General features: G+C 69.3%; 47 protein-coding genes (2 of these 47 cut by a window edge). 37 read left to right on the top strand and 10 right to left on the bottom strand.

Going from position 1 to position 57,671, the window contains the following annotated elements:
- A protein-coding gene (locus G4D86_RS00435) for an efflux RND transporter periplasmic adaptor subunit (protein WP_163988173.1) crosses the window boundary here: on the bottom strand, nt 1-994 show its 5' portion. The gene continues 230 nt to the left of window position 1, outside the view; only the first 994 of its 1,224 coding nucleotides appear in the window; the start codon lies at nt 992-994; the stop codon falls past the left edge of the window.
- 5 nt (nt 995-999) lie between these two features.
- Nucleotides 1,000-2,460: a TolC family protein gene (locus G4D86_RS00440; RefSeq protein WP_163988175.1), complete on the bottom strand. Its 1,461-nt coding sequence runs from the start codon at nt 2,458-2,460 to the stop codon at nt 1,000-1,002.
- A gap of 243 nt (nt 2,461-2,703) precedes the next feature.
- Between G4D86_RS00440 and G4D86_RS00445 the strand changes: the two genes are divergently transcribed.
- The 13 genes from G4D86_RS00445 to G4D86_RS00505 all read left to right on the top strand — a co-directional run bounded on the left by G4D86_RS00445 (nt 2,704) and on the right by G4D86_RS00505 (nt 20,753).
- A complete protein-coding gene (locus tag G4D86_RS00445; protein WP_240359967.1) occupies nt 2,704-4,620 on the top strand; it encodes a putative metal-binding motif-containing protein in 1,917 nt (638 codons plus the stop codon).
- A 2-nt stretch (nt 4,621-4,622) separates the two neighbouring features.
- A complete protein-coding gene (locus tag G4D86_RS00450; RefSeq protein WP_163988180.1) occupies nt 4,623-5,321 on the top strand; it encodes an ABC transporter ATP-binding protein in 699 nt (232 codons plus the stop codon).
- Nucleotides 5,322-5,718: 397 nt separating this feature from the next.
- A complete protein-coding gene (locus G4D86_RS00455; RefSeq protein ID WP_163988182.1) occupies nt 5,719-6,492 on the top strand; it encodes an MlaE family ABC transporter permease in 774 nt (257 codons plus the stop codon).
- On the top strand, nt 6,489-7,235 hold the full coding sequence (locus tag G4D86_RS00460) for an MlaE family ABC transporter permease (protein WP_163988184.1): 747 nt from the start codon (nt 6,489-6,491) through the stop codon (nt 7,233-7,235). Before G4D86_RS00455 ends, G4D86_RS00460 begins: the two co-directional genes overlap by 4 nt.
- Before the next feature lie 8 nt (nt 7,236-7,243).
- A complete protein-coding gene (locus G4D86_RS00465; protein WP_163988186.1) occupies nt 7,244-7,996 on the top strand; it encodes an ATP-binding cassette domain-containing protein in 753 nt (250 codons plus the stop codon).
- Nucleotides 7,989-8,999 carry an MlaD family protein gene (locus G4D86_RS00470; protein ID WP_163988189.1) on the top strand — a complete coding sequence of 337 codons (1,011 nt, stop codon included), beginning with the start codon at nt 7,989-7,991 and terminating at the stop codon, nt 8,997-8,999. Before G4D86_RS00465 ends, G4D86_RS00470 begins: the two co-directional genes overlap by 8 nt.
- A 92-nt stretch (nt 9,000-9,091) precedes the next feature.
- Nucleotides 9,092-11,926, top strand: coding sequence for a TIR domain-containing protein (locus tag G4D86_RS00475; RefSeq protein WP_163988191.1), 2,835 nt, complete (start codon nt 9,092-9,094; stop codon nt 11,924-11,926).
- Nucleotides 11,927-12,233: 307 nt separating this feature from the next.
- Complete coding sequence (locus G4D86_RS00480) at nt 12,234-14,984, top strand: phospholipase D-like domain-containing protein (protein WP_163988192.1); 2,751 nt, start codon at nt 12,234-12,236, stop codon at nt 14,982-14,984.
- Between the two features lie 233 nt (nt 14,985-15,217).
- On the top strand, nt 15,218-16,396 hold the full coding sequence (locus G4D86_RS00485) for a sigma-70 family RNA polymerase sigma factor (protein WP_163988195.1): 1,179 nt from the start codon (nt 15,218-15,220) through the stop codon (nt 16,394-16,396).
- Nucleotides 16,397-16,478: 82 nt separating this feature from the next.
- Entirely contained in the window at nt 16,479-17,384 is a 906-nt protein-coding gene (locus G4D86_RS00490; protein WP_163988197.1) for a viperin family antiviral radical SAM protein, read from the top strand.
- Entirely contained in the window at nt 17,381-17,935 is a 555-nt protein-coding gene (locus G4D86_RS00495) for a deoxynucleotide monophosphate kinase family protein (protein WP_163988199.1), read from the top strand. The genes G4D86_RS00490 and G4D86_RS00495 overlap by 4 nt, the downstream gene beginning before the upstream one ends.
- Before the next feature lie 87 nt (nt 17,936-18,022).
- The gene (locus tag G4D86_RS00500; RefSeq protein WP_163988201.1) at nt 18,023-18,856 is read left to right on the top strand and encodes a metallophosphoesterase; all 834 of its coding nucleotides are present in this window, start codon (nt 18,023-18,025) and stop codon (nt 18,854-18,856) included.
- A 160-nt stretch (nt 18,857-19,016) separates the two neighbouring features.
- Nucleotides 19,017-20,753: a DEAD/DEAH box helicase gene (locus G4D86_RS00505; protein ID WP_240359968.1), complete on the top strand. Its 1,737-nt coding sequence runs from the start codon at nt 19,017-19,019 to the stop codon at nt 20,751-20,753.
- Between the two features lie 56 nt (nt 20,754-20,809).
- Here the strand turns inward: G4D86_RS00505 and G4D86_RS00510 are convergent, their stop codons facing one another.
- The 5 genes from G4D86_RS00510 to G4D86_RS00530 form a co-directional block, all read right to left on the bottom strand.
- The gene (locus tag G4D86_RS00510) at nt 20,810-21,490 is read right to left on the bottom strand and encodes a Fe2+-dependent dioxygenase (RefSeq protein ID WP_163988203.1); all 681 of its coding nucleotides are present in this window, start codon (nt 21,488-21,490) and stop codon (nt 20,810-20,812) included.
- A gap of 37 nt (nt 21,491-21,527) precedes the next feature.
- Nucleotides 21,528-23,873: a TonB-dependent receptor gene (locus tag G4D86_RS00515; protein ID WP_163988205.1), complete on the bottom strand. Its 2,346-nt coding sequence runs from the start codon at nt 23,871-23,873 to the stop codon at nt 21,528-21,530.
- 143 nt (nt 23,874-24,016) lie between these two features.
- Nucleotides 24,017-25,405 (bottom strand): PepSY-associated TM helix domain-containing protein, encoded by a 1,389-nt coding sequence (locus G4D86_RS00520; protein ID WP_163988207.1) that lies wholly within the window; start codon nt 25,403-25,405, stop codon nt 24,017-24,019.
- A gap of 28 nt (nt 25,406-25,433) precedes the next feature.
- Entirely contained in the window at nt 25,434-26,291 is an 858-nt protein-coding gene (locus tag G4D86_RS00525) for an energy transducer TonB (protein ID WP_205519414.1), read from the bottom strand.
- A 139-nt stretch (nt 26,292-26,430) separates the two neighbouring features.
- Nucleotides 26,431-26,919 (bottom strand): NUDIX hydrolase, encoded by a 489-nt coding sequence (locus G4D86_RS00530; RefSeq protein WP_163988211.1) that lies wholly within the window; start codon nt 26,917-26,919, stop codon nt 26,431-26,433.
- Between the two features lie 165 nt (nt 26,920-27,084).
- On the opposite strand from G4D86_RS00530, the gene G4D86_RS00535 reads away from it, so the two are divergent.
- From G4D86_RS00535 to G4D86_RS00600, 14 genes are all read left to right on the top strand, one after another.
- Nucleotides 27,085-27,759 (top strand): DUF4919 domain-containing protein, encoded by a 675-nt coding sequence (locus tag G4D86_RS00535; RefSeq protein ID WP_163988214.1) that lies wholly within the window; start codon nt 27,085-27,087, stop codon nt 27,757-27,759.
- A 410-nt stretch (nt 27,760-28,169) separates the two neighbouring features.
- Nucleotides 28,170-32,741 (top strand): glutamate synthase large subunit, encoded by a 4,572-nt coding sequence (gene gltB / locus G4D86_RS00540; protein ID WP_163988215.1) that lies wholly within the window; start codon nt 28,170-28,172, stop codon nt 32,739-32,741.
- A gap of 2 nt (nt 32,742-32,743) precedes the next feature.
- Nucleotides 32,744-34,204, top strand: a complete 1,461-nt coding sequence (locus tag G4D86_RS00545; protein ID WP_163988218.1) for a glutamate synthase subunit beta — start codon at nt 32,744-32,746, stop codon at nt 34,202-34,204.
- Between the two features lie 179 nt (nt 34,205-34,383).
- Nucleotides 34,384-37,233 carry an ELWxxDGT repeat protein gene (locus G4D86_RS00550; RefSeq protein ID WP_163988219.1) on the top strand — a complete coding sequence of 950 codons (2,850 nt, stop codon included), beginning with the start codon at nt 34,384-34,386 and terminating at the stop codon, nt 37,231-37,233.
- Nucleotides 37,234-37,328: 95 nt separating this feature from the next.
- On the top strand, nt 37,329-37,745 hold the full coding sequence (gene rnk / locus G4D86_RS00555) for a nucleoside diphosphate kinase regulator (protein WP_163988221.1): 417 nt from the start codon (nt 37,329-37,331) through the stop codon (nt 37,743-37,745).
- Nucleotides 37,746-37,758: 13 nt separating this feature from the next.
- Nucleotides 37,759-37,980, top strand: a complete 222-nt coding sequence (locus tag G4D86_RS00560; protein WP_163988223.1) for a hypothetical protein — start codon at nt 37,759-37,761, stop codon at nt 37,978-37,980.
- A gap of 88 nt (nt 37,981-38,068) precedes the next feature.
- Nucleotides 38,069-38,875 (top strand): aldo/keto reductase, encoded by an 807-nt coding sequence (locus tag G4D86_RS00565; protein WP_163988225.1) that lies wholly within the window; start codon nt 38,069-38,071, stop codon nt 38,873-38,875.
- A 108-nt stretch (nt 38,876-38,983) separates the two neighbouring features.
- Nucleotides 38,984-39,865: a hypothetical protein gene (locus G4D86_RS00570; RefSeq protein ID WP_163988227.1), complete on the top strand. Its 882-nt coding sequence runs from the start codon at nt 38,984-38,986 to the stop codon at nt 39,863-39,865.
- Nucleotides 39,866-39,891: 26 nt separating this feature from the next.
- Nucleotides 39,892-40,668: a hypothetical protein gene (locus G4D86_RS00575; RefSeq protein ID WP_163988229.1), complete on the top strand. Its 777-nt coding sequence runs from the start codon at nt 39,892-39,894 to the stop codon at nt 40,666-40,668.
- A 5-nt stretch (nt 40,669-40,673) separates the two neighbouring features.
- Nucleotides 40,674-41,645: an MBL fold metallo-hydrolase gene (locus tag G4D86_RS00580; protein WP_163988231.1), complete on the top strand. Its 972-nt coding sequence runs from the start codon at nt 40,674-40,676 to the stop codon at nt 41,643-41,645.
- A 169-nt stretch (nt 41,646-41,814) separates the two neighbouring features.
- Entirely contained in the window at nt 41,815-43,182 is a 1,368-nt protein-coding gene (locus G4D86_RS00585; protein ID WP_163989345.1) for a serine/threonine protein kinase, read from the top strand.
- A 77-nt stretch (nt 43,183-43,259) separates the two neighbouring features.
- Nucleotides 43,260-43,538 (top strand): hypothetical protein, encoded by a 279-nt coding sequence (locus tag G4D86_RS00590; RefSeq protein ID WP_163988233.1) that lies wholly within the window; start codon nt 43,260-43,262, stop codon nt 43,536-43,538.
- Nucleotides 43,539-43,700: 162 nt separating this feature from the next.
- Entirely contained in the window at nt 43,701-43,976 is a 276-nt protein-coding gene (locus G4D86_RS00595) for an NAD(P)-binding domain-containing protein (RefSeq protein ID WP_163988235.1), read from the top strand.
- Between the two features lie 42 nt (nt 43,977-44,018).
- Nucleotides 44,019-44,438 carry a translation initiation factor gene (locus tag G4D86_RS00600; RefSeq protein WP_163988237.1) on the top strand — a complete coding sequence of 140 codons (420 nt, stop codon included), beginning with the start codon at nt 44,019-44,021 and terminating at the stop codon, nt 44,436-44,438.
- Nucleotides 44,439-44,540: 102 nt separating this feature from the next.
- On the opposite strand, the gene G4D86_RS00605 is transcribed toward G4D86_RS00600, so the two are convergent.
- Nucleotides 44,541-45,485, bottom strand: a complete 945-nt coding sequence (locus G4D86_RS00605) for a sulfotransferase domain-containing protein (RefSeq protein ID WP_163988239.1) — start codon at nt 45,483-45,485, stop codon at nt 44,541-44,543.
- Between the two features lie 94 nt (nt 45,486-45,579).
- On the opposite strand from G4D86_RS00605, the gene G4D86_RS00610 reads away from it, so the two are divergent.
- From G4D86_RS00610 to G4D86_RS00640, 7 genes are all read left to right on the top strand, one after another.
- Nucleotides 45,580-47,124: a M4 family metallopeptidase gene (locus tag G4D86_RS00610; protein ID WP_163988241.1), complete on the top strand. Its 1,545-nt coding sequence runs from the start codon at nt 45,580-45,582 to the stop codon at nt 47,122-47,124.
- Between the two features lie 173 nt (nt 47,125-47,297).
- Nucleotides 47,298-48,365 carry an alpha/beta fold hydrolase gene (locus tag G4D86_RS00615; protein WP_163988243.1) on the top strand — a complete coding sequence of 356 codons (1,068 nt, stop codon included), beginning with the start codon at nt 47,298-47,300 and terminating at the stop codon, nt 48,363-48,365.
- Nucleotides 48,362-49,186, top strand: a complete 825-nt coding sequence (locus G4D86_RS00620; protein WP_163988245.1) for a MerR family transcriptional regulator — start codon at nt 48,362-48,364, stop codon at nt 49,184-49,186. Before G4D86_RS00615 ends, G4D86_RS00620 begins: the two co-directional genes overlap by 4 nt.
- Before the next feature lie 173 nt (nt 49,187-49,359).
- The gene (locus G4D86_RS00625) at nt 49,360-50,349 is read left to right on the top strand and encodes a hypothetical protein (protein ID WP_163988247.1); all 990 of its coding nucleotides are present in this window, start codon (nt 49,360-49,362) and stop codon (nt 50,347-50,349) included.
- A 337-nt stretch (nt 50,350-50,686) separates the two neighbouring features.
- Nucleotides 50,687-51,646, top strand: a complete 960-nt coding sequence (locus tag G4D86_RS00630) for a DUF808 domain-containing protein (protein WP_163988249.1) — start codon at nt 50,687-50,689, stop codon at nt 51,644-51,646.
- Between the two features lie 305 nt (nt 51,647-51,951).
- A complete protein-coding gene (locus G4D86_RS00635) occupies nt 51,952-53,043 on the top strand; it encodes a saccharopine dehydrogenase NADP-binding domain-containing protein (protein WP_205519415.1) in 1,092 nt (363 codons plus the stop codon).
- Nucleotides 53,043-53,714: a TetR/AcrR family transcriptional regulator gene (locus tag G4D86_RS00640; protein ID WP_163988253.1), complete on the top strand. Its 672-nt coding sequence runs from the start codon at nt 53,043-53,045 to the stop codon at nt 53,712-53,714. The genes G4D86_RS00635 and G4D86_RS00640 overlap by 1 nt, the downstream gene beginning before the upstream one ends.
- Here G4D86_RS00640 and G4D86_RS00645 read toward each other — a convergent pair.
- Nucleotides 53,711-54,973: a hypothetical protein gene (locus tag G4D86_RS00645; protein WP_163988255.1), complete on the bottom strand. Its 1,263-nt coding sequence runs from the start codon at nt 54,971-54,973 to the stop codon at nt 53,711-53,713. The genes G4D86_RS00640 and G4D86_RS00645 overlap by 4 nt on opposite strands.
- 18 nt (nt 54,974-54,991) lie before the next feature.
- Nucleotides 54,992-55,639 (bottom strand): hypothetical protein, encoded by a 648-nt coding sequence (locus tag G4D86_RS00650; RefSeq protein ID WP_163988256.1) that lies wholly within the window; start codon nt 55,637-55,639, stop codon nt 54,992-54,994.
- Between the two features lie 255 nt (nt 55,640-55,894).
- Here G4D86_RS00650 and G4D86_RS00655 point away from each other — a divergent pair, with 255 nt between their 5' ends.
- From G4D86_RS00655 to G4D86_RS00665, 3 genes are all read left to right on the top strand, one after another.
- A complete protein-coding gene (locus G4D86_RS00655; RefSeq protein ID WP_163988259.1) occupies nt 55,895-56,914 on the top strand; it encodes a WD40 repeat domain-containing protein in 1,020 nt (339 codons plus the stop codon).
- 63 nt (nt 56,915-56,977) lie between these two features.
- Nucleotides 56,978-57,640, top strand: coding sequence for an RNA polymerase sigma factor (locus tag G4D86_RS00660; RefSeq protein ID WP_163988261.1), 663 nt, complete (start codon nt 56,978-56,980; stop codon nt 57,638-57,640).
- Nucleotides 57,637-57,671, top strand: the 5' portion of a protein-coding gene (locus G4D86_RS00665) for a hypothetical protein (RefSeq protein WP_163988263.1). Its footprint extends 790 nt past the window's final position; 35 of the gene's 825 nt are visible here — the first part of the coding sequence; it begins with the start codon at nt 57,637-57,639; its stop codon lies off the right edge, out of view. The genes G4D86_RS00660 and G4D86_RS00665 overlap by 4 nt, the downstream gene beginning before the upstream one ends.

Consider the following 57,671-nt stretch of genomic DNA (forward strand, 5'->3'; position numbering starts at 1 on the left):
TGTCGCCCTCCACCACGAAGGCGAGGAAGCCGCGCTCGCTGGGGCGCACCGCCGTCTGCGGCACCACCGGGCTGCCACCCCGCGTCTCCACCGGCACCGTCACCGTGGCGAACGTCCCCGGGCGCAGCGCCTTCGCGTCCTCGCCCGTCACCTCGCCCGTCACCGGCACCATGCGGCTGGCGTCGTCCGCGGCCGCGGCCACGTGGGTGATCTTCGCGGTGAAGTTGCCGCCGCCGTTGCGGATGGTGAAGCGCGCCGCCATGCCGGGGGTGATGCGCGTCACGTCCGCCTCCGGCACGGTGAAGCGCAAGAGCAGCGGCTCTCGGCGCACCAGCGTGGCCATGACGAGGCCCGGCTGCACGTACTGCCCTGTCTGCACCGTGCGCGTCTGCAGGATGCCGTCCATGGGGGCGCGCACGTAGGCGTCGCGCTGGTTGAGCTGCGCCTGGTCCAGCATCGCCTTCGCCGAGGCCACCTCAGCCTCCGCGGTGCGAGCGCGCGTCTGGTACGACTCCAGCTGCTCGGCGGGCAGCAGGCCCGGCTTCGCCTCGTTGACGGCGGCGCGGCGCTCGGCGCCCGCCTTCGCCTCCTCGAGGGATGCCTTCGCCTTGGCCAGCGCGGCCTCCGCGAAGCGCACGGCGATGGCGTAGCGCGCGGGCTCTATCTCCGCGAGCGCGTCACCCTTCTTCACCGTCTGCCCTTCCGTGAAGAGCACCCGCTCCACGGCGCCCGGCACGCGCGCGGTGATCTGCACGCGCTCGAAGGCCTCCACGGAGCCCACCGCGCTCACCACGTACTCCACGTCGCGGGACTCCACCCGGGCCACCTCGACGGGGAACTGGATGGGCCCGCGGCCACCGCCGCCGCGCCCGCCCGGGGCCGGGGCCGCCGCCGCCGTGCCCGGGCCGCCCTTGGGGGCCTCCGCGTCCTTCTTGCATCCGGCACCCAGGGCCATCACGGCCACGGCCAGCGTCAGCGTTCCTGCGCGTCGCATCAGCTTCACGGTTCCTTCCCCAGCGGATCGAGTCCCACAGCCGCCCTGAGTCCCAGCAGCGCCACGCCCAGCGCATAGCGGCTCTGCGCCCGGGCCACTTCCGCCTCGAACAGGCTGACGGCCGCGTCCGCCACCGTCAGCGCCGTGGACAAGCCCTGGCGGTACAGAATCCCCTGCTCCTCGGCGTTCTGCCTCGCCGCGCGTACCGCCAGGTCGCTCTGTGAGAGCGCGGCCTGCGCATTCTCCAACCCCACCCTCGCCCGCTGGATGTCCACGTCCACGCGGCGCGTGCCCGCCTGCTCCTCCAGCTTCGCGGCCTTCGCCAGCGCCACCCGCTCACGACGCTCTGCATAGCGCTCGCCACCGTCGAAGAGGCTCCAGGTGAGGTCCACGCTGAAGAAGCCGTCGCCGGTGCGCCCGGTGAGGCCGGACTCGTTGGTGAGCCGGTAGGTGTACGACGCGCCGAGCGCCGGCAGCAGCCGGGCCAGCGGCTCCAGCGCGTTGGCCTCCAGCGACTCCACCCGCAGCCGCGCGGAGAGGATGTCCGGACGGCGGTCCGCCGCGCCCCGCACCACCGCCTCGTGGGAAGCGAGCGGCCGCACCGCGTCCGTCAGCAGGGCGTCCGGCGGGGCCAGGCCGCCCTCCACGGGCTCCACGAGCAGGTAGCCCAGCTCCAGGCGGCTCGTCTGCGCGGTGTTGCGCGCGCTGGTGCGCTGCACCTCCGCGCTGGCCACTTCCAGCTCCGCGCGCGTCACGTCGTTGCTGCTGGCGAGGCCCGCCTCCGCGCGCGCCTTCGCGTCCTCGAGCGACTGGCGCGCGAAGGCGAGGCGCTGCTCGGCGGCCTGGAAGACCTGCTGGTCGGCCAGCGAGACGAGGAAGGCATTGGCGGCCTCGAAGGACACCTGGCGGCGGGCTTCCACCGCGTCCAGCCCGGAGGCCTCACCCTCCAGGCGAGCGGCCCGGTACAGGGGGAAGCCCCGCGCGTCGAAGAGGGTGACGCGCGCGACGAAGCTGGCGCCGAAGGCGTTGTAGCGCTGGAGGACGACCTCCTGGCCACCCACCTCGCGCGTCGACTGGTTGGAGCGCCGCGTGTAGGTGCCCGTCGCCGTCAGCTCCGGGAAGAAGAAGGCGCGGGCCCGGGCCACGCGCGCCTGGGACGCCTCGGCGCGCTGCTGGGCCGCCAGCGCGGACTCGTTGCGCTCCGCGGCCAGGGACACCGCGCGCTCCAGCGTCAGCGACGCCGCCGGGGCGGCCTGCGCGCCGGGGGCTGCCGATTCCGCGCGGGGGGGTGCGGAATCCGCACCGGGCGCTGCGGAATCCGCACCTGGCGCTGGGGCCTGGCCCGAAGCAGCGGGGGCGTCGGAAGTCGCACCGGGAGTGCCCGCGTCCTGGGCCAGGGCCTGGGGCGCGGCGAGCGCGAGCCAGGCGCAGAGGGGCGTGGCGAGGACGGGACGGACGTTGGGCATGGACGGGCGGTGAGGACTCGGGCCAGGGGATGCGATTCGGCGCGCCATATAACGAAGGTGTCGGAGGGGAACCATGGCCATTCGCGCGTGTGGACGGTGGCCAGTACGGCGGTCTATTGGGTCTGTTCAGGGTCTCCGGAGTTTCTGACCTCAGTGCGTCATGACGGAGGGCGCCTCGGCGCGCCCGGGAATGCACAAACGATGCGTTTATTCCTTCTGGGTGTGGTGCTGGTGGCTGTTTCCATGTCTGGGTGCAAGAAGGAGGAGGCGTCTCCGGCCGCGGGTGCCCTGCGGGTCTCCCTGGCCTATGCAACCTTCCAGCCCAGGTGCCTCACGCTGACGGTGGTGGACCTGGAGGACGCGTCTCGCACCGAGTCGAAGGAGGTGCAGGTGGTGCAGGGCGTCCGCAGCGACACGCGGACGGTGGCCATCTTCGGCCGCGAAGGCTGGAGCCGGAACCTGCGCCTGACGGCCACCGCGAACGAGCGCTCCTGCAACGGGGCGCTGGTGGCGGAGCAGTCCGTGGAGGCCCAGATGCCGGAGGTGGGCATCGCCGACGCGCGGTTGGATTTGCGCGCCGAGGACCTGGACAACGACAGCTACGTCTCCAACAAGGGCCCGCGCCCGGGCACGGACTGTGACGACTCGGATGAGGACGTCCACCCTCAGGCGACCGAGCTGTGTGACGGAATCGACAACAACTGCGCGAATGGCGAGGGCGACGCGCCCGGAGCGCAAGAGTACTACCGGGACCGCGACGGAGACGGCTACGGGGACCGGGACGCCCTGGCCATTCCCTCGTGCGTCCAGCCCGCCAGCACGGCCACGCGCGGCGGCGACTGCAATGACGGTGACGGCACCATCCACCCCGACCAGCAGGAGTCCCGCTGCGACGGCGTGGACGAGGACTGCGACGGCACGAAGGACGACGATGCCTTCGCCGTGGGCGCCGCATGCGCCACCGCCCTGGGCTGCCAGGGCGTGAATGCCTGCCAGAGCGTGTCCAGCGCGGCGTGTGTCAGCGCCGAGCAGCCGGTGCCCTGGTACCTGGACGACGACGGAGATGGCAGCGCGGGTACGGAGACGGCCGCGAGCTGTGTGAAGCCCGCGCCGGGGGCCAGTACCATGCGCACCGACTGCGACGACGGCACGAGCCGCGCCTCCAGCACCTTCATCGGCAACGAGCTGTGCGATCGGCTGGACAATGACTGTGATGGCTCGACGGACGAGGACCTCACCGGATGCAGCGCTACGCCATGGACCGAGGACACGGGGGTCGGGGCCTCGGGTGCGAGGTGGAACGCGGTGGCGCCGTCCGGTGGCAACCGCGGCTGGCTGGCGGGAGATGGGGGCCGGGTGCTGTACGTCAACGGCGCCACCTTCACGGCGGTAGGGAGCTGCCCCGGCGACTGGAAGGCGGCCTGGGTGGCGAGCACCGGGCGCGTGTTCATCGGCTCGGCCGCGGGGAAACTGGCCACGGCGACTCCGGGAGCGCTGGACACCTGCGCGGAGGTGAATGGCGTCGCGGGCAGCAGCATCAACGGAATGGTGGGCTTCGAGCAGGGCACCACCGTGCGGCTCTTCGCGGTGGACAGCCAGGGCCGCGTCATCCGCTGGGAGTACGTCGAGGGCGCTCCGAGCCAGGCCGCGCCCACGCTCGTCACCCAGGTGGCCGCCAACCTGCGCGCGATTCACGGGCTGGGCCCGGAGACGCTGCTCGCGGTGGGCATGGAGGACGTCGGCGGAACGGAGCGTCCCGTCGCGTGGCGCGCTCCGGCGAGCGGGAGTACGTGGACGAAGGAGGACCTCGGCAACACGGGGACGACGGGATTCCTGCGTGCGGTGCGGGTGCTGACGCCCGGGCTCGCGTATGCGGCGGGTGACAAGGGACTGCTCCTGGAGCGCTCGGGCACGACGTGGACCCAAAAGCCCGTGCTCACGGTATCCGGGGATCCGGTGGACCTTCGCGCGATGGTGGCGTTCGGACGCACCGCCATCTACGCGGTGACGTCGGTCGTCAGGGACATCCAGTTCTTCAACGGCACGGCCTGGACCAGCGTCAACGTGCCGCCCAACACGTTGAATGCGCTGGAGGGCACCGGCCCGGGTGACATCTGGGGAGCGGGCTCCGGCGGCACCCTGATGCGCTGGCAGCCTTGAACATGGACCTGCGCGCGGACGGCCTCACGGTGCGGTACGGAGCGCGCACGGTGCTGGCATCGGTGGACTGCGCCCTGCCCCCGGGGACACAGGCGCTGGTGCTCGGACGCTCGGGCTCGGGGAAGACGACGCTGCTGAAGGCGCTGGCGGGGCTGGTGACGCCGGCGGACGGACGCGTGCTGTGGGACGGACAGGAGGCGGCGCGCCTGTCCGCCGCCGAGCGCCGCATGCGGCAGGCGGCGTTCGGAATGGTGTTCCAGACGGATGCGCTGTTCGACTCGCTCACCGTGCGCGACAACGTGCTGCTGCCCCTCACCCGCCGCCGCGTGCCGGAGGCCGAGGCCCGCGCTCGGGCGGATGAGGTGCTGCGCGCGGTGGGCCTGTCAGAGGCCGCAAACACGCTGCCGGAGCGGCTGTCGGGAGGCATGAAGAAGCGCGCGGGGCTGGCACGTGCGTTGGCCGCGAGGCCCTCGGTGTTGCTGGCGGATGACCCGTTCGCGGGGCTGGACCCGGGCACGGCGCGGCAGGTGGCGCGGGTGCTGCTGGAGGTGTCCCGGGGCGGCACGCTGCTCGTCGCGGCCCCGGAGGCCCCGGTGGACCTGCCCCTGCCCCGCTGGCTCTACCTGCGCGGCGGGAAGCTGGTGCATGACGGGCCACCCGCGCTGGAATTGGAGCACGCGCCGGACGAGGCGCTGGCATGAAACCGCCGACTGAGTCGAGACGCGGGTGCGGCCCGCACGACGAGAGGTGTCCCCCGGTGGCCGGCAGCGGCGGAAGGAACGTTCATTCCGCGAGTCCTCCGCCCGAAGGGGTGGCATGGGGCGCACACGTGGTCTGCCCCCCGGCGGCAGGCAGCTGCGGAAGGAACGTTCATTCCGCGAGTCCTCCGCCCGAAGAGGTGGCATGGGGCGCACACGTGGTCTGCCCCCCGGCGGCAGGCAGCCGCGGAAGGAACGTTCATTCCGCGAGTCCTCCGCCCGAAGAGGTGGCATGGGGCGCACACGTGGTCTGCCCCCCGGCGGCAGGCTGCCGCGGAAGGAACGTTCATTCCGCGAGTCCTCCGCCCGAAGGGGTGGCATGGAGAGCACGGGTGCGCGCATGAAGCCCCTCGCATGGCTGGGCCGCACCGGCCTGGACGCGGTGCGCGGCGCGGGAGCCCTGGGCCTCGTGGCGGGGCGCACGGTGCTGGGGCTGCCGAGGCTGGAGCGGCGCGAGCTGGCACGGGCGCTGGTGCAATTCGGTTACGACTCGCTTCCGCTGGCGCTGGCCACTGCGGCGCTGGCGGGCGTCATCGTGGTGCTGCAATCCGGGCTCTACATCCAGCGCTTCGGAGCGCGGGCGTTCCTCGGCTGGGCGGCGGGGTACGGCGTGCTGTGGGAGTTCGGCCCGCTGCTGCTCGGGCTCATCATGTCAGCGCGCATCGGCGCGAGGAACGCGGCGGAGCTGGCCACCATGCAGGTGGGCGGGCAGATTGAGGGACTGCGCGGAATCGGCCTGGACCCGTTCGCCATCCTCGTGGCGCCGAGGGTGGTGGCCATGGAGGTGAGCATGCTCGCGCTGAGCGCCTTCACGTTCCTGGTGGCCATCCTCTTCGAGTCGGTTGCGGCGCTCCTCACGCTGGGGCTGCCGCTGCGCGTGTTCTATGGGACGTTCGCGGACATGCTGAGCCCGCTCGACCTCCTGGGCGGCGTGGTGAAGACGGGAGCCTACGGCCTGGCCATCTCTCTGGTGTCCACGGCGGTGGGCCTGTCCGCGAGAGGTGGCGCCAGGGCCGTGGGCGAGGCAGCGGCGAGCGCGGTGGTGCGAGGCTGCGCGGCCATCTTCGTGCTCGACTTCCTGCTCACCTCGCTGCTCGCGGGGTGGATGGCATGAGCGCGGTGCTGTCCTTCTTCGGAGCACCGGCGGTGATGCTGGCGCGCACCGTGCGGGCCTCGCTGCGGGACGGAGTGCCCTGGCGCGAGTCACTGGTGCAATTGCACGAACTGGGCGGGCGCAGCGTGTGGCTCGTCATGTCCGGCATGGCCTTCTTCGGCGCGGTGCTGGTGACGATTGCGAACAGCCAGGCCACGCGCTTCGTGGGCAACGTGGCGGTGCTCGGGCCCGCCTATTTCGAGCTGCTCATCCGCGAGCTGGGCCCGGTGATGTCCGCGATGCTGACGGCCTCGCGAGCGGGAGCCAGCCACGCGGCGGAGCTGTCCACCATGAGCGTCAACGAGCAGGTGGAGGCGCTGGAGATGTCCGCGGGAGACCCCTACGCGGACCTGGTGGCGCCGAGAGTAATAGCCGGGGTGCTCGGGGTGCCGCTGCTGAGCGCGCTGGGGACGGTAGCGGCGACGCTGTCCGCGGCGACGGTGGCGAGCGTCGCCTTCGGTGTGGATGGTCGGGCCTTCATGGACCCGCGCTACGTGGACGGGTGGGATTTGCTCGCGGCGGGGCTGAAGGCGGGCGGCTGCGGGCTGTACATTCCCCTGGCGGCGGCGGTGGCGGGCCTGAATGCGAAGGGCGGCGCCGAGGCGGTGGGCGAGGCCACCACCTCCGGCGTGGTGGCGGCGAGTCTGGGGTGCCTGTTGATCGACTTCGCCGTGTCCCTCGCCTTCCAGTTGCTGCGCCTGTGAGCCCGAGTATGAATCAGAGTCCCTCCCCCGCCGACGACACGCTGCGCTTCACGGACGTGCGCGTAGCGTTCGAGACGGGGCGGCAGGTGCTGCAAGGGCTGACGGCGGAGGTGTCCACGCGAGAGCTGACGTTCATCGCGGGAGCGAGCGGCTCCGGGAAGAGCGTGCTGTGCCGGATGGCGGTGGGACTGCTGCGGCCGGCCGCGGGACAGGTGGAGTTGTGGGGAGAGCGCGTGGACACGCAGCCCGAGCGCGAGCTGGTACGTCTGCGCCGGCGCGCCCCCTACCTGGTGCAGGGCCCGGCGCTGCTGGACTGGCGGACGCTGCGAGAGAATGTGCGGCTGGCGGACCCGGAGGCGCCCGCCGAGGCGGTGGAGGCGGCGCTGGCGCAGGTGGGCCTGCAGGAGTGGGCGGACCGGCTGCCACCGGAGCTGGGGCCCGGAGCCAAGAAGCGCGCGGCGATTGCGCGAGCCCTGGTGCTGAAGCCACGCTACCTGCTGCTGGACGAGCCCACGACGGGGCTGGACCGGAGGGCGGCATCGCAGGTGGAAGAAGTGCTGGCGTCGCTGAAGGCACGGGGCCTGGGCGGGTTGGTGGTGACGCACGACTACCGGCAGTTGAAGGGCCTGGCGGACAAGGTGCTGGTGGTGGCGGGAGGACGCTGTGCATACCTGGGCCCACCGGCCGGGTTCCTGGAGTCCTCCGCGCCCGAGCTCCGGGTGCTGACGGCGCCATTCATGGAGGGCGCGACGGATGGATGAGCGACGGTTGGAGCTGAAGGTGGGCGCCCTGGTGCTGGCGACGGTGGTGGGCGTGCTGGTGCTGCTGTGGCTGATGGGCGAGCTGTCGGTGGGCTCGAACACGGGGCTCGCGGTGGACTTCGGCCACACGGGCAACGTGGTGGAGGGCGCGCCGGTGAAGCTGGGCGGCGTGCAGGTGGGCCGAGTGCAGGCGATTCGCCTGCTGCCCGAGCGCAGGGATGCGCAGGGCAAGCCGATGCCCGTGCGTATGGAACTGGCGGTGGCGCCAGAGGCCGTGGGAGCGCTGCGCACGGATGCGCGGGTGACGGTGGCCACGGTGGGCCTCTTGGGTGAGCCGTACCTGGAATTGAATCCGGGGGCGGCGGAGAAACCGCTGGGAGCGGGACAGGCGGTGCGAGGGACGGATGCGCCGCGATTGGACCTGCTCGCGGAGCAGCTCTCGCGCTTCGTGGAGATCCTGTCCGCGATGCTGGAGAAGGACCCGGAGGCGGTGACGGACCTGGCGGCGAACGTGTCGCGGCTGACGAAGACGCTGGACCGGATGCTCACGGAGAACGAAGGCGACGTGAAGGTGCTCGCCTCGGAGCTGGCGGCGACCTCGAAGGACCTGCGCCAGCTGGCGGCCTTCGCGCGCGAGTCGTTCCAGCCGGGAGGCAAGGGAGCACGGCTGCTGGATGACGCGGCTGCCACGGCGGCGGTGATGCGCAGCGAGCTGCCCGGACTGACGAAGTCCGCAGGGACGACGCTGGATGGACTGGCGGCGGTGACGGGAGCACTGGGCCCCGAGGACGGTCAGCGTGTGAAGGTGGCGCTGGAGCGCTTCACGAACGCGGCGGGGCAGCTGGAAGGAATTGCCGCGCGGGCGGACCGGGTGCTGGCGAAGATTGAGGGCGGAGAGGGCACGGCCGGCGCGGTGCTCCAGGACCCGACGCTGTACAACGAGCTGCGGACCCTGGTGACGGACCTGCGCAAGCATCCGTGGAAGATTCTCTGGAAGGACTAGATTTCACCAATTCTGCTACGACAGGCAGAGAACATCAACGAATCCACACGCACCCAACCATACACCAAGCCCTCCAAAGACATATACTACAAATGTCATCTCCCCAAGAGAAGAACACGCTCATAGCACTTCAAGAAGCAACCATTAACCTTCTCAACTCCGCAGAGAAGCTACTACAACAAGGCGAGCATTGGCTCAACAAGCCAGACCACTACCGTCGGCTCGCCGCGATAATCAGAACTGAGCGACATAAGGTCACGACCCTAGAACTCAGGCTCTCAATTGTTGCACCCATAAAGGCCGGGAAATCCACAATTGCGAATGCAATTCTTGGGGCGGGCGTACTACCAACACGCAACTCAGCAATGACTAGCATCCCGACCGAGATAACCAATGCCTCCGACTGCAATGAAGCCGAGCTAACAATCCCCGACTCAACGCTCTCTCGATTCAATGAACTTTGGCATAGACTTCACAAGTCGGTGCTTTTGCGCGGAATCAAAGAGAGCCAAGAGTTAGCACCCGAAAACCCTGAACTACAAACACTCATTTCCCAGCTCGGAAAATCAACCAGCGCACCAATAAGCGCACGTGCGTCTGGAATCCAAGAAGTCCAATCAACACTGCTCTGCCTGAACGACCTCTTTCGCACAGCAGCCTTGCTCGAAGGACCGCACTTTCTTTCTGGAATTAAGGACTTCGAGCTTCCGCGCATCAAGGCATGTTTTTTGCGATCCGCCCCTTCCTCAGTATCACAGCATGGAACTCTCGTAATCGTTGACACCCCTGGCCCCAATGAGGCTCGTCAACATCACCTTCTCGAGCAGGTCATCGCAGAGCAACTAGAAAGAACCTCGCTCGTACTGCTAGTCCTTGACTTCACACAACTCAGTGCAACAGCAGCAGAACTTGTGAGCAAAGAAGTCCAAGCTGTCGCCCAGATCGTTGGCGAAGAGAACATCTTCGTCATTGTCAACAAAGTAGACGAGCGCGACGACAAGGGAATGACAAGCGATCAGGTTCGCCAGTTCATTATTGGCCATCTAAATTTCAAAAAACCGATACCGTCCAGCCGAATCTTTGAGGTCTCAGCCAAGCGCGCCTTTAGATCGGCCGATTTCTTACGTGAGTACAAACAAGATCCACGAAATGGCGATCACAGCCTAGGCTCATGGCCTGCAGCAGTCTCACTAGCCCCGCTAGTATTCGGCGCGACCCAATGGGAAGAAGATCTGGAAGAAACAACCAGCGACGAACTTGCCCGGCGTGCAGGCAAACTCTGGGCGCGCTCTGGGTTTGACACTTTTCTCACACAAGCAATTGAGAAACTTCTTGCGGAAGTTGCACCCCGAGCACTGCGTGTCGCGCTCACTGTTGCCCGCGCGCATCTCACAATTCTTCGCAATGACGCCCGAATGCGCCATAAGGCCATTCGTGCGAACGCCGCATCAGTTGAAAGCGAACTCAAAAACCTTGACCAAGAAATCCGAAACCTAGAAGAAAGCAGGCGTTGTGTTGACTTACGCATCAAGGAAGTTGAAAAAGATCTCCGCGAGCACCTCGGCCTGCTGCGGAGGCGACTTCAGCCGATTATCGAGGAAGACGTCCGCCTCGTATTCAAAGAAAAAGAAGACACCGACGCGTCGGCCATCCAGGGGTTCCTGAAAAGAGGCAAGCGTTTTGTCGCTCGGCATTTCGGGGATCCACTAGGTGGCGTCTCGCGCGCAGTTGAATTCGAAAATCTTGCTGACGCGCAAGAATTCGCGAACTACGCCGTCGATCTTGTACTCGGCAGGATTCGCCCACAGATAGAACTCGCTCTTGATATAACAAATCGCCGTGTCGAAGCTACTCGACGCGAATTTGAGCAAGTCCTCGCCACGGAAACGCGCCCTATCCTACAGCGAGCGGCAGAGAGAATAAAACGCCACTTCGATGTAACCCTTGAATTCCCACGCCCAAAACTCGCCAACCCTCTTGAGAAAATCAGCATCGCAAGACGAGTAACAAAATTTGAACCGGGCGGAGTAGAGGTCCGTACTCGCTATGAAACTCGGTGGTACACTTTTTTCCTATGGGAACATGAGGTTAATTACTCAGTAAAAACAAAAGACAGATACATAATATCTCTCGACGAAGTCGCACAGCAAGTCAAGCAGACCGCACACCAGAACGTGGAAGATCTTTCCAACAGGTTTGACGACTTTCTTGCCACGGATTTCAAAGATGGCATAGACGACTACTTCAAGCGACTGCGCGAGTACTTCCAGTTTTATCGGCAAACACTGGAGGAAGCGGTTCAGGCTCAGCGGATGTCCCTTGAGCAGCGAGACACTGCACTAAATCAACTCGACACTCTCGACGAAGAAAGCTCTCAATCCCTGAACGAACTCCATGGCTGCCGTTCCGCTCTTGAGAAGGCCTTCGGCGGCGACCATCTGGACAGTCCTGAGGACGCAATAGTTGATGGCGTCGATCTGTTTATTTCATATTCACATGCAGACGAGTCGTTTCGCCAGGACCTCGAGAAGCACCTGTCTCTGCTGCGGCGCTCGGGCTTGATACATCTCTGGCATGATCGCGAAATCATCCCGGGACAACAGTGGGCCGACGAAATCGATCGACATCTTGAGTCGTCCCAAATCATAGTACTGCTAATCAGCGCCGACTTCATTGCCTCTGACTACTGCTTCGCAAAGGAGATGACGCGCGCGCTCGAACGACATAAAGAGGGCACCGCAGTGGTTGTCCCCATCATCTTGCGCGATTGCGATTGGAATTTAGCGCCTTTTGGGGAAATCCAAGCGCTACCGAAAGACGGCAAGGCCATAAAGTCGTGGGATGATCGCGACGCGGCTCTCACCGATGTTGCACGGGGATTGCGAAAGGCGGTCGCTCACATGCAAAAAGCAGCAAAGGGAGGCTGAAATCGGAATTTCACTCTTCGCATCATATAAGCCCAATGCCCATAGCATCTCAGCGCTCCAGATAGGATACCGCATGTAGTGGACATGCATACATTCACCGACATCCAACATCTCCAATTCATGACCCAGCCTGCGAGGTGGGGATTTAACAGACAAACAGAAGCTCAAGCGCGAACTGACGGACTCGCAATCCTTTATCGTCGATGACACGGGCTTCCCGAAAAAAGAGAGGCAACTGGCGCGGACGGCAATATTCGGGGCGCACGAGGACGCTTGCGTGAAGCCGGATTGGACGCCACCCTCCGCCATGTTCCGACGCCTGCTCATCCTCTTCGATGCCAGCGCAAATCCGGAACAGGTGCTGACCGCCGCACGGCGTCTCGCTCCCGCGCCGGAGAGCGTGCACCTGTACGGCCTGTCGCCCGAGCGCAGGGACCTCGAAGCGCCTCGGCCTCCCAGCCTCACCTCGCTCGACCGACTCTGGGACGGAGTGCGGGAGTGGCGCGTCGAGACGGGCATCGGCCACCAACTCGAAGACCACCTGTCGACCGATGCCGTCACCCGCACGGCCCGGCAACACGGCTCAGAGCTCGTCGTCGTTGGTCCACTGCTCGCCACGTCACCCCGAGCGCGCGTGAGCGCCATCCTGGCGCTCGCCATGCGTGAGCGGCTGCACGTGCTCTCCGTCGGCGCCCATTGTCCCGCGACACCCTCCCCCACTTCACGCCTGGCCATCGCGGCGGCGCCGGATGGTCGAGGGCTCGCCTCGGTGGCGGACTTCCTCGCGAAGCACGCCCCGCCCGCCGAACTGATCGCCCTCACCATCTCTGAGGCACCCGAGAAGGCCGGTGAGCTCCAGACCATCTCGCGCGCGCTCGGCGTCGCGGAGACACTGCGCATCGAGCCGCTCTCACGTGGCCCCATGGGCCGGGCCGAGGCCTTCGAGGAGGCCGCGCGGCGCTGGGGCGCCGACCTCATGCTCGTCGCCACGGATGCTGTCGATGACATGTACGCGCGCCTGATTGGCGTCTTCGGAGCCAAGGCACTGCAGGAAGCGTACGTCCCCACGCTGCTGCTACCGCGCACGCTCCCCTCGGCCCCACTGTTCGAGGAGCGCTACGCCGTCTCGGACTCGCTGGTCCTGTCTGGACACGCGCCTCGTTTCGCGGTCGAACAAGTCGGGTTCCTGCCGACTGTCACGGTGCCACCCCCGGGCGTCCTGACCGCCTTCGAGGGCGGCGCACCCCTTGGAGGCGCCCAGCACCAGGGAGGCGCCGTCGCCCTGCCCGCATCCTGGTTCGCCCATATCCAGACAGGGCACACCCGGGCCCTCGCCTTCGCCTTCGACTCCGCCGCGAGGCAGCTCGCACCGTGTCACGTACTCGCGCCCGAGCGCCCACTGCTGCTCATCGACAGCCACGTCACCCAGGCCGCGCTCCAGGAAACACTGACGAGCCTCGAGGACACGTGCCACCCTGTCTTCATCCGATTGCGCGACAGCGAGCCACTCGACGCGCACAGGGATCGACTCCACAAGCTCATGCCGGGCCTCGGGACGCCACTCCTCATCGATGCCAGTGCCTGGCTCGAAGACGTGCGCGCCGACGACGTCCCACGCCAGGTGGATGCCCAGCGACTGCTTCGCGTGGCCATACGCCTCGCCATGGCGGGTGCCGCCATCTCCGCGGTCGTCACTCGCGACGAGCACAAGCCCGTCCACCCCTTCCTTCGCACCCTGACTCCGAACGAGCTGATGCTCCTCCCGGACGGACACGCACCGGCGCCCCTGCCAATCCCGGACGAGCCGGACACCTTCTCCCGTGAGCTGACGCTCGCCGGAGGCGGCCGCTGCGTCGGCGGCCACACCATCGACTTCGAGCTCGACAACGCGAGTGCCCGGGAGGCTGTGATTGCCGCCATCGACGGCGCCCGGAGCACCATCCACTGGCAGTGCTACATCGTCGAGGACGACGCCGTGACGGCCCGCTTCGCGGAAGCACTCAAGCGCGCGGCGGCGAGGGGCGTGCGAGTGCGGCTGCTCGCCGATGCGCTCTACAGCGGACACGACTCCTTCGGCGCGATGAACCCGGCGCTCGTCCACCTGTCCGAGACACCCGACGTCGAGGTGCGCGCCATTGCGCCGCTGTCCGGACTGCCGAGCCTCCAGGCGCTGAAGCAGCGCAACCACCGGAAGTTCATTCTCATCGACACGGAGCAGGCCTTCGTCACGGGGCGCAACATGGGCGCGCCCTACTACACGGGCTTCGGCGAGGTCACCCTCCGGAGGACCTCGGACTACCGTGAGGTGCCGTGGCTGGACTGCGGCGCGCGGCTCTCGGGCCCGCTGGTCTCGGAACTGGAGCGCGCGTTTCTCGCCGAGTGGACTCGCGCGGGCGGCGCTGCCTGGCCGGTGCGCGATGTGCCCCCAGCGGGCTCCATGTCAGCGCGGCTCGTCCTGCATGAGGGGCTCCAGGATACGCACACGCTGGACACGCAGCTCGCGCTCATCCGCCATGCGCGCTCGCGCCTCGTTCTCGTGAACACCTTCCCGCTGCTCCTCGAGTTGCAGAACGCGCTCGTCGCCGCGCTTCATCGCGGCGTGCGCGTCGAGGTCCTCTTCGGCAGCGTCCGCCCCCACTACGGTCAGCAGGAACACTTCCCGGGTGGCACCTTGCGAGAGGTAGCGGACCGCTACGTCCGCAGCCGCCTGGACGCGGTCATCGACGCGGGCGGAATCGCCTATGAGTTCGCGATGCCCCCGGCTCCGGGCTGGGAGCCTGAACTGGAGCGGGTCTTCCCTCACGTCCACGCCAAGCTCCTGGTAAGCGACACGACAGCCGTCGCCGTGGGCAGCGCCAACCTCGACGTCACCGCGGCCTACTGGGAGAGCGAGGCCCTGTTGGTCGTGCACGACACTCCCTTCGCCGAACGCATGCTCTCGGCCCTGGCGCCGCTGCTCGCCCGCTCACGGAGGATCGACCGCGATGACAGCCAATGGCGCGCCGAGGCTGAGCAACGCGCGTGGGTCGGCCGCAACTGGCCTTCGCTCGTCGGCTAAAGAACAGGCGCCTGCACAGAAGTCGCAGTGGAAGCCCGCGCCTACCGCACGAGCCGTGATCAGCCGGGTCACCCCTGACAACCACCAGGGTCTGTCCAAACCTCCCGCCCAGGACTCGTAGCGACTTTCATTTGGCTGCTAGTGTATGCGGCCAAATGACAGGGCAAGCCTCACCGGGGGGAGAAGGCGCGTCTGCGCGGCGAACGAGCTGGTGGCAGCTCACCATCTTCGTCGTGGCACTGGGGGTCTTCGCCCTCAACGTCCTCATTCCCATCGAGCTGCTGGCCTTCGCCATCACGGCTGCCATTGGACTCTTCGGAGCCGCGCACGTACTGGACCGCATTGGCTCTCTGTCGTCCGGCATCTTCGAAGGAACGGTCTACCTCGCGACCGCGCTGTTGATCCTGGGTGTCGCCCTGGCCTCGGCCGTGACGGCCTGGAACCTCATCCGCAGGCTCGCGGGAGAAACGAAACCACCGCCGCTCGTGATGCGCTGGCCCTGGTTCCTCGTCGGCCTCGCTCTCGCCATGGCCTGCCGGCTCTTCGTTCCCTCGGGTTTCAGCCGGAGTCAGCAGCCCGTGCTAGCCGGGGCCCTGGTGCTCGCCACGGCCATCTGGGCCATCCTCTACGCCGCCTATGTCTTCTACGCCGTCGGGAAGGGAGGAATTTCGCTTTCCTGGCGCATCGCCCGGACCTCGCCCTTCGGCGCGGGCCTGCTGACCCTCGCGTGCCTGGGAAGCACCGCCTTCGTCTTCATGCTGGGCGCCTTGGCGGACGCGTTGGAGTCGCAAGCAGGAAGGCTGTCCGCGCCCCGCGCTTCGGCTCGCTGCGATTCCCTCTCCGTGGAGTGCTCACGCCAGTTCCTCCTGGCATCCACCACGTCCGGAGGCACCCCCTCCATCGCGGCCGGGACGTCACGCAACCAGAGCTTCCGCGACTGCCTGGAGAGCGGCTATCAGGACCAGTCGATGCTCAGCAGGGCGCGAGGCATTGCGGCGTCAATCGTGGGTGCGGCCGACGCGCCAGACGTCGTCTATGCAACCCTGCTGAACGTCTGCCTTCATTCTGACCACTACGACGACTTCGAGCAGTTCTTCCTGCGCTCGGTCCGGAATGGCGCCTACAAGTGGCGCAGTCAGGTCCGGTCCTGCCCGGTCGGCTACGACCCTGAGCCCGCGTGCGAGCTCCGACCGGACGATCAATACGTCCGAGCCGAGGCACAGCACGCCATGCAGAAGTCGCTCTGCTCCCTGGGAGAGGAGCATCGCCAGGTGCTTTTCATGCGTTATTTCGACGACATGAGCGAGCTGGAGATCTCCCAGCGGCTGGGCATCGAGTACGCCACCGCCCGCAAGCGGGTCCAGCGGGCACGGGACAAATTGGAAATCGATTTTCGCGAGCGTTGTCGCTGACTTACGTCACGCGGTCACAATTAATTCGCTGCGGGGTGTGGAGCTTCGAACCGCCCGCGAGAGCGGGCCTCACGGAGGCTCCATGCTGCAGCCGACAGTCGACGTCCCCGCCGTACTCCAGGAACTGCCCCCCTCGGTCAACTTCCATCTGTGGGAGCCGTGCAACATGCGTTGCCGGTTCTGCTTCGCCACGTTCGAGGACGTCCTGACCACGGTGCTACCTCAGGGGCATCTGCCTCGGGAGGACGCGCTGCGATTGGTGGAGCTGCTCGCCAGCCACTTCCGGAAGCTCACCTTCGCGGGAGGAGAGCCGTTGCTGTGCAAGTGGCTCCCGGACCTGGTCCGGGCCGCGAAGGAGCGCGGCGCGACGACCATGCTGGTGACCAATGGCAGCCAGCTCACTCCGGAGCGCCTCTCGCGATTCGAAGGCGCGCTGGACTGGGTCACGCTCAGCATCGACAGCCCCTTTCCGCGAACCCACGAGGCTCTGGGTCGCGCGGTGAAGGGAAAGGCACTCACGCCCGACGCGTATCTCGCGCTCGCCGAGCGCATCCGGCAGGCCGGCATGCGCTTCAAGATGAACACGGTCATCACGTCACTCAATGCGAAGGAGGACCACTCCGAGTTCCTCCGTGCCCTTCGCCCGGAGCGATGGAAGATCCTGCGCGTCCTTCCGGTGGCAGGCCAGAACAGCGGCAAGGTCGAGCCCCTCCTGTGCACGGATGAGGACTTCCACGGCTTCGTCGAGCGCCACCAGGGCTTGTCCGCGGACGGCATCATCCTGGTTCCCGAAGACAACGAGGACATGCGCGGCAGCTACGCCATGGTGGACCCCGCCGGACGGTTCTTCGACAACGCGGGAGGCGGCCACCGCTACAGCGCACCCATCCTTCACGACGGCATCGAAGCGGCCTGGTCACAAATCCGCTTCTCCATGACCCGATTCGAGCAGCGAGGCGGCCGCTATGACTTTGGAGGTGAGCAATGAGCCGGCGGAGCTTCATCTGCCTCGCGGGAGTCTCCGGCGCGGGGAAGGACACAGTGGGCGGCTTGCTGATACGGCACCATGGCTTCGAGCGCGTCGCCATCGCCGACCCGATGAAGGCCATCCTGATGACTCTCTTCCAGCTCAGCCCGGACCAGCTCTGGGGCGAGGGACGCAACACGGTGGACCCACGCCTGGGGAAGGCGCCACGCGAGCTGTATCAGCACTTCGGGCAGACCTGCGTGGAGCTCGATCCCGAGGTGTGGATACGCCCCTTTCGGCTGCGCGTGGAGTCACTCCTCGCGGCGGGAGGCAAGGTGGTCTGCACGGACCTGCGCACGGACAGGGAGTGGAAGGTGGCGCGGGCGCTCGGAGCGACCCTCTGGAGGGTGGAACGCCCCGGGGCCGGTGCACCGGGTGGCATGGCAGGCCACGCCACCGAGCAAGAAGCCGCCAACGCGGACCGTGCCCGATTCGATGACATCATCCTGAATGACGGGACGCTCGAAACACTGCTCGCTCGGGTCGAACACGCGTTGACGACCAGCGGTTGAAACCTGAGCCGGCACGGAGAACCATCTTGCCCGCCCCGGTCAGCCCGACTCCCACAGCCCCGTCCCTGCGCGGAAACAGGAACCGCCATGCCCACCGACATCAACGAGGTCTTCTTCGCCGCCGTCGGAGACGTCCATGGGCACATGAACCAGATGGTCAACCACCTCCGGCACAGCACGGAGGTCTTCCATCGCCAGTTCGACTTCATCCTCCAGGTCGGTGACTTCGAGCCCCACCGCGACGAGGCGGACCTCGCCACCATGGCCGCCCCCGCGAAGTACCGCCACCTCGGCGACTTCGAGGCCTACCACAAGGTCCGGCGGGGCTTCCCCTGGCCGCTCTACTTCATCGGCGGCAACCACGAGCCCTACGGCTACCTCGACACCCATCCCGAGGGCTTCGAGCTGACCCGTCACTGCCACTACCTCGGCCGCGTGGGCGTCATGGACCTGCACGGACTGCGCGTGGTGGGCCTGTCCGGCATCCACAGCGAGGAGGCCTTCCGCGACGCGCGCCCGCCCCTCTCCGCGCAGGGCTCCTGCTCCAACAAGGTCTTCACGTACTTCAACGAGCGGGACGTCGAGCAGGCCCTCGAGCTCGGGCACGCGGACGTGCTCCTGCTCCATGACTGGCCTTCCGGCATCGTCGACCCGAAGGACGCCGCCGCCTTCCAGGGACAGCGCCGGAGCTTCAGCCACGACTCCGTGGGCAACGAGTACGCGCGGCTGCTCGTGGACGCGCTGCAGCCGAAGCTGGTGCTCTGCGGGCACCTGCACCGGAGCTACGTCACCGAAATCCAACACCCCTCCGGGAAGAAGACCTCCGTCCACTGCCTGGCCAGCGTGGAACAGGGACGGGAGGCCTACGGCTACTTCGGCATCCGCAACGGCTCGCTCCTGACCTGGGGCATCACGAACTGAGCCCCTCGGCGGGCCTCAACCCCGTCAGGCTCGCAAACCACACACTTCAAGACATCCCCGCCCCGGCCCGCGCCGCACGGCCCGCGCAGTTTTCAGGTGTGGGACAGAGCCAACAATCTTCACGGCCATTCGGCGAGTGCAGGTGGTACAAGCCCCGACCGTGAAAGCCTCGCCTCCTCCCCCCGAAGCCCCTGTCAACCCCACGTTCGACTCCCTGGGCCTCAAGCCCGCGTTGGTCGAGGCGCTCAGCGCGCTCGGCTACGAGGAGCCCACGCCCATCCAGGCCGCCGCCCTCCCGCCGCTGCTCGCCGGCAAGGACCTGCTCGGCATCGCCGCCACCGGTACCGGCAAGACGGCCGCCTTCGCCCTGCCCCTCCTCCAGCACCTGACGGCCGGCAAGAGCCGCCCCAACACCACCGCCGCGCTGGTGCTCGTCCCCACGCGCGAGCTGGCCATGCAGGTGTCCGAGGCCATCCACCGCTACGGGCAGAAGCTCGGCGTCACCGTGCTCCCCCTCTACGGCGGGCAGGTCATCGGCCAGCAGCTCCGCGTGCTCAAGCGGGGCGTGGACGTCGTCGTCGCCACCCCGGGCCGCGCGCTGGACCACCTGCGCCGCGGCACGCTCCAGCTCGACGACGTGCGCACCGTCGTGCTGGACGAGGCCGACGAGATGCTCGACATGGGCTTCGCCGATGACCTGGAGGCCATCCTCTCCGGGACGCCCGAGAACCGGCAGACCGCCCTGTTCTCCGCCACCCTGCCCCCGCGCATCGCCGCCATCGCCGAGCGCCACCTGCGCGAGCCGGTGCGCGTGAAGATTGCCCGCGAGAAGGTGGAACAGGGCGAGATGCCCCGCGTCCGCCAGACGGCCTATGTCGTTCCGCGCGCCTTCAAGATCGCCACGCTGGGCCGCCTGCTCGACGTGGAGTCGCCCACCGCGGCCATCATCTTCTGCCGCACCCGCACCGAGGTGGACGACCTCACCGTGTCCCTCAACGGCCGCGGCTGGCGCGCCCACGCCCTGCACGGCGGCATGACGCAGGAGCAGCGCGACAGGGTCATCAAGCAGCTCAAGTCGCAGGGCACGGACCTGCTGGTGGCCACGGACGTCGCGGCGCGCGGCCTGGACATCCCCCGGCTGTCGCACGTGGTGAACTTCGACGTGCCCAACGCCCCGGAAGCCTACGTGCACCGCATCGGCCGCACGGGCCGCGCCGGCCGCGAGGGCGTGGCGATTACGCTCGTGGAGCCCCGCGAGCACCGGCTGCTGCGCAACATCGAGCGCGTCACCGGCCAGCGCATCGAGGTGTCCACCGTCCCCACCGTGGCGGACCTGCGCGAGAAGCGGAAGGAGATGCTCCGCTCGTCCCTGCGCGAGACGCTGGTGGCCGGCGAGCTGGACCCGCTGCGCAGCGTGGTGGAGGACCTGGCCTCGGAGTTCGACGCCATGGACATCGCCGCCGCCGCGCTGAAGCTCCTCCAGGACTCGCAGGACGAGGGCCGCGAGGGCAAGGAGGAGGAGATCCCCACCGTCGCCCCGCAGAAGGACCGGCCCGAGCGCGGCAAGTTCGGTCCTCCCGGCGGCGCGCCGGGAGCCCGGCCCGGCCCTGGCGGACGTCCGGACCGGGGCGCCAAGGCCCGGGGCGGCCCGCCGTCGTGGGACATCACCCGGCTGTGGATTGGCGCGGGGCGGCGCGCGGGCATGCGGCCGGCGGACCTGGTGGGCGCCATCGCCGGTGAGGCGGGGCTCGACTCGTCGCGCATCGGCGCCATCCAGATTGGCGACAGCTTCTCCCTGGTGGAGGTGCCGGAGCCGGACGCCAACCGCATCATCGCCGCGCTGAAGGAGACCACGCTCCGCGGCAAGAAGGTCATCGTCCGCAAGGACAAGGGCTGAGCGACGAACGGCCCCCGGTGCACGTCATCGGGGGCACGTCAGTCACGGAGCCGCGCCTACGGCTCCGCCCACTGCCTCAGCAGGTTGTGGTACGTGCCCGTCAGCATGACCAGGGCGGGGCTCTTGGGCACCTCCTGGTTGAGCTGCGTAATCGCCGTGTCCATGTCGAAGAGCAGCGCGCGCTTCGACACGTCCCGCACCAGGCTCTGCACCCAGAAGAACGACGCCAGTCGCACGCCGCGCGTCACCGGCGTCACGTGGTGCAGGCTCGTGGCCGGGTAGATGATGAGGTCCCCGGCCGGCAGCTTCACCGTGTGGTTGCCGTAGGTGTCCTCCACCACCAGGTCCCCGCCGTCGTAGCTGTCCGGCTCGGAGAGGAACAGGGTGGCGGACACGTCCGTGCGGATGCGCCCCGCCATCCCCGGCAGCCCGCGGATGGCGTTGTCCACGTGCGAGCCGAACGTCATCCCCGGCTCGTAGCGGTTGAACAGCGGGGGGAACACGCGCTGCGGCAGCACCGCCGAGACGAACAGCGCGCTGCGCTCCAGCCCCGCCAGCACCAGCGCCCCCAACTCGCGCGCCTCCGCCCCGTTCTCCGGGAGCTGGAGGTTCTTCTTCACCTGTCCGGACTGGTGGCCGGCGGTGACGCGGCCATCCGTCCAGGATGCCCTCTCCATGACGGCGCGGCAGTGGGCCACCTGCTCGGCGCCGAGGACGTTGGGGATGTGGACCATCATGGAGAGGACTCCGGAGGACGGGGGCTGCGACAGAGCGCTAGAAGCGGTAGCGGGCGGTCAGCAGCGCGGAGATGCCCTCGGCGGGGACGGCCTGACCGGAGTAGTACTGGTCGTAGTAGAGCGCGTCCGTGAGGTTGTACAGGTTGAGCTGCAGCTGCGCCTTGCCCCACGCATAGTTGGCGAACGCGTCGAAGCGCCAGAAGTTCGGCACCTTGTTCGTCACCGCCGTGGCCGCGGTCGGGTTGTTGACGCTCGTCACGTCCTGGTAGACGGCGCCGCCGCCCACGGACAGGTTCTCCAGGACCTGGTACGTGGACCAGAGCGAGATGCTGTGCCGCGGCGTGTTCGGCAGGCGCTGGCCGACGAGGTACGGGTTGGTGTGCTCCGTAATCGCGGAGTCCATCAGCGTGTAGTTCGCCAGCAGCTTCAGGCCGCTGGTAATCGTACCCGCCACGCCCACGTTGAAGCCCTGCACGCGCTGCTCACCCGCGAGGATCTGCGGCGGCCCGTCCGGGTCCGTGTTGGGCACGCGCGCGTCCGTCTTGGTGATGCGGAACACCGCGCCGCTCAGGCCCAGCCGGTCCCCGAGGAACGAGCCCTTGGCGCCCGCCTCGACGATGGTGTTCTTCTCCGGCTCCAGGCTCACCGTGTCCACCGACAGCGTGCCCACCTCCGCCGACGGGTTGGCGGACGTGCCGTACATGCCGTACACGCTCGTCCCCTCCATGGGCTTGAGGACGACGCCCGCGCGCCAGTTCATCAGGTGGTCGCTGTTCTGCAACCGCGTCTTCACGCCCGTGGCCGCCGTGGTGACGTAGTCCGTGTTGAACACGTCGTAGCGGAGCGAGCCGAGCACCTCCACGTACTTGCCGACCTCCACCTGGTCCGCGACGTAGAGGCCCATCGTCCGCTGCACGCTGGTGTTGGCGGTGGAGAAGACGCGCTCCACGGAGGACAGGTCCGGCTGCGGGTCCGGGTTGAACAGGTCCGCGGGGAGGTTGGTGCCGGTGGGCAGGCCCGTCGCGTTCAGGTTGAAGCGGCCCTGGCCGCGCTTCTCCCACGTCAGCTCGACACCCGCGTTGGTGGTGTGCTTCAGGAAGCCCGTCTCGAAGTTGCCGCGCACGTCCGCGAGGTTGGCGAGGTAGCTGTTGTCCGTCTCGGTCTCGAAGCGCTGCCGGCCGATGGTGGTGGGGTCCGTGACGGGCGTCAGGCCGCGCGGCGCCGTGGGGCGCGAGAAGCGGTCCACCCGGCCGTAGCGCAGCGTGTTGGTGAAGAGCACGCCCTCGCCGAAGCGCTGGAGCAACCGGCCGCTGGCGACGTGCGCGTCCACGCGCGTCTTGTCCGAGCCCTCCACGCCGTAGAAGGACTCACGCGGCACGTCGAGCGTCGTGGAGACGGGGTAGCTGTTGAAGTACGGCTGGCCGTAGTCGGGGACGCCGGACTCGCGCTGGAAGAGGTAGTCGGCCTCGAAGGCGGTGTCGTCGCTGAGCTGGTAGCGCAGCGAGGGCGCGACGCCGGCGCGGTTGTCGGTGACGACGTTGCGGGCCGCGGCGCTGCCCAGCTCGCCCATGGCGTTGAGGCGGATCTGGAACTTCTCGTTGACGGCCTCGTTGAGGTCCACTTCCAGGCGGCCGGAGGGCGCGGTGCCGCCGCTCAGCGCGACGTCCTGGAAGGAGGTCTTCTTCGGCTTCTTGGTGACGAGGTTGACGGCGCCACCGGTGGAGCCGCGGCCGAAGAGGACGGCGGACGGGCCGAAGTAGGCCTCCACGCCCTCCAGGTTGAACGTGTCGCGCGAGTACCAGCCCAGGTCGCGCGCGCCGTCGCGGGAGATGTCGTTCTGCGCGGAGAAGCCGCGGACGATGAAGGCGTCACCCTGGCGGCCACCCTCGCCCGCGCTCATGGTGATGCCGGACACGTTGCGCAGCGCCTCGCGCACCGTCGTCACCTGCTGCTCCTCGAGCACCGCCTCGGGGACGACGGTGACGGACTGCGGCGTGGTGACCAGCGGCTTCGGCATGCGCGTGAGGCTGCTCGCCGGGGCCACGTAGCCCTTCTCCGCCTCGCCCTCCACCTTCACCGTGGGCAGCACGAAGGTGTTCTCCGTGCCCTGCTCCGACGGCTGCGCCGCCGCGTCCGTGCCGGACTGGGGCGCGGCCGGGGTGGCCTCGGCGGCGCCGCTCTTCTCCGCCCCTTCCACCACCGCCGGCGGGTTGGCCGGGGTCACCGGTGCGGCCGCGGGCTCCTGGGCCATGGCGCCGCTGGCGGCGAGCGCCGACGCGAGGCCGACCGCGGCCTGCCCCCAGGGACGCAACGCCGCGCGCACGCCTCCAGTGTGACCGACTGCCGAGCGGATGCCTGAGGTACGGGGGTTCTTGGGGGACATGGCTGCTCTCGAGCTCCTGGCCGGGGAGGCCTGTTCAACGGGTTCGTCTGATACCGATTTTGATACGCAAAATCAAATTGAGAACACAAAGGAGCCCGTGTCGGACGCTCGCGCCCGGCAGGCCCTCGCGATGGCTTCGGGGGTTACGCGGTGGTCTCCGGCTCCGGCTGCACGGAGGCGGCTTCGGAAGCAGAGACGGTGCTGGCGCTGCGGCGCGGGAAGAAGCGGCGCCACGCGAGGGCGAAGCCCGTGTACACGAGGACCGAGCCCCCGAGCGAGGCAATGGCGGCGACGAGCTGCCCCAGCCACCCGAGCGCCTCGCCCGTGTGGAGGAAGCGCAGCCACGTGCGCAGCTTGCGGCCGCTGTTGTAGTCCGCGTAGCCCTCCTGCTTCGCCACCTGGCCGGTGAAGGGGTCCAACGACACCTGCGTCGACGCGAAGAGCGGCCACGCGCCCTGCTCGCGCACGGTGAAGGTGAGGGCCTCCACGCCGCCGCCACGAGCCTCGCCGCCGCCACCCGCCGGCTGCGGGCCCCGGGGGCCGTCCTGCCCGGGAGCGCGCTCGGCGGCCTGTGCCCGCGCACCCTGCTCGCCCCGACCCTCCCCGCCCTGCCCCTGTGCGCCACGCGGCCCCTGCCGGCCTTCCTGACCCGGCGCGCCCTGCTGCCCCGCGGGGCGCGGCGCGCCCCCCAGGCGCAGCGAGACGGACTTCCACGCGGGAGTCCCCTTGCGCGCCTCGGCGAAGAGCGCGTCCAGCTTGAGCTTCTCCGTCCCTGGCGGCGGCGTGGGCAGCTTCACCCCCGCCTGTCCTCCCGGCGGGCCCTGGTTCGCGGGAGGCGTATTGCCCGTCACCTTGAACACCAGGTCCGACGCCCAGCGGTACGAGATGACCATGCCGGACGCGGTGAGGACGATGATGACCGGCAGCGACCAGAAGCCGATGACGTTGTGCCAGTTCCAGTCGCGCGCCTTGCCCTTCAGCCCGCGCCGGAACCAGAGCGACGGCCGCATCGCGCGCAGCGTCCACTTGCGCGGCCACCACAGGTACAGGCCGGACACGGCGAGGAAGAGGAACACCGTGTTGCTCACGCCCGTGAGGGCCTTGCCCACCGCGCGGTTGTCACCCGACGCCGCGAGCCACCGGTGCAGCTCCTCCGAGACATGGAAGAAGTTGCGCCACCCTTCCGCGCCGCCGTCCTTCACCTCGCCCGTGTAGGGATTCACGTAGACGAGGCTCTCGCGGCCCAGGTTCACCAGCACCGCGGCTTCGGGCTCCGGGTACACCGTCACGCCCGAGGGCTGCGCCTCCGGACGGGCGGTGCGCACGCGCGCCAGCAGCTCGTCCACGGGGAGCCGGGCCGCGTCCGGCGCGGGCACCTGCACCAGGCGCGCGTCGCGCTCGGCCCACTCCAGCAGCTGCGGCTCGAACGCAATCGACGCCCCCGTCAGCGACATGGTCGCGATGACGAGCCCGGCGACGATGCCCACCACCAGATGAATCCAGAAGATGATCTTGCGAAAGATGCTGTTCATGGGGCGGGGACGGGCGAGGCCCGTGGCTTCACTTGAGGGAGAACTCGACGGGAATCTCGATGATGACGCGCACCGGCCGGCCCTCGCGTCCGAGCGCCGGAGAGAAGCGCCAGCGGCTGACCGCGTCGATGGCCGCCTGGTCCAGTGCGGGCACCGAGCGGATCACCCGCGTGCTCTCGGGCTCCACCTTCCCGTCCGTCCCGATGATGATGCGCACCACCACCAGCCCCTGGATGCCATCCGAGCGCGCGCGGCGCGGGTAGTCCGGCGCGACCTGCTTGAGCACGGCCGGGGGACGCGACACCTGCTTCAGTCCCAGGGCCTCGCCCGTCCCGCCCGAAGCACCCACCACCCCGCCCTGCTGGCCACCGATGACACCGCCCACCACGCCACCCACCACCGCGCCCACGTTGGCCGCCGGAACCTCTTCCGTGGGCTCGGGTGGCGCGACGTCGACGGGGGGCTCCGGCACCGGCTCGGGCTTCACCTCCACGGGCTCCGGAATCGGCTTCGGCACGGGCACGACGAGCTGGCGCTCCACGGGGCGCGGAGTGCGCGCCTGCGTCGGGCGCGCCTTCTCCACCTTGGCGGCTCCCGCGCTGGAGGGCGCGGGAGGCGGCGGCGCGAAGGCGAGGAACACCAGCTCCGGCTCCGGCGCCGTGGGGGCCTTCTCCGGCAGCGCGGACGAGAACATCAGCCCACCCGCCAGCGCCACGACATGCACGGCCATGGCGACCACCAGGGCCTGGCTCCAGCGCTTCGACGCGGCCTCACCGGGGGCGTCCTCGCCCATGCGGAAGAGGCCCACCGAAGGCAGCGCCCGCTCCACCGGAGCAACGCTCTCGTCCACCATCTCCGGAAAGTCGAAACTGAGAATGGTTCTCATTTTCACCGTGTATGATGGATACTCCCTGAGCAGGCCAGCCGTCAACGGTCGAGTTCAGTGTGGCCGTACTCTGGGTGTGAGGCTGTTGCGGGACAACGGCCTCGCTGTCGCTTGAAGAACCCTGCCGCGAGCGCCGTGCTTATAGCCGCGTGAAGGACCAGCTCACCGCGCGGCCGCCCTCGTACGGCATGACGCCATGGAAGGGCCGCGAGTCCCCGTCGAACACGAGCGGCAGGAAGTGCCGGTCTCCGTCCCACAGGTTCAGCTTCGGCAGGTCCACCACGGGGACCCAGGACAGCGAGCCCTCCGGGTTGCGCTCCAGCGGCGTGCCCTCGAAGCGGTCGATGCGGAAGACGAAGCCGAGCCAGTCCTCGCCGTGCTTGCCGAAGCCGGGCCAGGAGATGGTGCCGCGCAGCACCATTTCCACGCACTCGATGCCGGCCTCCTCGCGAATCTCGCGGCGCATGCACGCGGCCACGTCCTCGTCGCGGTCCATCTTCCCGCCCAGGCCGTTGTACTTGCCGTAGTGCGCGTCGTCCGGCCGCGCGTTGCGGTGGATGAGCAGCACCCGCTGCCGGTCCGGGGACATGACATAGCCGAGCGTGCCGATGATGGGGGTGTAGGGCATGGCGGACTCCGGCGGCGAGGGGTGGGGACTGGCGCGCCTGCGTAGAGCAAAGAAGCGCACCGCACCAGCGCCATTCCCGTCCGAAGCCGCCGCGGACACGCAATCCGGCGCGGCTGCCCCGCCGGCCCCTTGCGCCCCGGCTCCTTTTTGCAATGGGATGGCGAAATGCTCCGAAAGCTCCTCCTGGCCTTCGCCCTCGTCTGCAGTGGTGCCCACGCCAGCCCCACGTCGACGCCGCAAGGGAAGCTGCCCATCCGCCCTTCCGTCGAGAAGACCGAGGCTCGGTACAAGGAGCTCGTCGCCCGCGCCAAGGCGGGCAAGGCCGTCAACTTCCGCGACCTGCGGCTCGCCTGGCTCTACGGCCCGGCGATGAAGGACGACCCGCGCACCGAGAAGCTCCCGGCGCTGCGCAAGGCCATGTTCGAGAACATGCAGCAAGGGGGCGATGTGAAGGTGGTGCTCGCCCGGGCCCGGGACATCCTCGACATCGTCTACGTCGACCTCGATGCCCAGAAGGCCCAGCGGCAGTCCTGCGAGGCGCTCGGCGATGACGCCTGTGCCCAGGCCGGCCGGGTGGTGGCGCTGGGACTGCTGAAGTCGGTGGTCGAGGGCCGCGACGGCAGGTCATGCGCGACCGCCTGGCGCGTCGTCAGCGTCGACGAGGAGTACTTCGTGTTGCGGATGATCGACGCCGAGTTCAAGCAGCAGCGGATCGTCAACGAGGACGGCAACCTCTGCGACGAGATGAGCGTCGAGCTCGATGGCGAGGAGACGAAGCGCTACTTCGAGATCTCCGACGTCGTCGAGGCCCGCGCGCGCCGCATGAAGCTCAAGAAGTGAAGCGGGTGGAGCCTGCGAGCGCCTGGGCTCGGCGCCTCCGCGCCCGAATGCCTGACCGCCCCGGCTCCCGTCGGAAAGACTGTCTCGCGCCCCGGGCCCGGGTGACGGGCCATGGCGGCGTGGCGGCTGCCAGCGCGCCTGCCTGAAACAAAGGGCCGCGCCCCACCCGTTCCATCCTCCATGCGGCGCGTCACGCCCAGAGTCCCGGGCGCCGCCCCGCGTCACGGAGAAGCACGCCCCCGGCCGCCCTGGAGCTGCCTGGAAGGCGACGCCTCCCTGCCCCGGAGTGTCGGCCGGCCCCTCTGGCATCCCCTTTGGGGCTCGCCAGGGACTGCCATTTGCCGACGCGACGCGTTAACATTCCGCGTCATCCACATAACCGCCCGCGTCAGCGGGATTGGGGGAAGTTGATGTCCGCAATCCTCCCCGGCCGGTACGGCCTCTACGAGCCCGACACCGAGCACGACGCCTGCGGCGTGGGCTTCGTGGCCCACCTGCGAGGCGAGCGCTCCCGAGGCATCGTCGAGGACGCCCTGGAGCTGCTCAATCGACTGAGCCACCGGGCCGCCGCCGGGAGGGACCCTCGCACGGGGGATGGAGCAGGCATCCTGGTGCAGCTCCCCCACCGCTACTTCGAGCGCGTGGTGCCGGGGCTCGGCTTCGAGCTCCCCGCGCGCAGGCACTACGGCGTGGGCCAGGTCTTCCTGCCGCCCGACCCCCAGGCGCGCGCCGCGTGCGAGGCGGCCTTCGCGGAGGTGGTGGCCGAGGAAGGTCAGCGCGTGCTCGGCTGGCGGGACGTCCCCGTGGACCCCGAGCACCTGGGACCGGTGGCCCGCGAGGCCGCGCCCGTCATCCGGCAGCTCTTCATCGCCCGGCGCCGCGTGGTGCCCAGCGCCTTCGAGCGCAAGCTCTACCGCATCCGCAAGCTGACGGAGAACCGCGTGCAGGCGCGCGGCGTGGACCCGGGGAGCCACTTCCACGTGGCGTCGCTGTCGTCGGAGACGCTCATCTACAAGGGGCTGATGCTGCCGGTGGACCTGCCCCGCTTCTACACGGACCTGCAGCAGCCGGACTTCGTGAGCGCGCTGGCGCTGGTGCACTCGCGCTTCTCCACCAACACCTTCCCCCGGTGGGAGCTGGCGCAGCCGTTCCGCTTCATCGCGCACAACGGCGAAATCAACACCCTGCGCGGCAACCGCAACTGGATGACGGCGCGGCGCGGGCTGCTCCAGACGGCGCGGCTGGGCGGAAGCCTGGAGCCGCTCCAGCCCATCATCGTCCCCGGCAAGAGCGACTCGGCGCAGTTCGACAACATGGTGGAGCTGCTCTACCTGGGCGGCCGCACCCTGCCGCACGCGCTGATGATGATGATTCCGGAGGCGTGGGAGGGCGACGCGCTGATGGCCGACGAGCGGCGCGCCTTCTACGAGTACTCCTCCGCCCTGCTGGAGCCGTGGGACGGGCCCGCGGCCATCGCCTTCACGGACGGGCAGCTCATCGGCGCCACGTTGGACCGCAACGGACTGCGGCCCGCGCGCTACCTCGTCACGGAGGATGACCGCATCATCCTCGCGTCGGAAGTAGGCGTCATCGACGTGCCGGCCGCGCAGGTACGGCGCAAGGGACGCCTGACGCCGGGGCGCATGCTGCTGGTGGACACCACCGAGGGGCGCATCCTCGAGGACGCGGACGTCAAGCGCGACATCACCACGCGCTGGCCCTACCGCAAGTGGTTGGAACGCAACGTCTATACGTTCGACGACCTGCCCTCCATCACCGCCCCGGAGCGGCTGCGGGGCGAGGAGCTCTGGCGGCTCCAGCGCGCCTTCGGCTTCACCGCCGAGGACGTGCGCACGGTCATCGCGCCCATGGCGGAGACGGGCAAGGAGCCGGTGGGCTCCATGGGCACGGACACGCCCCTGGCCGTCCTGAGCGACCAGGCCCCGAGCCTCTTCTCGTACTTCCACCAGCTCTTCGCGCAGGTGACGAACCCGCCCATCGACCCGCTGCGCGAGTCGCTGGTGATGACGCTGGCCACCGCGCTGGGGCCGGAGAGCAACACCTTCGAGGAGACGCCGGAGCAGTGCCACCGGCTGTCGCTGCCGGGCCCCGTCCTCACCAACGGGCAGCTCGCGAGGCTGAGCGCCATCCACGGAGAGGGGCTCTTCGAGACGAAGCGCCTGTCGCTCCTCTACCCGGCGGACGGCGGCGAGGGCGCGCTGGAAGTGGCGGTGGAGCGGCTGTGCGCGGCGGCCGTGGACGCGGTGGACTCCGGGGCCAGCATCCTGCTGCTCAGTGACAGGGGCGTGGACGCGGCGCACGCGGCGATTCCCGCGCTGCTCGCCATGTCCGCGGTGCACCAGCGGCTGGTCCGCGACGGCATCCGCATGTACACGGGCCTGCTGCTGGAGACGGCCGAGGCGCGCGAGGTGCACCACTTCGCCTGCCTCTTCGCCTACGGCGCGGCGGCGGTGAACCCGTACCTCGCGCTGGACACGCTGCGCGCCATGGCGGACTCGGGCGAGCTGGCGGTGGACGCGGAGAAGGCCCAGGAGCGCTTCATCCACGCGGTGGAAGAAGGGATCCTCAAGGTGATGTCGAAGATGGGCATCTCCACGCTCCAGTCCTACCGGGGCGCGCAGCTCTTCGAAGCGGTGGGGCTTCAGCGCTCGCTGGTGGAGCGGCACTTCACCGGCACCTCCTCGCGCGTGGAAGGCGTGGGGCTGCCGGAGCTGGGGCGCGAGGTGCGCGAGCGCCACACGCGCGGCTTCGGCGCCGAGGCGGACACGGAGGTGGGCCTGCTGCCCGTGGGCGGCCAGTTCCGGTGGCGCCGCCTGGGCGAGCGGCACAAGTGGAACCCGGCCACCATCGCGAAGCTGCAGGCGGCGGTGCGCGGCAACGACCCCGCGCTCTTCACGGAGTACTCGCGACTGGCGGACGACGAGACGCGCGAGCACTCCAACCTGCGCGGGCTGTTGGACGTGGTGACGGAGGGCTGCACCGCGGTGCCGCTGGAGGAGGTGGAGCCGGCGCTCTCGATTGCGCGCCGCTTCGTCACCGGCGCCATGTCCTTCGGCTCCATCAGCGCCGAGGCGCACGAGACGCTGGCCATTGCCATGAACCGGCTGGGCGGGCGCTCCAACAGCGGCGAGGGTGGCGAGGAGTCGCGCCGCTACACGCCCGACGAGAACGGCGACTCGCGCCGCAGCGCCATCAAGCAGGTGGCCAGCGCGCGGTTTGGCGTCACCACCGAGTACCTGGTCAACGCGGACGAGCTGCAGATCAAGGTCGCCCAGGGTGCCAAGCCCGGCGAGGGCGGCCAGCTCCCCGGCCACAAGGTGGACGAGCGCATTGCGAAGGTGCGCTGGTCCACGCCGGGCGTCACGCTCATCTCCCCTCCCCCGCACCACGACATCTACTCCATCGAGGACCTGGCGCAGCTCATCTATGACCTCCAGTCGGTGAACTCGCGCTCGCGCGTCAGCGTGAAGCTGGTGAGCGAGGTGGGCGTGGGCACCATCGCCGCGGGCGTGGCGAAGGCGGGCGCCGGGGCGGTGGTCATCTCCGGGTATGAGGGCGGCACGGGCGCCTCGCCGCTGTCGAGCCTCCAGCACGCGGGCCTGCCGTGGGAGCTGGGGCTGGCGGAGACACAACAGGTGCTGGTGCACAACGGGCTGCGCTCGCGCATCCGGGTGCAGGTGGACGGCGGGCTGCGCACCGCGCGCGACGTGCTGGTGGCCGCGCTGCTGGGCGCCGAGGAGTTCGGCATGGCCACCGCAAGCCTCGTGGCCGTGGGCTGCATCATGCTGCGCAAGTGCCACCTGAATACGTGCTCGGCCGGCATCGCCACGCAGGACCCGGCGCTGCGCGAGCGCTTCCAGGGCAAGCCCGAGGACGTGGTGAACTTCTTCCTCCTCGTCGCGGAGGACCTGCGCAAGAAGATGGCCGCGCTGGGCGCACGCACGCTGGAGGAGCTGGTGGGCCGCGTGGACCTGCTGCGGCAGCGGCCGGCGGTGGACCACTGGAAGGCGAAGCGCGTGGACCTGTCCGCGCTGCTGGCGGCGCCCGCGGCTCCGGCCAGCGAGCCCCGTCACTGCAAGGTGCCTCGCGTGAAGGACGTGTCGGACCACCTGGACCACACGCTGCTCGAGGCCGCGAGCCACGTGCTGGATGGCGGGCCGCCGCTGTTGCTGACCCAGCCGGTGAGCAACACGCACCGCGCGGTGGGGGCCATGCTGTCGGGCGAGATTGCCCGGCGGCACGGTGGCCGGGGACTTCCGGACGGGCGCATCCACGTGCGGATGAAGGGCTCGGCGGGACAGAGCTTCGGCGCGTTCCTGGTGGCCGGGGTGACGCTGGAATTGGAGGGCGATGCCAACGACTACGTCGGCAAGGGCCTCTCCGGTGGACGCGTCATCGTCTACCCGCCGCAGGCCAGCCGCTTCGTGGCGGAGGAGAACGTGCTGGTGGGCAACACGGCGCTGTACGGCGCCACCGGCGGCGAGGTGTACCTGCGAGGGCTCGCGGGTGAGCGCTTCGCGGTGCGCAACAGCGGCGCGCAGGCGGTGGTGGAGGGCGTGGGCGACCACGGCTGCGAGTACATGACGGGCGGCGTGGTGGTGGTGCTCGGCGCCACCGGGCGCAACTTCGCGGCGGGCATGAGCGGCGGCACGGCGTACGTGCTCGACCGGGAGCTGTCCTTCCGCGAGCGGTGCAACCTGGAGATGGTGGAGCTGGAGTCGCTGGTGGACGAGTCGGAGATCTGGCTCGTGCACGGCATGGTGGAGCGGCACCTGCGCCACACGGGCAGCGCGCTGGCGAAGCGGGTGCTGGACAACTGGGAGCTGATGGTGCCGCGGTTCGTGAAGGTGATGCCCACGGACTACAAGCGCGTGCTCCAGGCACGGCGCGCGGCGCGGAAGCCCATCGAGGCCATCGCGGAGCAGCTTCAGCAGACGGCCGGCGCTGGCGGGAGGGCCTGACCATGGGAAAGCCGACGGGATTCATGGAGTGGCCGCGCGTCCACGCGCACAAGCGGGAGAAGCAGGAGCGGCTCGGGGACTGGAAGGAGTTCGCGCTGCCGCTGGCGCCCGAGGAGGCGAAGCGTCAGGCGGGCCGGTGCATGGACTGTGGCGTGCCCTTCTGCCACCAGGGCTGTCCACTGGGGAACCTCATCCCCGACTTCAACGAGGCCGTATACCGGGGCCGATGGCGCGAGGCGTACGAGCTGCTCAGCCGCACCAATGGCTTCCCGGAGCTGACGGGCCGGCTGTGCCCCGCGCCGTGCGAGGCGGCGTGCGTCCTGGCGATTGACCGGGACGCGGTGACGATTGAGCAGATGGAGAAGGAGATCTCCGAGCGGGCCTTCGCGGAGGGCTGGGTGAAGCCGAGGCCCCCCGCGCGACGCACGGGGCGCACCGTGGGCGTGGTGGGCTCGGGGCCCGCGGGCCTGGCAGCGGCGGCGCAGCTCAACGCGGCGGGACACACCGTCACCGTGTACGAGCGGGACTCGCGGCCCGGTGGACTGCTGCGCTATGGCATCCCCGACTTCAAGCTGGAGAAGTGGGTGCTGGACCGGCGGCTGGCGGTGATGGAGGCGGAGGGAATCACCTTCATCAACGGCGCGGACGTGGGAGGGGCGCTGAGCTATCGCGAGCTGCGCTCGAAGCACGACGCGCTGGTGCTGGCGATGGGCGCGCGGCGGCCGAGGGAGCTGGAGGTGCCGGGGCGGGAGCTGTCCGGCGTGGTGCAGGCGATGGAGTTCCTGGAGCACCAGAACCGGCTCGTGGCGGGACATGGCGAGAAGGACGCGCGGCTGGACGCGGCGGGCCGGCGGGTGGTGATTCTGGGCGGTGGAGACACGGGCTCGGACTGCCTGGGCACGGCGCTGCGGCAGGGTGCGAAGAGCGCGGTGCAGGTGGAGCTGTTGCCGGCGCCGCCCTCGGTGCGCGCGACGGGCAACCCGTGGCCGAAGTGGCCGGTGGTATTCCGCACGTCGTCGAGCCAGGAGGAAGGCGGCGAGCGCGCCTTCGCGCTGCTGACGAAGCGGCTGAGCGGGAGCGACGGACGTGTGCAGGCGCTGCACGCGGTGCAGGTGGATCTGCACAGAGAGCCCGGGGCATTGCCGCGCATGGTGGAGCTGCCCGGCTCGGAGACGACGCTCGACGTGGACCTGCTGGTGCTGGCCATGGGCTTCACGGGACCCGAGACGGGGCGGCTGTCGGAAGAGCTGGGCGTGAAGCTCACGCCGCGAGGCACCGTGCAGGTGGACGCGCGCTTCGCGACGACGGCCGACGGCGTGTTCTGCGCGGGCGACGCGAGCCGTGGCGCGAGCCTCATCGTCTGGGCCCTCTCCGATGGGCGCGAGGCGGCGAAGGCCGTGGACGCGTACCTCGCGGGTGGGCGGTCGGCATTGCCTGGCAAGGGCGCGGACTGCGCGTTCTGAGTGAAGCTCCGCTGCCGGTTGCTGGATGGCATGCACTGCTCCAGCAACCCGGCAGCACGGCATCTGTCTTCGGAGGAGCACCGTCGCTGCCCTCGGGGGAGGCTGTCCGTCCAGCGCGATGAGCCCAGCTTTGGCGCCCCACCCGCGTGCGTTCCCCGGCGCGAAGGACGGTGCCCTCAATGGCCTCGCAGCCTGTCCGCCCGACTCTCCTCCTGCTGTGTCTGGCGGGTGCCATCGCCTGTGATGGCTCCCTCCCCGCTCGCCTCTCGGACGGTGACGCCCTAGCGCACGGTGTCTCCGCGCTCCTGTCCGGCGCTCCTTCCGCCGTGGACGACATCGCGGGAGGCCGGCTCAGCGGCGCGCCGTACGAGCTGACGGATGCCGCCGGCACGCTCCTCTTCGGCGCCACGGACCTGTCCCGGGGCACGGAGCTCTGGAAGAGCGACGGCACGAACGCCGGCACCTTCCTGGTCAAGGACATCCGCCCCGGTCCCCTGGGCTCGGACCCTCACGACCTGACCGCTGTCGACAGCACCCTCTTCTTCGTCGCCAACGACGGCCAGCACGGCGACGAGCTGTGGCGGAGCAACGGCAAGCCCTCCGGGACGTCGCTCGTCACCGACCTGCGCCCGGGCTCCGCCAGCGGCGGCCTTCGAGACCTCACCGTCCTGGGCCACGTCCTCTACTTCGTCGCCAATGACGGCGTCTCAGGCGTCGAGCTGTGGCGCACCGACGGCACTTCCGTGGGCACCCGGCTCGTGAAGGACCTCTCTCCCGGGGGCTCGGGTTCCTACCCGTCCCACCTCACCACGTCTGGAGGGCGGCTCTACTTCTTCGTCGACCGCACCCTCTGGAAGAGCAACGGCACCCCCGAAGGCACCCTCCCCGTCCGCAAGCTGGAAGCCCCTCCGGGTGTCATCGTCCGTCCTCAGGGACTCACGAGCGTGACGGGGCAGCTCTTCTTCTTCGTCCAGCTCGACGGCAATGACGACGACGGTGTCCCGCTCACCGCGCCACCCCTGACGCTGTGGAAGAGTGACGGCACCGCGAACGGAACCGTTCGGCTCGCGGACATCGGGCGCCCCATGCTCGACAGCGCCCCGCGTCCCACCTGCGCCCGGGGACTCCTCTTCTTCGTCACCAGCACGCCGGAGAACGGTGACGAGCTGTGGCGCAGTGACGGCACCCGCGCCGGCACGTACCGCGTCTCGGACATCGCCCCCGGCCCGGCCAGCTCCAACCCGAGAGCGCTGACCGCGATGGGCAACCTCCTCTTCTTCTCCGCCTGGTCTCCCACGCACGGCGACGAGCTGTGGCGCAGCGACGGCACATCCGGCGGCACCGTGCTCGTGAAGGACATCACCCCCGGGCCGGAGGGCTCGGCGCTCGCGTCCCTGCGCGCCCAGCAGGGCCGGCTCTACTTCTCCGCCCGTGAGCCCGGGAAGGGGCACGAGCCGTGGACGAGCCTCGGCACCCTCGCCAGTACCTTCCGCATCCGAGACATCGCGGGCGGGGCCCTCTCCTCGTCGGCGCGCGACTTCACGGCCAGCGGCTCGCGGCTGTTCTTCACGGCGAACCACCGCGACTCGGGCGCCGAGCTGTGGGCCATCGGCCTCTCGGATGACATCAGCCAGCTCCCCACGGACCTGCGCTTCGTCGGCGGTTCCGGAACGACACGCGAGAGTGGCGACACGTCACCGGCACCGCTGTGGGACCCCGACTCCGCTCGCCTGGTGCAGGACCTGCGCCCGGGCTCCCTGCCGCCGTCCACCTCATCGTGGACCTCCATGAACGGAACCCTCTTCTTCGACTCGGACGACGGAAGCATCGGCGCCGAGCCGTGGCGCACCGACGGGACTCCGGAAGGAACGTTCCTTCTCATGGACCTCCGCCCGGGACCCGAGGGCTCGGCACCTTCCCAATTCTTCGTGCTCGGCACCCACGTCTTCTTCTTCGCCGACGACGGCATCGTCGGCCGCGAGCTGTGGCGCACCGATGGGACTCGCGCGGGCACCGTCCTCGTGAAGGACATCCACCCGGGCCCGGCGGGCAGCGCGGCCTTCGGCCTTCCTGCGGTGCTGGGTGGCATCGCGTACTTCACCGCCACCGACGGCCTCCACGGCGAGGAGCTCTGGCGCACCGACGGCACCGCCGAAGGCACGGTCCTCGTGAAGGACCTCCGCCCGGGTCCGTCGAACGGCTCGAGCGGGAACCTGCTGGCCGTGGGCGACCGCCTGTTCTTCACCGGCGACTTCGCGGACGAAGGCTGGGAGCTGGGCGTCAGCGACGGCACCGCCGAGGGCACCCGGCTCGTGAAGGACCTGGTACCGGGGCCAGACGGCTCCTTCCCCCGGAGCCTCACCGCCCTGGGAACGCGCGTCATCTTCGCGGCCGGGGACCTGGAGCATGGCCACGAGCCCTGGGTCAGCGATGGCACCGAGGCCGGCACCCTGCTGCTGCGCGACATCCACCCCGGCCAGGGCGGCTCCGTCCCCGACGGCTTCACCGTCGTGGGCAGCCGCGTCTTCTTCGCGGCCACGGACCCGGCGAGTGGCCGCGAGCCGTGGCTCAGTGATGGCACGTGCGACGGCACCGTGCTCGTGGCGGACGTCCGGCCCGGACCGGAGGGCTCGTACCCTGGCTGGTTCGGGGCCCTGGGTGCCACCGTCCTCTTCAGCGCCGATGACGGGGTGCACGGTCAGGAGCCATGGCGCTCGGACGGGACGGCGGACGGCACGGCACTGCTTAGGGACATCCATCCCGGCCCCGGGCACTCGGAGCCCCGGTGGATGACGGACTCCGGCGGCTCGGCCCTCCTGCATGCGGACGACGGTGAGCACGGCGCGGAGCTGTGGCGGACCGATGGCACGTGGGCCGGGACGCAATTGCGGCAGGAGCTGGCACCGGGACGGCTCGGCTCGCTGCCGTACTTCTTCACGCGCGCCGGCCCCCACGTCTTCTTCCTCGCCGATGACGGCGCGCACGGCATCGAGTGGTGGGTTCTCGACGAGCCCGCGGGAGGCGGATGACGCGCGGACCTCGTCGCCGCATCCTCGGGAATAGACCCGCGCCCCAGCCGTTATGCGGGGTTCAACCCCAGTTTCACCCAAGGGAGCCTTGCGCCATGAACCCCGAGCAGTCCCTCATCGTGACCGAGACCGACCTGGAGCGCCTGCGCCACGTCATCGACCACCATGGAGGCGGCCGGACGGCCGAGCTCGCGGAGCTGCTCGACCTGGAGCTGTCCCGGGCCCGCGTGGTGGCCTCGGAGGCAGTGCCGGCCGACGTGGTGACGATGAACAGCACCGTCGTCTTCGAGGACGAGCAGACGGGTGAGCGCCGGCAGGTGACGCTCGTCTACCCGCGCGACGCGCGCAGTGACGACGGCCGCATCTCCGTCCTCGCGCCCGTGGGCAGCGCGCTCATCGGCCTCTCGGTGGGGCAGTCCATTTCATGGCCCATGCCGGGCGGCCGCACGAAGCGCCTGCGCGTCGTCGCGGTGCCCTACCAGCCCGAGGCCGCGGGGCACTACCACCTCTGACGGGCCGCGGAGCATGGCCCTCTCCCCCACGGACAAGCAGTTGTTCGAGGAGCAGCGGAGCATCCGCAGGCGTAATCGCGTGCGGATGATCACACTCGTTGCCTCGCTGGTCCTCATCCTGGGCTTCCTGGGGCACCAGGTCCTCGCGATGACGGTGCTTCCCCGGCTGGCGATGCATCGGCTCCATGGGCAGCACCTCGAGACGGTGGAGGACGTCGAGACCACCTCGAGTTGAGCCAGCACGGGTGTCCGGCCCTTCCTGACCCCGGGGCCGCGCAGCCGGAGTGAAACACGCATACGATGGCCTCGCCCCGGGGGGCCTCATGACGACCGCTGTCGCAGTCACCTCGCAGGACTTCACGCACCGCCACGTCCCTGTCTTCGGCAAGCCCGTGCACCGGCTGGGGCTGGCCGCCAACTACGGCATCGACGAGGCCGGCATGCGCGCCGCCTTCGAGCGTGGCCTCAACTACGTCTACTGGACGCCCACCGCGCGAAAGATGACGCGCGTGCTCCGCGAGTCCCTCAAGCCGAATCGCGAGCGCTTCGTCGTCGCCGCCTGCACCACCCTCGGCTGGTTCCCGGGACAGGTGCGCCGCAGCTGCGAGCGCGCCCTCAAGGTGCTCGGCACGGACTACCTGGACCTCTTCCAGCTCTCCTGGCTCGGCACCACCAGCGCGTGGACTCCGGGCACGGTGGACGTGCTGATGAAGCTCAAGGAGGAAGGCAAGGTCCGCGCCCTCGGCGTCTCCATCCATGACCGGGAGCGCGCCGGACGGCTCGCGGAGGACTCGCCGCTCGACTTGCTCATGATTCGCTACAACGCGGCCCACCCGGGCGCCGAGCGCGACATCTTCCCGCACCTGGCCCGCCGCAAGCCCGCCGTCATCGCGTACACCGCCACCAGCTGGCGCCGCCTCCTCAAGCGCCCGCGCGGCTGGGACGGCCCCGTGCCCACCGCCGGAGACTGCTACCGCTTCTGCCTCTCCAACGCGCACGTGGACGTGGTCCTCACCGGCCCCGCCAACACGCCCCAGCTCGACGACAACCTCGCCGCCCTGGAGCGCGGGCCCATGTCCGAGCAGGAGCTCCAGTGGATGCGCGACTTCGGCCGCGTCGTCCACGGCTGATACGCAACCCGGACGGGACGTCCGGCTGGCATCAACTTTCGCTGCCTCCCAGGCGACAATGTCCGGGAGTCCAGGCCACTGCACGTCGTGCACAGGGGGAGTCGCCACATGTCTTCGAAGATCTCCAGGAACCCGTCGCCCCAGTCGATTTCCACTCCGAGCGAGCCGAAGCCCACGGCCCCGGAGAAGAACACCGTGACTGTGGCCGCCAGCACGCCGAAGGCCCTCCTCTCCACCGACGGGTTCGACGCTCCGAAGTCCGCCTCGCGGCAGACGGTGTCGCTGGACACGCCCACGCGGCAGCAGGTGGGAGGCACCGGTGGAACGCCCGGCGTCGCCACGGTGACCGGCCCGGGTGAGGACGGGAAGATGACCGTGCGCGTGGAGACGAACCTGCACACCGTCTATCCCCTGGGGCTGCCGGCGCGCGGCTACATCGAGATTCGCGTGACGCCGCTGAACCTCAACATCGCGCCGGAGAACCTGCAGGCGGAGATGGACCGCGCGATGGCCGAGAAGCAGACCGACGACGCGAATACCTACGGCGCGGACCTCGCGGCCCATGGCCATGCCTCGCTCGAGGAGTGGTCCCGCGACTCGGGCTACTACGGCTCCCCGTCACACATCGCCTGGGCCGAGGCCGCCAGCGCCCGCACCGGTGGCCAGATTCCCGCCGAGTACTGGATGCGCTTCGACCCGTTCGGCGGCACCGCCGGCAACGGGCCGAACATCCTCCCGTCGGGCGAGTACCCCGGCGCCCTGAGCCGCATCGCCATGGCGCACGACACCGACTGGGACCTGGGTCGCTACTTCGGTGCGGGCCCGCTGGCGTCGCTGCGAGGCCAGCCCCACCCGGAGAACCTGGGCACCGTCGGCCTGGTGCCGGGCCAGGGCGTGGACCTCTACTCCCTGGGCCATGCGGACTGGCAGGTGACGTACGGCAGCGAGGTCATCCTCCCCGGCAGTCCGCCTCCATCGCAGATCGCCTGAACCGCGCGAAGTAGTAGAAGCGCGGCATGCACCCGCGCCGCCAAGACATCGACGAAACCCTCCTCGACCTGCGCACCCGTGTCCCCGGTGGGAAGATTGTCGACCACTGGGGAGGCGAGCCGAACTGGCCCACGCCCGACCAGAAGCGCCGGCGCGAGGCGTGGCTCGACAGCATCGCCGAGGCGCTGGACGCGGCCCTCCAGCGCACCGCCTTCGAGCCCATCGTGATTCCCGGCGCCCGGAGCCCTCCGGACTGGGAGTTCATCCTGGCCCATGCGCTGAAGCGGCTGGGCGGGCCCGTCGCTTCCTTCCCGAGCTTCTCCGAGACCCAACAGCGAGGCGGGGAGACGTTCATCACGCTCGGCGCGGCGTCGGATGAGCTCGTCGTCTACCAGGGGCCGCTGGAGCTGCACGGCCACGTCCACCTGTCCGGGACGGTCGTCGTCCTCGGGGACTTCATCGTCCACGGCGCGCTGATGGACGGCGGCCCGGCGGACTCGGGGCTCGTGGTCATCGGCAATGAGCGGGTACGCGCTCTCTACACCGGGGCGGACCACCTCGTCGTTGGAGACCTGGAAGCGGACCTGATGATGCCGTCGGGCTCGGATGGCTCCTGGGACGTGGGCGGAGACCTCCGCGCGCGGCTGCGGCTCGAGGAAACCGACCTGCTGTCGCAGGAAGACACACTGCGGCGGTGGCTCGAGCCCGCGCCGACGAAGGAGCTGCTCTCGGATGGATGGAAGCTGTGCCTCGACGTCGGTCGGGGCCGGACGAAGGTCCGTGCGCAGCCGCTGGAGGACTGAAGGCCATGCTCGACACCCCCATGCGACTCGCGCTCGCTGCGCTGCTCTTCGTGGGTTGTGCCGCTCCCAGGACCGCCGAGGATGGAAACTGGTACTCGAGTTCCGTCCAGGAGCAGGGCGACGAAAGGGTCGGTGAGTACGTCTCGGGTCAGTGGTCCTTCAGGACGGCGTCGTACTGGATTGAAGGCCCCGAGGGGCTCATCCTCATCGACACGCAGCTCGTGCCGACGGCGCTGCGCAAGGAGATCCGCTTCGCACAGCGGAAGACGGGCAAGAAGGTGAAGCTCGCCATTGTCCTGCACCCGAACCCGGACCGCTTCAACGGCACGGCGTGGGTGAAGGACCTCGGCGTCCCGGTCGTCACCTCCGAGCAGGTGCGCGAGCTCATCCCCGAGGTCCACGAGCGGTGGTGGCCCATCTTCTTCAAGAAGTACGCAATCGCGCTCTACCCGCGCACGCTGACGCTGCCCGACAGCTTCGGCGGCGGCACCACGGAGCTGAGCGCGGGCGGAGTCACCGTGAAGGCGCACGTGCTCGGCGCCGGGTGCAGCCGGGCCCATGTCGTCATCGAGTGGGAGGGGCACCTCTTCACCGGAGACCTCGTCGCGAACGGCAGTCACAGCTGGTTCGAGAACGGCAGCACCGATGCGTGGCTCGCACGGCTGGACGAGTTGACCGCGCTGCATCCGAAGTTCATCCACCCGGGGCACGGGCCCACCGGCGGACCCGAGCTCATCGACCAGCAGCGAGAGTACCTCCGCGCCGTGGTCGACGCCGTCACCGCGGAGCATCCGCGGGGCGCGTACACGCAGGAGGCCTTCGCGCGAATCACGGACAAGGTGAACCGGCGTTTCCCCCACCGCGAGTTCCCCCACTTCCTGCCGATGTTCCTGGGCGCGGAGTGGGCGCGTCAGGCTGCCATGGCCAGCTCTGACAACACGAGCGGACGCGGGCCGGAGGCCTCCGCCGGAGACTGAAGCGCACCGCGGGGCCGCGCCCCGGGCCCCATTGCCCTGACACGTACCAACGCAGGGAGTAGGCTCGCGGCGATCTCACCCTTCCCTCCTCGCGGGACACTCCATGGAGCCTGGCCACCTGAATCCGGCACACCTGCCCCCGGGCACGAGGGTGGGGCCGTGGCGTGTGATGGAGCGGCGTGGCTGGGGAGCCTACGGCGCTGTCTACCGCGCCTTCGGAGTGGAGGGCGTCCCCGGGCCCGTGGCACTCAAGCTGGCCCTGCTCCCCGGAGATGAGCGCTTCGCGCGAGAGGGAGAGTTGCTCTCCCGAATCCGGCACCCGAGCGTCCCGCGCCTCGTGGCCCGGGGGAGCTGGCGGCAGCCGGGGGGCCTCCTCCCCCACCCCTACCTCGCGATGGAGTGGATTGAGGGCGCGTCACTGTACGAATGGGCGCGAGTGCACCGCCCCAGCTCCCGCCAGGTGCTCCACGCCCTTGCCAGCCTCGCGCGGGCCCTGGAGGCCACGCATGCCGCAGGGGGAGTCCACAGAGACGTGAAGGGCGACAACATTCTCGTGAGGAATGCGGATGGTCAGGTCTTCCTGACCGACTTCGGCTCCGGAAACTACGTGGGTGCCGCCACGCTGACGTCGCCACCGTTTCCGCCCGGGACGCCGCACTACCGTTCACCGGAGGCCTGGCGTTCCGTGCGGCTCCCCTTCCACGCGTCGGCCACGCCCTACGCGCCCGGACCGGCGGATGATGTCTTCGCACTGGGGATGACCGCCTACCGGCTGGTGATCGACGACTACCCTCCCACGCCGGCCCCGATGGACGAGCGGTCCCATGTCTGGAGCCCGGAAGGTCCTGGCCTGCTACCTCCACGAGCCGTCAACGCCCGCTGCTGCGCGGAGCTGAGCAGGCTCGTGTCCCGGATGCTCTCCCTGCACCCCGAAGCGCGTGGCAGCGCCCGCGAACTGGCCGAGGCGTTGGAGCACGCCGCGCGGAAGGCAGGACCGGACGCGGATGTGCCGCTCTTCGCTCGGGAGGAATCCCAGCCCGTGGATACACGGAGCACCCTGCTACACCTCGTGCTTCGGGCGGCGGAGCACACCGCGCGGTCCTGGCTGACGGCAGCCAGCCTGGGAGGAGCCGTGGCGCTTGGAGCCGCATGGCTGCTGAGCGCGCATCCCGGAGAGGAGGCCGCGCAGCCACACGCGTCAGCGTCCGAGGATACGAGGGATGGCGGAGCCGTGGCCGTTGGAGATACCGCGCTGACGGCCCCGGTGTCTCCTCGGGCACCGTCCGCGTGGTCGGCCATCAGTGTGGATATTCCCCCCAGGCCCCTTCCAGGACAGACACGGCCAGATGCTGCTGGCCGATGTCCCGGCAGGGCGCTGCTTGCCATCAATGGTGGGTGCTGGATGAAGCTGGACATGAGCCTGAAGGACTGTGACGCGAACTTGAATTTCTACGTCTACAAAGGCGCGTGTTACGGCCCCTTCATCCCACCGGCTCGACCTTCGACCTCAAGGCCCGCGGAGCACTCTGGAGACTGAGCTCGGGTTGACAGTCATTCCGTCTCAAAACTAGCGTCAAACTCCTCACCCCGAAATTCAATTCAGTGAGGAGAGCCATGAAACTGCGGACCATGCTGGGCGGACTGCTGGCAGCAGGACTGTTGTCGACGGGCTGTGGCGGAACCATGCCGGAGGAGATGGCTCCGGAGCAGAACCTCAGTGAGGCCGAGCAGGCGGTCTTCACCTGTCCCACCGGCTACACCCACGGCTCCTACTGGGACTGTGCCCAGGTCTGCGGTCTGGGGTGGGGCAACTTCCAGGTGCACTACTGCACCAACGCGACGGACTACTACGAGATTGGCAACGGCCCGACGCGCTGTGGAGCGTGTTACTGAAGTCACCCGCTCCTGACTGAGCGGGATTCGGACCGGGGCAGCCTCCGTCCACGGAGCGCTGCCCCGCGTCCGGCGCCTCCCCCCCGAATTCGTGACGAGCCGTCAAAGGTGTCATGACATTCATGCGGTTTTTCCCGAGGGAGGGATGCCGCATCTAGCCGTGTGTCCCCGGGGCGCTTCGCTCCGGAGTTCTTCACGGAGAGCAAGGTCATGGCGGCGAAGATTGGAATCATCGGCAAGGGGAACGTGGATGGCGCGCTGCAGCGCGGACTGGCACGAGCCGGGCACGACGTGAGGGCGGTGGGCAAGGACCCCGCGAAGGCTGACGGGCTGCGCGCGAACGGCGCGGACGACGTCATCATCGACACGGGACGCATTGCCGAGGACGTCAGGCAGCGTGTGCCGCCAGGGGTGGACACTGATCGAGAAGGACTGTGAGGGTCGAGCAGGGAGAAGATCTCTGGCACACTCACGCGAAGGATGGCACGCAACACACGCAAGGGTCCTCCGGAGCCGAAGCTCCAGGGCACTCCGCCTGGGAAGTCTTCCACGGGCGGCTTCAACTCCCCGTTCGCCGCGCTCGCGGAGCTTCGCGAGGCGCTCCCGAGCAAGACACCCCAGCTTCGCGCGGAGGACTTCCCCGCGGAGCCTCCTCCTGACGGCCCCGCGCGAGCAAGGGTGCGACTTGCGCGGCGCGAGCGCGACGGCGCCGAGGTGACCCGGGTGGAGGAACTGGGGCTACCCCCCGATGCACTCGAGGCCTGGTGCCAGGCGCTGCAGCGCGGACTCGCCTGCCGCGGCGTGGTGGAGGGCGATGCCCTCGTGCTGGAGGGAGACCAGCGCCGCAGCGTGCCGGACCTCCTCTTGCGCCGGGGCGTGCGGCGAGTCGCTCAGGGCTGAGGCAAGCGCCAGCTCCAGCCATCTGTTCGGCATCCTCGCCGGCATCGTCATCCTGCTGGTCGTGACGGCCGTGACGCGCGCCGTCCGCGCGGCGCGTGGGCCTCACACCTCCGTCTCGCCAAGACCGAGCTTCTTGCGCAGAGGGCCCATCCGCTCGCCCAACGCGGCCTGGACCTCGGGCGTCAGCACCGCGCGGCCGTCGCCCACCACGCCCTTGCGGATGAAGCCTGGCCTGGAGGCGCTCGGGTCGAAGACAGGCACCCGCACGTCAAAACGGTCATCGTGCTGCTTCATGAAAGCGAAGCTGCACTTCTCCAGGATGGCGCCCATGCGGTCCTCTTCGAGGGTGACGCCCAGAAAGCGCGCCACCTTCCGGATGCCGCCCTCCAGGTCCGCGGCCAGGTCCTCGTAGCGCAGGTGGAGGACGTTCGGGTCCGCGCGGTGCGGCCACCAGGACTTCAGGTGCCAGAACCACCGCTTCAGCATGAAGTCCCGGCGGAAGAAGGGGACATCGAGCTTGTGTCGGTAGCCCGTCTCCAGGCAGACGTGGCTGTGGACCGAGACCAGCGAGTCCGCCGCGTTTCGGGTGACGTAGATGACGCGGCTGTCCGGGGGCGGCGCCACCAGCCAGTAGGGCATGTGCGTCTTCAGGATGCGGGGGGAAGGGAGCGCGTCCAGCACGGCCTGTGCGAAGTCCCGGAGCATCAGTTGCTCCAGGTAGGGGGACACCTGGGAGATGTGCTCGAACTCGCCCCGGCCTCCCGTGAGGACCTGATGGACGATCTGCTGCATCCACGTCGTGCCCGTTTTCGGCGCGGTGGCCACGTAGATGTCTCCGGGCCGCGGCTTGAGCATCGCGTAGCGCAGCCGGAACCACCGCAGCGCAACGGTCGCCAGGATGGTGGGAATGCTGAGGAGGTTCACGAGGCCGAGCAGGACGCTCGACACTCCGTGGATGGCGCGCTGCCAAAGGGACGCGTCAGCCCTCATGGCGTTGAAGTCCTTGTCGGTCATCTGGAGCAACCCCGTCGTCTCGCGGGCCGCCAACCCGTAATCACGTAATTCATGCCATATTGAGATTAATCTGGATAGCACGTATAAGGGGCCGCGTTTTACCCCCGCCGTCTAGGAGTGCCGCCCTATGAAGCGAATCCTGCCGACCGCTGTCGCAACGCTTGCGCTGTGGGGATGTGGTGATGCGAACGACACGCCCGTGAATACGTCGCGTGAGCTGACGGATTCCGCCGAGCAGTCGGCCGTCGTCTCGCGCGCGATGGGCCTGGTGGCCAAGCAGGACGCCTCCGAGAAGCTGACGGCGCGCACGGTCATCGTGGACGACAACGGCTCGGAGCACGTGCGCTTCGACCGCTCGTTCGCGGGCCTGCGCGTGCTGGGCGGTGACCTGGTGGTGCACAACCCCGTGGGCCGCGCCTCCGAGGTGGAGTTCGCGACGGCGTCCCCGCTACGCGGGGTCTCCACGCTGCCCTTCTTCGACGCCGCGGCGGCGACGGTGCTGGCCGAGGCGGCCTTCGTCGGCCAGCGCAGCGGCCCGTCCAGCGCGGAGCTCATCATCGACGCGCGGCCGGAGCGCGCCCCGGGGCTCGCGTACGAGGTGGTGCTCGAGGGCATCAAGCCGGACCAGACGCCCAGCGAGCTGCACGTGCTGGTGGACGCGCGCACCGGCGCGCTGCGTGGCTCGTGGGATGGCGTGCACACCGCCGCGGCCACCGGCTCTGGCCGAAGCCTCTACCTGGGGACGGTGAGCATCGGCACCAACACCATCACCAGCGGCTATGAGATGCGCGATGTGACGCGGGGCACCGGCTTCTATACGGTCGATGCGGGCCGCAGCAACGCCATCTTCACCGACGCCGACAACGTCTGGGGCAACGGCACCAACAGCGACCGCGCGAGCGCCGCGGTGGATGCGCACTTCGGCCAGAAGACGACGTACGACTACTTCAAGAACGTGCACGGTCGGAACGGCATCGACGGCGCGGGCCGCACCGGCTACAGCAAGGTGCACTACGGCACGGCCTACAACAACGCGTTCTGGACCGACTCCTGCTTCTGCATGACGTACGGCGACGGTGACGGCTCCACCTTCACCCCGCTCGTGGCGCTGGACGTGGCCGGCCACGAGATGACCCACGGCGTGACGAGCCGCACCGCGGGCCTCGTCTACTCGGGCGAGTCCGGCGGCCTCAACGAGGCCACCAGCGACATCTTCGGCTCGCTGGTGGAGTTCTACGCCGCCAACGCGGGCGACCCGGGCGACTTCCTCATCGGCGAGCGCATCTACACGCCCAGCAAGGCCGGGGACGCGCTGCGCTACATGTACAAGCCCTCGCTCGATGGCAAGTCGAAGGACTGCTGGTACAGCGGCATCGGCTCCATCGACGTGCACTACTCCAGCGGCGTGGCCAACCACTTCTTCTACCTGCTGGCGCAGGGCTCCGCCGCCAGCCCGGCGAGCCCCACCTGCAACGGCGCGGCCGTCACCGGCATCGGCCGCGACGCGGCGGGGAAGATCTGGTACCGCGCCCTCACCGTGTACTTCACGTCCTCCACCAACTACGCGGCGGCCCGCACGGCCACGCTGAAGGCGGCGACGGACCTCTACGGCGCCTCCAGCACCCAGTACAACGCCGTGGCCGCCGCCTGGTCCGCGGTCAGCGTGAACTGAGCCCCGCGACGTAGCGCGAATGGGATGTATCCCAGGCCGGTCCGTCCCCAGGTGGGCGGGCCGGCCTTCGCGTTTCCCTGACGGCACGTGAACAGCCGCGCCTTGACTCTCCCCCAGGGGGAGACCGCCACCTTCCGCGCATGTCATCCAGACAGCGGTCGTGGAGGAACATCATGGTGTTGGCATTGGGAGCACTCGTCCTGCTGGTGGGCGCGGCGGCGGGCGTGTGGTGGTGGATGGGACGCGGGCTCTTCCAGCCGGGCACGGTGGAAGAGACGCTGGCCGCGCGGGGCGAGACGCTGGAGGTGCCTCCCGGACAGCGGGCCGACGCCTCCCGCTGGGAGGTGGCGCCGGGCGTGCAACTGCACCACGTGGCCGTGGGCCAGGGGCGGGACGTCGTCGTCGTGCACGGAGGTCCAGGACTTCCTCCAGCAGCACCGTGGCGCGCAGCCGGCCTCACCGGCGAGGCCCTGCGCTGGCACTTCTACGACCAGCGCGGCTGCGGTGCGTCCTCGCGTCCCCTCACCCACGCTCCGCCGGACGGGACATGGAAGGCCATGCAGGAGGTGGAGGCGCGGTTGGGGCTCGCCGCGCAGTTGGCGGACCTGGAGCGAATCCGGCGTCTGCTCGGGCAGGAGCGTCTCACGCTGGTGGGGCACTCCTTCGGTGCGCTGGTGGCCGCGCTCTACGCGGCGGAGTGGCCGGAGCGGGTGGAGGCGCTGGTGCTGGTGGCGCCCGCACCGCTGGTGACGATGCCCGCGGGCGACGGGAACCTCTTCACCCAGGTCGGCGCCCGGCTGGACCCGGAGCAACGGCAGGTGCTGGAGGCGTGGATGGCGCACACCTTCGACTTCCCCACGCGCCTGAAGGAGGACGACGCCACGCTGGCCGAGCACTTCGCTCGCTTCGGTCCCCTCTACGCCCAGGCCGTGCGGAAGGAGCGCCCCGGAGCACCCCTGCCCGACTCCGGCACTCCGGGAGGGCTGATGTCCCTGGGGCTCTACCTCAGCCTGGGGCGCCACCACGACTGGAAGGCCTGGCTCGGCCGGGTGCGCGCGCCCACCCTCGTCATCCACGGCGCCGAGGACCTGCAGCCGCGTGCCGCCACCGCTCGCGTGGTAGAAGCCCTGCCCCACGCGCGACTGGTGGAGCTCGCGGGCAGCGGGCACTTTCCCTTCGACGAGCAACCCGAGGCCTTCGCGGCCACCCTGCGCACCTTTTTCACGGAGCTGAAGCGGTGAGTGGACTGCTGTACGCCATCGGTGAGGTGTCGCGAATCACCGGCCTGAGCGTGAAGGCGCTGCGCCTCTACCAGGAGAAGGGCCTGCTGCTGCCCTCGCGCGTGGACCCCTCCTCCGGCTACCGCTACTACACCGAGCGCGACATCGCCCAGGCCCACACCTTGCGAGCGCTGCGCGACCTGCGACTGTCGCTGGAGGAGATTCGCGGGGTGCTCGAGGAGCTGGACCAGGGCGCGTCCCTGTCCGAGCACCTCACGAAGGTGCGCGCACGGCTTGCCGACGAAGCGGCCAGCGCCCAGCGGTCGGTGCTGGCCCTGGACACGCTGCTTCGGCACCAGGAGCAGGCGGAGGCGTACCTGCGCGCGCCCCCTCCCCTGCTGGAGCGATGGCTGCCCGGGATGCGCGTCGCCGTGCACCGCGCTCGGGGGCGCTATTCGGACGCGTCGCAGGTCTTCCCGCGACTGCTTGCCGCGTGCGGCCCGAAGGTCGGAGGTGCTCCCTTCTGTCTCTACCACGAGGCGGAGTACCGCGAGGACGATGCGGACATCTCCTGGTGCGTGCCCCTGCCCCCCGGTGCCCGGCCCGAGGGCGTCCAGGTGGAGGAATTGCCCGAGGTGCAGGCGGCCACGCTCGTTCACACCGGGCCTCCCGACTCGGTGGGCCCGTCCTGGGCGCGGCTCTTCGCCCACCTCCATGCGCACGAGCGCATCCCGGCCGTCCCCCTGCGCGAGACGTTCCTGCGCGTGGGCGCGAACGAAGCGGTGTCCTCCTCCTGGCGCACCGAGCTCGCGCTGTCCTGGGAGGCGAAGCACGGGGGTTGAGCGCCAGGCCCCAGACCCGTGCCTCGCGGGCCTGGATGTCATCTGGATCGTTTTCGAGGACGGCGAGGAGAGAAGACAGGTCGGCCATGGCGCGTGGGAACTGCGCCATCGCTGGCATTGCGGTTGGACGGATTGTTGTGGCCGCCGTGGCGGTGCCGTGAAACCCTCGTTGAATGCTTCGCTCACTGCCCTGCGTCGTGACGCTGCTCCTCTCGGCTCCGGTCGCCGCCGAGACGCTCGGGGTGTGGACGTTCACGCCACCCGACGGCTACACGCTCACCGATAGCGCCGAAGGGCTGCGCGGCTACACGAAGATCACCGGCAAGACGTTCTGCGCGATCGGCCTCTACGTGCCGCGCGTCGCGACGAGCGATGTCCCTGCCGACATCAACAAGGAGTGGGCCGACGTCATCGCGGCGCGGTTCTCGGCCGCCAATGTGGTTCGCGCTCCGGCGAAGCCAACGAAGAAGAAGCTGACGCAGTACGTGATGGGCGCGAACCTGTCCGACAAGAACGGTACGTACGCCGCGCAGCTCGTCGTGTTGATCGGTGGCGGCACGGTCGGTAGCGTCCGGTTGATGTCGAACGACGCGCGGACGATCACCACGTGCCAGGACGCGACCCGCGGCGTGGTCGACTCGATCACCATCAAGTCAGCGGCCACCGTCACGTCGGAACCCGGCGACAGCGGAACGGCGACTGCCGCATCGCTCGCCGCCGCGTGGAGCGCGAGCAGTTTGTCCAAGGAGCCGGGGACGGGGATGTCGAACGGCAGCATCGTGCGGCAGTACGTCTTCAAGAAGGATGGGACGTACACGTTCCGCAGGGAGACCTGGTTCGGACATCACGGACCGCCGCGCTGGTACATCGTCGACGAGTCCGGAACATACAAGGTCGCGGGGAACAGGCTGACCCTCACGCCGAATGCGGTGAAGGGCGTCGTCAAGGACGACAAGAACAAGGTCGTGAAGACCGAGCGCCCCGCTGCCGAGACGACGACCTACGCGTGGCAGTTCCACTACTCGAAAGGGCTACAGGAGAATCAGCTCGTGCTGACACCCGAGAAGGCGACGTCGCGTGACGGTGCGTTCGACGGGGGCTCGCTGTTCCCGAACTCCTATTCGTACTCGAGTCAGTCGAAGGTGGAGTGGCGCTATCCCTGATCGCATCGGGCAACCCCGACCGGGAGGCGTCGGCTCTGCGTCCCACCCCTCGCTCACGGCGGGGGGCTCCGGCCTCGTCCATTCGAGGGGCGCGGGCAAGTAGCAACGGTGCCTCAGTGTCGGGTGTGGACGCACAGCTCGGCGGAACCTGTCAGCGGCCCGCCTCGGCTCCTCCCGATCCAGCCATCACCCTCAACAGGCTTTCCATTCGCCCCATGCCTCCTTATCAGGGCGGGGGGCGCGTGCCCTGGTCACCGAGCCGAGGTATACCCACCCACCTGCCGGGAACGGGCCACCCGGGCTCGGCAGAGACGACCCACTACAGAGGAAGACGCTCGTGGCCGGAAGTAGCCTCTTTGCCCTGATTGATGACATCGCCAGCCTCCTGGACGACGTCGCGGCCATGACCAAGGTCGCGACCCAGAAGACCGCTGGCGTCCTCGGTGACGACCTCGCGCTGAACGCGCAGCAGGTGACCGGCGTCACGGCCGATCGCGAGCTACCCGTGGTCTGGGCGGTCGCCAAGGGCTCCCTGGTCAACAAGGCCATCCTGGTCCCCGCCGCGCTGGCCATCAGCGCGCTGATTCCCTGGGCCATCGTCCCCCTGCTGATGCTGGGCGGCGCCTTCCTCTGTTACGAGGGCGTCGAGAAGCTGGCCCACAAGCTCCTGCACAGCAAGGACGAGGACGCGGCCCACCATGGTGAGCTCGTCAAGGCTGTCGCCGACCCCGCGGTGGACATCGTCTCCTTCGAGAAGGAGAAGATCAAAGGCGCGGTCCGGACCGACTTCGTCCTCTCCGCGGAGATCATCGTCATCTCGCTCGGCACCGTCGCCGCCGCGACCTTCGGGCAGCGGGTCATCGTCCTGGTCGGCATCTCCCTCATCATGACGGTCGGCGTCTACGGCCTGGTCGGCGGCATCGTCAAACTCGACGACGCGGGGCTCTACCTCAGCGCGAAGACGGGCACCGGGGGTCTCCGCGGCTTCCAGCGCGCGCTGGGCCGGGGGCTCCTGACAGGCGCTCCGTACCTGATGAAGACGCTCTCGGTGGCCGGCACGGTCGCCATGTTCATGGTCGGCGGCGGCATCCTCACCCACGGCATTCCCCCCGTGCACCACTTCAGCGAGCACGTCGCGCACGGCGCGGGCTCCGTGTCGGGCATCGGCGGCGTGCTGGCGGCGCTCGTTCCCACGCTGATCAACACGGTGTTCGGCATCCTCGCCGGCATCGTCATCCTGCTGGTCGTGACGGGCGTGACGCGCGCCATCCGTTCGGCGCGCCCGAAGCCCCAGTAGGTCCTCCGCGACGACTCGGGCCCTCGTGACCACGAGTGAGCCGATGGCCCGAGTCGGGGGAGTCCCGGGTTCCGCCGCGCGCCGCGCGGGCCTCATACCTCCGTCTCACCGACGCCGAGCTTCTTGCGCAGAGGGCCCATCCGCTCGCCTGGCGCTGCCTGGACCTCGGGCGTCCTTCCGTCTGCGTCGTCGCCGCGCCGAAGCGCTCCAGGAGGCACGGACGATTGTCGTGAAAATATAGGTCGAATGACCTAGATAATCCGCGATGCGGCGTGGATGGACCGCGCCGGGCAGTGGAGCGAGCCATGGTGTCCGAGGGCAGTGTCGTGCTGGTGGGGGGTTACGGCGTGGTGGGCGTGCGGCTCGCGGAGCTGCTGCGGGAGCGGCATCCGGACCTTCCGTTGGTCATCGCCGGACGCCGGCGAGAGCCCGCGGAGGCGCTGGCCCGGCGGCTGGGGAATGCGGAAGCGGCGGTGGTGGACGTGGCGGCCCCTGCCCCGCTGGTGGCCCTGCCCGGACGGCCCCGGGCGGTGGTGTCGCTGGTCAATGACCCGGACGACGCGGTGCTGCGCGCGGCGGTGCGGGAAGGAATGGCGGTGCTCGACATCACCCGCTGGACGTCGCGCCTGAAGACGGCGGTGCTGCGGCTGTCGGGGACGCCCGTGCGAACGCCCGTGCTGCTCAGCTCCGCGTGGATGGCGGGGCTGGTGCCCAGGCTGGTCGCGGGTGTGGCGGAGCGCGTGGGCGGAATCGAGCGGGTCGACGTGGGCATCCGCTTCGCCCTGGCTGACCAGGCCGGCCCGGACTCGTTGGAGTACATGGACCGGCTGGGACTGGCCTTCGAAGTCACCGAGGAGGGGAAGGAGCGGCGGGTGCTACCGCTGACGGATGGCCGGAGGGTGACGCTCTCGGATGGGCGTGCCACGCGCGTCTTCCGGCTCGACACGCCCGAGCAGGCCACGCTGCCGCTGGTGCTGGGGGCGCGCACGGTGTCGACGCGGCTGGGGTTCGACTCGGGCACCGTCACCTGGATGCTCGCGGCGCTCCAGCGGCTCGGGCTGCTCCGGTTGCTCCAGCATCCCCGCCTGACGCCCGTGCGGCGCGCGCTGATGGCCAGCAGTGGCACGGGGGGCGAGGCGGCGTGGGTGGCGGACGTGGAGGGCGCGCGGGGCGTGCTGCGCATCGAGGTGGTGGACCCGAAGGGACAGGCGCACCTGACGGCCGCGGGCGCGCTGCTGGGGACGGAGCGGCTGCTCGGGCTGGATGGCGCGCCGCCCCCCGCCGCGGGCGTGTGGTTCCCCGAGCACGACGCGCGCCCCGAGCAGGCGCTGGCGGCCCTGCGCGCGTGCGGCGTGCAGGTGCGGTTCGAGGAGCACCTGCGCCAGGAGGCGGCCTGATGCCACGCGCCCCCCGGCGCAAGCTCCCCTCCGCGAAGCCCCGTGAGGGGACGGCGGTGCATGCCAAGGGAACCGAGCGCGTGGAGTCCATCCTCGATGCGGCCACCGACACGCTGATCGAGGACGGACACGCGGGCCTCACGCTGCGCCGGGTGGCCCAGCGGGCGGGGCTCAGCGTGGGCAACCTCCAGTACTACTTCCCCGCGAAGCAGGACGTGGTGCGGGCCCTGCTCGCGCGCTACCTGGAAGTGGCCAGTCGGCGCGTACGCTCGCGGGTGGAGGAAGGGGGCCGTGCGCCCGTGGAGCGGCTCCGCCGCGCGCTGGAGGCGCTGCTGGAGGACCAGGAGTCGCCGCGTCACTGCCAGCTCTTCGCGGAGCTGTGGGCGCTCGCCGGGCGGGACGCGATGGTCTCCGACGCGCTCACTGTCTTCTACGCGGGCTTCCGGGCGGGAATCGTGGAGTTGCTGCGTGAGCTCGCCCCCGGGCTTGCCCCCTCGCGCCTGGAGCGCCGCGCGGCGCTGGTGGTGGCCTTCCTGGAGGGACTGTCACTCTTCAGGGGTGGGGGAACGCTCCGCGCGGCCTCGGTGCCGGGACTGGAGCAGGAGCTGCGCGCCGTGCTGGAGGAAGTCCTGGAAGGCGTCCCCCGCGCCGGCGCGCGGCCGAGGGACTAGTTCGTGTCCTGCGTCCCCATGCAGTTGTGGCCCAGGAGCGTCTGGCGCGTCTCGTCGAGGTTCGCCCACCAGGACTGGCTGTTGATGTGGTAGTCCCACAGATTCACACCATCCGGGTCGCTTTCCCGGTCCTCGCGGTTGGCCGTGCCGTCCGGGAAGACGCCCCACCGCAGCGCGATGTCGAGGGTGGTCGAGTTCTTCTGGTCGTCCTGTCCCGCGGGCGCCTCAGCCAGCTCGTTGTCCGAGTCGTCCAGGTCCCAGAAGGCCTTCACCACCTGGGCCTCGAGGCCCTTGTTGTCGGTGCACACCGGAGCGATGGGCTCCGCCTCCACGAAGTCGCTTCCGAAGCGGCTGGGCGCGGAGCCCGGGTTCTCCGGGTCCCAGAGCGAGGCGATGGCCACGTACCCCGCCCAGCCCTCGGCGGTTGCACACGACTCGTACTCCGTGAGCTCCAGGGAATGGCCTGAGCCATTGAGGGAGCAGTCGCTCGACAGGTCATCCTCGTCAAACTGCTGCATCTGCAGCACGTGCCCGAGCTCATGCGCCGCCGACTGGGCCTGGTCGCCGCGCGTCCCCGACACCTGATACTTGTTCTGGTTGAAGGCCGCGCTGCCCGACTCCGGCCAGACCATGTCGATGTCCTCGGCCTCGAGGATGCTGGAGTAGGCCTGGAGCATGTGCTGGGAGCTGTCGAGCGACATCGCCCGCCCTCCGCGCTCCGTGGTGCTGTCCGTCGTCACCAGGAGATACCCCGGCTGGTTGCACGCCGCGCCGTTCTGGCAGTTCGTGACTGCGTTCGGGCGCCAGGTCACACCGCCGTAGCGGTTGTTCGCCAGGTCCCGCGCCACGACCTTGGGACCGCCGGCCGTGCCACGGACCTCCGACTTCCAGACGACGTACGGGTCCGGATGCGTTTCACCCTTGAAGTAGCTCTCGCCCTCCCACTCGAAGGTGGCGCAGCCACCCGTCGGGTTCACGAGGATCCACGTGCCGATGTACTCGTCGTCGCTCGTGTCGTCCTTGTCCCAGATTTCCACCAGCGCGCCCACGGGATGGGTGTAGTCGCCGTCCGGCTGCGTCGTGAAGTTGTGGAACTCCTGGTGGCAGGCGCGCTTCGCGCCCGGGTCGGACGGCGTCGGGCAATCGATGCGCTCGTCCTTGAGAAGCAGCTCGAAGCAATAGGTCCGCGTCGCGGCGGATGCAGCGGGGGCCAGCAGGCTCACTGCCAGCGCGGCGGTCAGGCACAGGGGTGTCTTCATGATGGGATTCTCCGGGGCCTACTGGCCCTGCTCGCTGTTGTCGGGGGTGCTGTAGGCCGTGCCGCTCTCGACGAGCGGCAGCGGATTCGTCTGGAGGACGGACTGCCTCGCAGCGAGGACGCCGGGATGGGCAGGCTCGAGACTCCCCAGCTTGTTCTTCCGTTGCGACGCGGGGTCGACCTGCGCGGAATACGCAGCGAGCGTGAGGCGCTGGGCCACGCCATTGACGACGCGGAAGTAGAGGGTGCGCCGCTCGCGGAACGGCGCCCGGCTTCGCGCCCCGGGCCCCGGGACATGACTCACTTCGAGCCAGCGGCTGTACACCCCGTCGGGCAACGGCGGCTGCCCTTCCGGACGCGGAGGAGCGTCGACCCAGAAGCGTCCCTGCGCGTCCGTCTGGACCGCGAGCTGCGACACCACCGGGACGCCTTGCACCATCGAAGCGCCGGCATCGACGAGGGCTCCCGCGATGCGGTTGTAGACCGTCGTGACTGTCACGGTGTTCGGTGCCACGCGGAGCGCGAGCCCGAAGCGGAAGGTGCTCCCGTCGTCGATGATTTCCGCGAGCGAGGTGGGGTCCGTGGCAAGCGCCAGCTTCGGAACGAGAAACGCGAGTGTGACAGCCCACAGCAACGCGCCGGGCACGCGCTTTCGATTCAATGACATGTGAAGGCTCCGTGGTCGCCTCACCGGGACGGTGAGCGCGAACACATCGCTATTCGCGACGTCGGAATTGAATCTGACAGCGTGGTGAACGAGATGAACCCGTTACTCGTCCACAACGACGACCAGGACCGGCCGCTCCCCGAAGTGTCCACTCCCTGAGGCGGGCCGTGGGACTGTCGCCACCGCGGGAGTCCCGTGTTCCCCCGCGCCATGGCAGGCTTGCATCGGAAAAGGAGGACGGGTCCATGGACACGCTTGCCTGCGGCCACCCCCACGCTGGCTGGCACCGTGCTCCGTGCGCTCACCCCCTCCGGGGACCAGCCCCGCTCGAGCTGGCTCGCGGTGGACGCGCGGGGTGGGCTCCTTCGCATCGACCTCGACGATGGCGCGCTCACCCACCTCGGCTCGGTGGGCGCGGAGGACCTCCAGCTCTCGGAGCCGCTCGCGCTGCACGCCTCGCCCTGTGGGCGCTTCGCCGCCGTGGTGAACGTGTCCGGCCAGAAGGGCGTCGTCGTGGACCTGAAGTCTGGCGCGCTGACGATGAGGCTCGACCGTGGCACCTACAACGAAGAGGTCTGCGCGTTCTCCGTGGCTTTCTTCCGGAGCGGGGCGAGGACACTCCTCGTGCACGCGACGGACTGGAACCGGCTCGATGTGTCGGACCCCGCCACGGGCGAGCTGCTGACACCGCGAGACTTCCCACGGTGGGGGACAGGCGAGCCGAGACCCGCGCACTACCTCGACTACTTCCACTGTGGTCTGACGCTCTCTCCGGAGGGGGCGTGGCTGGTGGACGACGGGTGGGTGTGGCACCCGGTGGGCGTGCTGAGGAGCTTCTCGCTGCGCCGGTGGCTGCAAGCGAACGTGTGGGAATCCGAGGACGGGCCCTCCGTGAAGGAGCTCCGCGCCTGTGATGGCCACTGGGACGGCCCGAGGTGCTTCGTGGGTGACCGCACCCTGGCGGTCTGGGGCTTCGGCGGCGACGCGTCCTATCTGGTCGACGCGGTGATGCTCCATGACGTCGAGAGCGGGAAGCTGCTCCGCTGGTTCCCGGGCCCGCCGCGCGGCGAGTTCAACAGGGATGGTGACTTCCTGCTCGTGAGCGCGAAGGACCACGGCACATCCGTGTGGGACCTGGAGACGGGCGAGCGGCTCCACCAGGATCCGGACCTGCTGCCCGTTGCCTGGCACCCGGCGGCGAGGCGCTTCCTGACGGTCCTCGGCGATGGCGTGCTGAGAGAGAGTGGACTGGGCGGCGTGGTGCGGCCGGGATAGCGGCAGCCCCCGGCACGGCGGGTGGACACCCGCGCGGCGGCACCTCTAGAGTCCTTCGACTTCATGACTCGCGGCGTAACGGAGGGGACCTCGGAGCTGGTGGAACGAGCGCTCGCCCGGGATGGCGAGGCGCTGCGCGCATTGGTGGATGCGCTCACCCCGGTCATCCAGGCCCGCGTGGCGCGAGCCCTGCTGCGCCGGGCCGCTGCCGCGAGCGGCCGGAACATCCGTCAGGAGGTGGCGGACCTGACGCAGGACGTGTTCGCCGCCCTCTTCGCCGAGCAGGGCAAGGCGCTGCGGGCGTGGAAGCCCGAGCGAGGCCTGTCGCTGGCCAACTTCGTCGGCTTCGTCGCCGAGCGGCAGGTGGCCTCCATCCTCCGGACGACGCGCCGCAGTCCCTGGACGGAGGACCCCACGTTGATGGAGGAACTCGACGCCCCCGAGGACTCCTCGAGCGTGGAGCTGCGGCTGGAGTCCCAGCAGATGCTGGAGGCCCTCCTGGACCGACTGCGCGAGGAGCTCAGCCCGCTGGGCCTTTCCCTCTTCGAGCTCATCTTCATCCAGCAGCGCACGGTGCCCGAGGTCTGCGAGCAGACGGGGATGAGCCGGGAGGCCGTCTACGCCTGGCAGAGCCGGCTGGGGCGGCTGAGCCGCAAGCTCGGCGCGGAGCTCTTGTCAGATCCGCAGGCGCCGCCGCGAATACGCAAAGTGAGTGACACCCCATGAGCGACAAACTTCTCCTCGAGCTGGGCCGCGT

Source organism: Pyxidicoccus caerfyrddinensis (genome assembly GCF_010894405.1).
GTDB classification, from domain to species: domain Bacteria; phylum Myxococcota; class Myxococcia; order Myxococcales; family Myxococcaceae; genus Myxococcus; species Myxococcus caerfyrddinensis.

Excerpts from the sequence above, each read along its gene's own strand:
- G4D86_RS00440 (WP_163988175.1), bottom strand. The coding sequence starts at position 2,460 with ATGCCCAACGTCCGTCCCGTCCTCGCCACGCCCCTCTGCGCCTGGCTC.
- G4D86_RS00445 (WP_240359967.1), top strand. The coding sequence starts at position 2,704 with ATGTCTGGGTGCAAGAAGGAGGAGGCGTCTCCGGCCGCGGGTGCCCTG.
- G4D86_RS00450 (WP_163988180.1), top strand. The coding sequence starts at position 4,623 with ATGGACCTGCGCGCGGACGGCCTCACGGTGCGGTACGGAGCGCGCACG.
- G4D86_RS00455 (WP_163988182.1), top strand. The coding sequence starts at position 5,719 with ATGAAGCCCCTCGCATGGCTGGGCCGCACCGGCCTGGACGCGGTGCGC.
- G4D86_RS00460 (WP_163988184.1), top strand. The coding sequence starts at position 6,489 with ATGAGCGCGGTGCTGTCCTTCTTCGGAGCACCGGCGGTGATGCTGGCG.
- G4D86_RS00465 (WP_163988186.1), top strand. The coding sequence starts at position 7,244 with ATGAATCAGAGTCCCTCCCCCGCCGACGACACGCTGCGCTTCACGGAC.
- G4D86_RS00470 (WP_163988189.1), top strand. The coding sequence starts at position 7,989 with ATGGATGAGCGACGGTTGGAGCTGAAGGTGGGCGCCCTGGTGCTGGCG.
- G4D86_RS00475 (WP_163988191.1), top strand. The coding sequence starts at position 9,092 with ATGTCATCTCCCCAAGAGAAGAACACGCTCATAGCACTTCAAGAAGCA.
- G4D86_RS00480 (WP_163988192.1), top strand. The coding sequence starts at position 12,234 with ATGTTCCGACGCCTGCTCATCCTCTTCGATGCCAGCGCAAATCCGGAA.
- G4D86_RS00490 (WP_163988197.1), top strand. The coding sequence starts at position 16,479 with ATGCTGCAGCCGACAGTCGACGTCCCCGCCGTACTCCAGGAACTGCCC.
- G4D86_RS00495 (WP_163988199.1), top strand. The coding sequence starts at position 17,381 with ATGAGCCGGCGGAGCTTCATCTGCCTCGCGGGAGTCTCCGGCGCGGGG.
- G4D86_RS00500 (WP_163988201.1), top strand. The coding sequence starts at position 18,023 with ATGCCCACCGACATCAACGAGGTCTTCTTCGCCGCCGTCGGAGACGTC.
- G4D86_RS00510 (WP_163988203.1), bottom strand. The coding sequence starts at position 21,490 with ATGATGGTCCACATCCCCAACGTCCTCGGCGCCGAGCAGGTGGCCCAC.
- G4D86_RS00515 (WP_163988205.1), bottom strand. The coding sequence starts at position 23,873 with ATGTCCCCCAAGAACCCCCGTACCTCAGGCATCCGCTCGGCAGTCGGT.
- G4D86_RS00520 (WP_163988207.1), bottom strand. The coding sequence starts at position 25,405 with ATGAACAGCATCTTTCGCAAGATCATCTTCTGGATTCATCTGGTGGTG.
- G4D86_RS00525 (WP_205519414.1), bottom strand. The coding sequence starts at position 26,291 with ATGAGAACCATTCTCAGTTTCGACTTTCCGGAGATGGTGGACGAGAGC.
- G4D86_RS00530 (WP_163988211.1), bottom strand. The coding sequence starts at position 26,919 with ATGCCCTACACCCCCATCATCGGCACGCTCGGCTATGTCATGTCCCCG.
- G4D86_RS00535 (WP_163988214.1), top strand. The coding sequence starts at position 27,085 with ATGCTCCGAAAGCTCCTCCTGGCCTTCGCCCTCGTCTGCAGTGGTGCC.
- gltB (WP_163988215.1), top strand. The coding sequence starts at position 28,170 with ATGTCCGCAATCCTCCCCGGCCGGTACGGCCTCTACGAGCCCGACACC.
- G4D86_RS00545 (WP_163988218.1), top strand. The coding sequence starts at position 32,744 with ATGGGAAAGCCGACGGGATTCATGGAGTGGCCGCGCGTCCACGCGCAC.
- G4D86_RS00550 (WP_163988219.1), top strand. The coding sequence starts at position 34,384 with ATGGCCTCGCAGCCTGTCCGCCCGACTCTCCTCCTGCTGTGTCTGGCG.
- rnk (WP_163988221.1), top strand. The coding sequence starts at position 37,329 with ATGAACCCCGAGCAGTCCCTCATCGTGACCGAGACCGACCTGGAGCGC.
- G4D86_RS00560 (WP_163988223.1), top strand. The coding sequence starts at position 37,759 with ATGGCCCTCTCCCCCACGGACAAGCAGTTGTTCGAGGAGCAGCGGAGC.
- G4D86_RS00565 (WP_163988225.1), top strand. The coding sequence starts at position 38,069 with ATGACGACCGCTGTCGCAGTCACCTCGCAGGACTTCACGCACCGCCAC.
- G4D86_RS00570 (WP_163988227.1), top strand. The coding sequence starts at position 38,984 with ATGTCTTCGAAGATCTCCAGGAACCCGTCGCCCCAGTCGATTTCCACT.
- G4D86_RS00575 (WP_163988229.1), top strand. The coding sequence starts at position 39,892 with ATGCACCCGCGCCGCCAAGACATCGACGAAACCCTCCTCGACCTGCGC.
- G4D86_RS00580 (WP_163988231.1), top strand. The coding sequence starts at position 40,674 with ATGCTCGACACCCCCATGCGACTCGCGCTCGCTGCGCTGCTCTTCGTG.
- G4D86_RS00585 (WP_163989345.1), top strand. The coding sequence starts at position 41,815 with ATGGAGCGGCGTGGCTGGGGAGCCTACGGCGCTGTCTACCGCGCCTTC.
- G4D86_RS00590 (WP_163988233.1), top strand. The coding sequence starts at position 43,260 with ATGAAACTGCGGACCATGCTGGGCGGACTGCTGGCAGCAGGACTGTTG.
- G4D86_RS00600 (WP_163988237.1), top strand. The coding sequence starts at position 44,019 with ATGGCACGCAACACACGCAAGGGTCCTCCGGAGCCGAAGCTCCAGGGC.
- G4D86_RS00610 (WP_163988241.1), top strand. The coding sequence starts at position 45,580 with ATGAAGCGAATCCTGCCGACCGCTGTCGCAACGCTTGCGCTGTGGGGA.
- G4D86_RS00615 (WP_163988243.1), top strand. The coding sequence starts at position 47,298 with ATGGTGTTGGCATTGGGAGCACTCGTCCTGCTGGTGGGCGCGGCGGCG.
- G4D86_RS00625 (WP_163988247.1), top strand. The coding sequence starts at position 49,360 with ATGCTTCGCTCACTGCCCTGCGTCGTGACGCTGCTCCTCTCGGCTCCG.
- G4D86_RS00635 (WP_205519415.1), top strand. The coding sequence starts at position 51,952 with ATGGTGTCCGAGGGCAGTGTCGTGCTGGTGGGGGGTTACGGCGTGGTG.
- G4D86_RS00640 (WP_163988253.1), top strand. The coding sequence starts at position 53,043 with ATGCCACGCGCCCCCCGGCGCAAGCTCCCCTCCGCGAAGCCCCGTGAG.
- G4D86_RS00645 (WP_163988255.1), bottom strand. The coding sequence starts at position 54,973 with ATGAAGACACCCCTGTGCCTGACCGCCGCGCTGGCAGTGAGCCTGCTG.
- G4D86_RS00650 (WP_163988256.1), bottom strand. The coding sequence starts at position 55,639 with ATGTCATTGAATCGAAAGCGCGTGCCCGGCGCGTTGCTGTGGGCTGTC.
- G4D86_RS00660 (WP_163988261.1), top strand. The coding sequence starts at position 56,978 with ATGACTCGCGGCGTAACGGAGGGGACCTCGGAGCTGGTGGAACGAGCG.